The organism is Nocardia xishanensis NBRC 101358 (genome assembly GCF_001613365.1).
Taxonomy (GTDB): Bacteria; Actinomycetota; Actinomycetes; order Mycobacteriales; family Mycobacteriaceae; genus Nocardia; species Nocardia xishanensis.
The window spans coordinates 1-56,522 of the sequence record NZ_BDCF01000020.1; the positions used below are offsets into that span (position 1 = coordinate 1).

Annotated in this window: 59 protein-coding genes (1 of these 59 running past the window's edge); 35 read left to right on the forward strand and 24 right to left on the reverse strand. The window is 69.2% G+C overall.

Annotated elements, in window-relative coordinates:
• Positions 1-211: 211 nt before the first annotated feature.
• The gene (locus NX1_RS17445; protein WP_281216638.1) at positions 212-754 is read left to right on the forward strand and encodes a TerD family protein; all 543 of its coding nucleotides are present in this window, start codon (positions 212-214) and stop codon (positions 752-754) included.
• 9 nt (positions 755-763) lie between these two features.
• A complete protein-coding gene (locus NX1_RS17450) occupies positions 764-1,795 on the forward strand; it encodes an NAD-dependent epimerase/dehydratase family protein (RefSeq protein ID WP_068060081.1) in 1,032 nt (343 codons plus the stop codon).
• 22 nt (positions 1,796-1,817) lie between these two features.
• Here NX1_RS17450 and NX1_RS17455 read toward each other — a convergent pair whose 3' ends face one another.
• Positions 1,818-2,462, reverse strand: coding sequence for a TetR/AcrR family transcriptional regulator (locus tag NX1_RS17455; protein ID WP_068060091.1), 645 nt, complete (start codon positions 2,460-2,462; stop codon positions 1,818-1,820).
• A gap of 61 nt (positions 2,463-2,523) precedes the next feature.
• On the opposite strand from NX1_RS17455, the gene NX1_RS17460 reads away from it, so the two are divergent.
• From NX1_RS17460 to NX1_RS17475, 4 genes are all read left to right on the forward strand, one after another.
• Positions 2,524-4,038, forward strand: coding sequence for a flavin-containing monooxygenase (locus tag NX1_RS17460; RefSeq protein ID WP_068060094.1), 1,515 nt, complete (start codon positions 2,524-2,526; stop codon positions 4,036-4,038).
• A gap of 16 nt (positions 4,039-4,054) precedes the next feature.
• Positions 4,055-4,885 carry an SDR family NAD(P)-dependent oxidoreductase gene (locus NX1_RS17465; RefSeq protein WP_068060410.1) on the forward strand — a complete coding sequence of 277 codons (831 nt, stop codon included), beginning with the start codon at positions 4,055-4,057 and terminating at the stop codon, positions 4,883-4,885.
• A gap of 5 nt (positions 4,886-4,890) precedes the next feature.
• Positions 4,891-5,808, forward strand: a complete 918-nt coding sequence (locus NX1_RS17470; protein WP_068060097.1) for an alpha/beta hydrolase — start codon at positions 4,891-4,893, stop codon at positions 5,806-5,808.
• 159 nt (positions 5,809-5,967) lie between these two features.
• On the forward strand, positions 5,968-7,761 hold the full coding sequence (locus NX1_RS17475; RefSeq protein ID WP_068060413.1) for an AMP-dependent synthetase/ligase: 1,794 nt from the start codon (positions 5,968-5,970) through the stop codon (positions 7,759-7,761).
• 96 nt (positions 7,762-7,857) lie between these two features.
• On the opposite strand, the gene NX1_RS17480 is transcribed toward NX1_RS17475, so the two are convergent.
• Positions 7,858-8,721: an alpha/beta fold hydrolase gene (locus NX1_RS17480; RefSeq protein ID WP_068060102.1), complete on the reverse strand. Its 864-nt coding sequence runs from the start codon at positions 8,719-8,721 to the stop codon at positions 7,858-7,860.
• Positions 8,722-8,805: 84 nt separating this feature from the next.
• Here NX1_RS17480 and NX1_RS17485 point away from each other — a divergent pair, with 84 nt between their 5' ends.
• The 3 genes from NX1_RS17485 to NX1_RS17495 all read left to right on the forward strand — a co-directional run bounded on the left by NX1_RS17485 (position 8,806) and on the right by NX1_RS17495 (position 11,966).
• Positions 8,806-9,360: a CGNR zinc finger domain-containing protein gene (locus NX1_RS17485; RefSeq protein ID WP_068060105.1), complete on the forward strand. Its 555-nt coding sequence runs from the start codon at positions 8,806-8,808 to the stop codon at positions 9,358-9,360.
• 85 nt (positions 9,361-9,445) lie between these two features.
• On the forward strand, positions 9,446-11,239 hold the full coding sequence (locus NX1_RS17490; protein ID WP_068060108.1) for a molybdopterin-dependent oxidoreductase: 1,794 nt from the start codon (positions 9,446-9,448) through the stop codon (positions 11,237-11,239).
• Positions 11,240-11,342: 103 nt separating this feature from the next.
• A complete protein-coding gene (locus tag NX1_RS17495; RefSeq protein WP_068060113.1) occupies positions 11,343-11,966 on the forward strand; it encodes a Uma2 family endonuclease in 624 nt (207 codons plus the stop codon).
• 41 nt (positions 11,967-12,007) lie between these two features.
• On the opposite strand, the gene NX1_RS17500 is transcribed toward NX1_RS17495, so the two are convergent.
• The 3 genes from NX1_RS17500 to NX1_RS17510 all read right to left on the reverse strand — a co-directional run bounded on the left by NX1_RS17500 (position 12,008) and on the right by NX1_RS17510 (position 15,355).
• A complete protein-coding gene (locus tag NX1_RS17500) occupies positions 12,008-13,489 on the reverse strand; it encodes a DHA2 family efflux MFS transporter permease subunit (protein ID WP_068060116.1) in 1,482 nt (493 codons plus the stop codon).
• 46 nt (positions 13,490-13,535) lie between these two features.
• Entirely contained in the window at positions 13,536-14,216 is a 681-nt protein-coding gene (locus NX1_RS17505) for a PadR family transcriptional regulator (protein WP_068060119.1), read from the reverse strand.
• A 251-nt stretch (positions 14,217-14,467) separates the two neighbouring features.
• A complete protein-coding gene (locus NX1_RS17510; protein WP_068060122.1) occupies positions 14,468-15,355 on the reverse strand; it encodes a glycine betaine ABC transporter substrate-binding protein in 888 nt (295 codons plus the stop codon).
• 187 nt (positions 15,356-15,542) lie between these two features.
• On the opposite strand from NX1_RS17510, the gene NX1_RS17515 reads away from it, so the two are divergent.
• The 5 genes from NX1_RS17515 to NX1_RS17535 all read left to right on the forward strand — a co-directional run bounded on the left by NX1_RS17515 (position 15,543) and on the right by NX1_RS17535 (position 19,699).
• Entirely contained in the window at positions 15,543-16,475 is a 933-nt protein-coding gene (locus tag NX1_RS17515; RefSeq protein ID WP_281216680.1) for an ABC transporter substrate-binding protein, read from the forward strand.
• 34 nt (positions 16,476-16,509) lie between these two features.
• On the forward strand, positions 16,510-17,679 hold the full coding sequence (locus NX1_RS17520; protein ID WP_068060125.1) for an ABC transporter ATP-binding protein: 1,170 nt from the start codon (positions 16,510-16,512) through the stop codon (positions 17,677-17,679).
• 49 nt (positions 17,680-17,728) lie between these two features.
• Positions 17,729-18,391 carry an ABC transporter permease gene (locus NX1_RS17525; protein ID WP_068060128.1) on the forward strand — a complete coding sequence of 221 codons (663 nt, stop codon included), beginning with the start codon at positions 17,729-17,731 and terminating at the stop codon, positions 18,389-18,391.
• Entirely contained in the window at positions 18,388-19,092 is a 705-nt protein-coding gene (locus NX1_RS17530) for an ABC transporter permease (RefSeq protein WP_068060419.1), read from the forward strand. Before NX1_RS17525 ends, NX1_RS17530 begins: the two co-directional genes overlap by 4 nt.
• Before the next feature lie 181 nt (positions 19,093-19,273).
• Positions 19,274-19,699 (forward strand): CBS domain-containing protein, encoded by a 426-nt coding sequence (locus NX1_RS17535; RefSeq protein ID WP_245668547.1) that lies wholly within the window; start codon positions 19,274-19,276, stop codon positions 19,697-19,699.
• 80 nt (positions 19,700-19,779) lie between these two features.
• Here the strand turns inward: NX1_RS17535 and NX1_RS17540 are convergent, their stop codons facing one another.
• The 4 genes from NX1_RS17540 to NX1_RS17555 form a co-directional block, all read right to left on the reverse strand.
• Complete coding sequence (locus NX1_RS17540; protein WP_068060131.1) at positions 19,780-20,976, reverse strand: NAD(P)-dependent malic enzyme; 1,197 nt, start codon at positions 20,974-20,976, stop codon at positions 19,780-19,782.
• 437 nt (positions 20,977-21,413) lie between these two features.
• Complete coding sequence (locus NX1_RS17545) at positions 21,414-23,093, reverse strand: FAD-dependent oxidoreductase (RefSeq protein WP_084501512.1); 1,680 nt, start codon at positions 23,091-23,093, stop codon at positions 21,414-21,416.
• 51 nt (positions 23,094-23,144) lie between these two features.
• Complete coding sequence (locus NX1_RS17550; protein ID WP_084501513.1) at positions 23,145-23,411, reverse strand: hypothetical protein; 267 nt, start codon at positions 23,409-23,411, stop codon at positions 23,145-23,147.
• Positions 23,408-24,262, reverse strand: coding sequence for a PHP domain-containing protein (locus NX1_RS17555; RefSeq protein ID WP_068060135.1), 855 nt, complete (start codon positions 24,260-24,262; stop codon positions 23,408-23,410). Before NX1_RS17555 ends, NX1_RS17550 begins: the two co-directional genes overlap by 4 nt.
• An 83-nt stretch (positions 24,263-24,345) precedes the next feature.
• On the opposite strand from NX1_RS17555, the gene NX1_RS17560 reads away from it, so the two are divergent.
• Positions 24,346-25,419: a magnesium and cobalt transport protein CorA gene (locus tag NX1_RS17560; protein WP_068060138.1), complete on the forward strand. Its 1,074-nt coding sequence runs from the start codon at positions 24,346-24,348 to the stop codon at positions 25,417-25,419.
• Between the two features lie 18 nt (positions 25,420-25,437).
• Here NX1_RS17560 and NX1_RS17565 read toward each other — a convergent pair whose 3' ends face one another.
• From NX1_RS17565 to NX1_RS17575, 3 genes are read right to left on the reverse strand one after another with little or no spacing between them, the layout of a single operon-like run.
• Positions 25,438-26,016: a suppressor of fused domain protein gene (locus NX1_RS17565; protein ID WP_084501514.1), complete on the reverse strand. Its 579-nt coding sequence runs from the start codon at positions 26,014-26,016 to the stop codon at positions 25,438-25,440.
• A 4-nt stretch (positions 26,017-26,020) separates the two neighbouring features.
• On the reverse strand, positions 26,021-26,512 hold the full coding sequence (locus NX1_RS17570) for a YflT domain-containing protein (RefSeq protein WP_068060141.1): 492 nt from the start codon (positions 26,510-26,512) through the stop codon (positions 26,021-26,023).
• Positions 26,513-26,524: 12 nt separating this feature from the next.
• Positions 26,525-27,481 carry an HpcH/HpaI aldolase/citrate lyase family protein gene (locus NX1_RS17575; RefSeq protein WP_068060144.1) on the reverse strand — a complete coding sequence of 319 codons (957 nt, stop codon included), beginning with the start codon at positions 27,479-27,481 and terminating at the stop codon, positions 26,525-26,527.
• Positions 27,482-27,507: 26 nt separating this feature from the next.
• Between NX1_RS17575 and NX1_RS17580 the strand changes: the two genes are divergently transcribed.
• The 9 genes from NX1_RS17580 (at position 27,508) to NX1_RS17615 (ending at position 35,391) form a co-directional block, all read left to right on the forward strand.
• Positions 27,508-28,791, forward strand: coding sequence for a magnesium transporter MgtE N-terminal domain-containing protein (locus NX1_RS17580; RefSeq protein WP_068060147.1), 1,284 nt, complete (start codon positions 27,508-27,510; stop codon positions 28,789-28,791).
• Positions 28,784-29,410, forward strand: a complete 627-nt coding sequence (locus NX1_RS17585) for a DUF1003 domain-containing protein (RefSeq protein WP_068060151.1) — start codon at positions 28,784-28,786, stop codon at positions 29,408-29,410. The genes NX1_RS17580 and NX1_RS17585 overlap by 8 nt, the downstream gene beginning before the upstream one ends.
• Positions 29,411-29,769: 359 nt before the next feature.
• The gene (locus tag NX1_RS38430) at positions 29,770-31,020 is read left to right on the forward strand and encodes a lytic murein transglycosylase (RefSeq protein WP_281216645.1); all 1,251 of its coding nucleotides are present in this window, start codon (positions 29,770-29,772) and stop codon (positions 31,018-31,020) included.
• A gap of 122 nt (positions 31,021-31,142) precedes the next feature.
• Positions 31,143-31,988 carry a lytic transglycosylase domain-containing protein gene (locus tag NX1_RS17595; protein WP_068060157.1) on the forward strand — a complete coding sequence of 282 codons (846 nt, stop codon included), beginning with the start codon at positions 31,143-31,145 and terminating at the stop codon, positions 31,986-31,988.
• Positions 31,989-32,007: 19 nt separating this feature from the next.
• Positions 32,008-33,144 carry an Mrp/NBP35 family ATP-binding protein gene (locus NX1_RS17600; protein WP_068060160.1) on the forward strand — a complete coding sequence of 379 codons (1,137 nt, stop codon included), beginning with the start codon at positions 32,008-32,010 and terminating at the stop codon, positions 33,142-33,144.
• A gap of 87 nt (positions 33,145-33,231) precedes the next feature.
• The gene (locus NX1_RS35465) at positions 33,232-33,651 is read left to right on the forward strand and encodes a DivIVA domain-containing protein (RefSeq protein ID WP_084501515.1); all 420 of its coding nucleotides are present in this window, start codon (positions 33,232-33,234) and stop codon (positions 33,649-33,651) included.
• 23 nt (positions 33,652-33,674) lie between these two features.
• Entirely contained in the window at positions 33,675-34,283 is a 609-nt protein-coding gene (locus NX1_RS17610; protein ID WP_068060430.1) for a DNA-3-methyladenine glycosylase I, read from the forward strand.
• Positions 34,284-34,385: 102 nt separating this feature from the next.
• Positions 34,386-34,553 (forward strand): DUF3117 domain-containing protein, encoded by a 168-nt coding sequence (locus NX1_RS35470; RefSeq protein WP_011211259.1) that lies wholly within the window; start codon positions 34,386-34,388, stop codon positions 34,551-34,553.
• Positions 34,540-35,391: a putative RNA methyltransferase gene (locus NX1_RS17615; RefSeq protein ID WP_068060161.1), complete on the forward strand. Its 852-nt coding sequence runs from the start codon at positions 34,540-34,542 to the stop codon at positions 35,389-35,391. Before NX1_RS35470 ends, NX1_RS17615 begins: the two co-directional genes overlap by 14 nt.
• 18 nt (positions 35,392-35,409) lie before the next feature.
• Here the strand turns inward: NX1_RS17615 and glgA are convergent, their stop codons facing one another.
• Positions 35,410-36,579 (reverse strand): glycogen synthase, encoded by a 1,170-nt coding sequence (glgA, locus tag NX1_RS17620; RefSeq protein ID WP_068060433.1) that lies wholly within the window; start codon positions 36,577-36,579, stop codon positions 35,410-35,412.
• Between the two features lie 137 nt (positions 36,580-36,716).
• Here glgA and glgC point away from each other — a divergent pair, with 137 nt between their 5' ends.
• Positions 36,717-37,931, forward strand: a complete 1,215-nt coding sequence (gene glgC / locus NX1_RS17625) for a glucose-1-phosphate adenylyltransferase (protein ID WP_068060436.1) — start codon at positions 36,717-36,719, stop codon at positions 37,929-37,931.
• Positions 37,932-38,002: 71 nt separating this feature from the next.
• On the opposite strand, the gene NX1_RS17630 is transcribed toward glgC, so the two are convergent.
• The 3 genes from NX1_RS17630 to NX1_RS17640 form a co-directional block, all read right to left on the reverse strand.
• On the reverse strand, positions 38,003-38,209 hold the full coding sequence (locus NX1_RS17630; RefSeq protein WP_068060163.1) for a phage holin family protein: 207 nt from the start codon (positions 38,207-38,209) through the stop codon (positions 38,003-38,005).
• Positions 38,210-38,304: 95 nt separating this feature from the next.
• Positions 38,305-38,478 carry a hypothetical protein gene (locus NX1_RS17635; protein WP_157119817.1) on the reverse strand — a complete coding sequence of 58 codons (174 nt, stop codon included), beginning with the start codon at positions 38,476-38,478 and terminating at the stop codon, positions 38,305-38,307.
• 285 nt (positions 38,479-38,763) lie between these two features.
• On the reverse strand, positions 38,764-39,396 hold the full coding sequence (locus tag NX1_RS17640; RefSeq protein ID WP_068060169.1) for an O-methyltransferase: 633 nt from the start codon (positions 39,394-39,396) through the stop codon (positions 38,764-38,766).
• A 342-nt stretch (positions 39,397-39,738) separates the two neighbouring features.
• On the opposite strand from NX1_RS17640, the gene sigE reads away from it, so the two are divergent.
• The 6 genes from sigE to NX1_RS17670 all read left to right on the forward strand — a co-directional run bounded on the left by sigE (position 39,739) and on the right by NX1_RS17670 (position 44,537).
• Positions 39,739-40,356, forward strand: a complete 618-nt coding sequence (gene sigE / locus NX1_RS17645) for an RNA polymerase sigma factor SigE (protein ID WP_068060439.1) — start codon at positions 39,739-39,741, stop codon at positions 40,354-40,356.
• A gap of 58 nt (positions 40,357-40,414) precedes the next feature.
• Positions 40,415-40,837, forward strand: a complete 423-nt coding sequence (locus tag NX1_RS17650) for a hypothetical protein (RefSeq protein ID WP_068060172.1) — start codon at positions 40,415-40,417, stop codon at positions 40,835-40,837.
• A 10-nt stretch (positions 40,838-40,847) separates the two neighbouring features.
• Positions 40,848-42,410: a S1C family serine protease gene (locus tag NX1_RS17655; protein WP_068060175.1), complete on the forward strand. Its 1,563-nt coding sequence runs from the start codon at positions 40,848-40,850 to the stop codon at positions 42,408-42,410.
• Positions 42,411-42,443: 33 nt separating this feature from the next.
• On the forward strand, positions 42,444-42,860 hold the full coding sequence (gene tatB, locus NX1_RS17660; RefSeq protein ID WP_068060178.1) for a Sec-independent protein translocase protein TatB: 417 nt from the start codon (positions 42,444-42,446) through the stop codon (positions 42,858-42,860).
• A 316-nt stretch (positions 42,861-43,176) separates the two neighbouring features.
• Positions 43,177-44,034, forward strand: coding sequence for a hypothetical protein (locus tag NX1_RS17665; RefSeq protein WP_068060181.1), 858 nt, complete (start codon positions 43,177-43,179; stop codon positions 44,032-44,034).
• Positions 44,035-44,303: 269 nt separating this feature from the next.
• Entirely contained in the window at positions 44,304-44,537 is a 234-nt protein-coding gene (locus tag NX1_RS17670; protein WP_068060184.1) for a hypothetical protein, read from the forward strand.
• Between the two features lie 81 nt (positions 44,538-44,618).
• Here NX1_RS17670 and NX1_RS17675 read toward each other — a convergent pair whose 3' ends face one another.
• The 5 genes from NX1_RS17675 to NX1_RS17695 are packed head-to-tail and all read right to left on the reverse strand — an operon-like array spanning position 44,619 to position 49,636.
• Positions 44,619-45,557, reverse strand: a complete 939-nt coding sequence (locus tag NX1_RS17675; RefSeq protein ID WP_068060187.1) for a glucosyl-3-phosphoglycerate synthase — start codon at positions 45,555-45,557, stop codon at positions 44,619-44,621.
• A complete protein-coding gene (gene folP / locus NX1_RS17680; protein WP_068060190.1) occupies positions 45,554-46,438 on the reverse strand; it encodes a dihydropteroate synthase in 885 nt (294 codons plus the stop codon). The genes NX1_RS17675 and folP overlap by 4 nt, the downstream gene beginning before the upstream one ends.
• A gap of 18 nt (positions 46,439-46,456) precedes the next feature.
• The gene (locus NX1_RS17685; protein WP_068060192.1) at positions 46,457-48,223 is read right to left on the reverse strand and encodes a long-chain-acyl-CoA synthetase; all 1,767 of its coding nucleotides are present in this window, start codon (positions 48,221-48,223) and stop codon (positions 46,457-46,459) included.
• Positions 48,224-48,233: 10 nt separating this feature from the next.
• Positions 48,234-48,830, reverse strand: a complete 597-nt coding sequence (locus NX1_RS17690) for an LOG family protein (protein WP_068060442.1) — start codon at positions 48,828-48,830, stop codon at positions 48,234-48,236.
• A complete protein-coding gene (locus tag NX1_RS17695) occupies positions 48,827-49,636 on the reverse strand; it encodes an LOG family protein (RefSeq protein WP_068060194.1) in 810 nt (269 codons plus the stop codon). Before NX1_RS17695 ends, NX1_RS17690 begins: the two co-directional genes overlap by 4 nt.
• A 167-nt stretch (positions 49,637-49,803) precedes the next feature.
• Here NX1_RS17695 and NX1_RS17700 point away from each other — a divergent pair, with 167 nt between their 5' ends.
• Positions 49,804-50,556 (forward strand): SDR family oxidoreductase, encoded by a 753-nt coding sequence (locus NX1_RS17700; protein ID WP_068060197.1) that lies wholly within the window; start codon positions 49,804-49,806, stop codon positions 50,554-50,556.
• A gap of 50 nt (positions 50,557-50,606) precedes the next feature.
• On the opposite strand, the gene dapE is transcribed toward NX1_RS17700, so the two are convergent.
• Positions 50,607-51,707, reverse strand: a complete 1,101-nt coding sequence (gene dapE / locus NX1_RS17705; protein ID WP_245668548.1) for a succinyl-diaminopimelate desuccinylase — start codon at positions 51,705-51,707, stop codon at positions 50,607-50,609.
• 162 nt (positions 51,708-51,869) lie between these two features.
• On the opposite strand from dapE, the gene dapD reads away from it, so the two are divergent.
• Positions 51,870-52,817, forward strand: a complete 948-nt coding sequence (dapD, locus tag NX1_RS17710) for a 2,3,4,5-tetrahydropyridine-2,6-dicarboxylate N-succinyltransferase (RefSeq protein ID WP_068060205.1) — start codon at positions 51,870-51,872, stop codon at positions 52,815-52,817.
• Between the two features lie 169 nt (positions 52,818-52,986).
• Here dapD and NX1_RS17715 read toward each other — a convergent pair whose 3' ends face one another.
• Both NX1_RS17715 and NX1_RS17720 read right to left on the reverse strand, forming a co-directional pair.
• Positions 52,987-53,379 carry a PPOX class F420-dependent oxidoreductase gene (locus tag NX1_RS17715; RefSeq protein ID WP_068060209.1) on the reverse strand — a complete coding sequence of 131 codons (393 nt, stop codon included), beginning with the start codon at positions 53,377-53,379 and terminating at the stop codon, positions 52,987-52,989.
• A gap of 57 nt (positions 53,380-53,436) precedes the next feature.
• Positions 53,437-54,864, reverse strand: coding sequence for an acyl-CoA synthetase (locus tag NX1_RS17720; RefSeq protein WP_068060210.1), 1,428 nt, complete (start codon positions 54,862-54,864; stop codon positions 53,437-53,439).
• A 150-nt stretch (positions 54,865-55,014) separates the two neighbouring features.
• Between NX1_RS17720 and NX1_RS17725 the strand changes: the two genes are divergently transcribed.
• A complete protein-coding gene (locus tag NX1_RS17725) occupies positions 55,015-55,866 on the forward strand; it encodes an oxygenase MpaB family protein (RefSeq protein WP_068060214.1) in 852 nt (283 codons plus the stop codon).
• A gap of 122 nt (positions 55,867-55,988) precedes the next feature.
• Positions 55,989-56,522 carry the 5' portion of a hypothetical protein gene (locus NX1_RS17730; RefSeq protein ID WP_157119818.1) on the forward strand. Its footprint extends 210 nt past the window's final position, so only the first 534 of its 744 coding nucleotides appear in the window; it begins with the start codon at positions 55,989-55,991; the stop codon falls past the right edge of the window.

The window sequence follows — 56,522 nt, forward strand, 5'->3', positions numbered from 1 at the left end:
CCGTTTCCCGGCCATCCGGCCGGGAGTTCCGCACCCGAGCTCTGCCTCGTCCGTGCCGGACCAGTAGCGCGGCCCGACGAACAGACCGGGGACGCGTGGTCGAACGAAATGGCGCTCCGGCGGCGGCGCGGATGCGGCGATGCGGACACGCGTCAGCTTCTAGGGTGGTGGCGTGGCGCGAGGAGCGCGCCGCGGAAGGGATCGGTGCGAAGTGGTTCCGAATTCGGGCGGGGATTCCCTGGCTGTCGTGCACATGGCTGTCGGATGGGATCCGGCGGCCAAGCGGCGTTGGCTGCCGGGGAAAACGAAGGACATCGACTTGAACGCGGCGGCGCTGCTGTTCTCGGGCGACACGATCGTCGACGTGGTGTATCACGAACAGCTGACGTCGCAGGACGGGTCGGTCCGGCTCCTCGGCGACAACACGACCGGCGACGGGGAAGGCGACGACGAGATCATCACGCTCGACCTGACCAGAATCTCCCTACAGGTCACCACCGTGTTCTTCCTGGTGACCTGCTACACCGGCCAGACGTTCGAGAAGATCGAGAACGCCTTCTGCCGCGTCGTCGACGGCATGACGAAGGCCGAGATCGTCCGCTACGAGCTGAGCCGGATCCAGGCGCACACCGGTTTCCTCGCGGGCAAACTCGTTCGCGCGCAAGAGGGTTGGGCGTTCCGTTCGATCGACGAGGAGATCCAGGCGCAACATCCCGTCGAGGCGGTGCCGCAGCTGGCGCCGTTCCTGGGCTGAGGGGCTGGCGTGCGGATTCTGGTCACGGGCGCCAACGGGTACCTGGGCGGCGCCGTCACCGCGCGGCTGCGCCGGGACGGACACCAGGTCGTCGCGCTCGTCCGTCGCGAAAGTGTCCGCACGCCAACGGGAACGGCCGTCCGGATAGCGGATCTGCTGGACCCCCAATCGCTTACGGAAGCCGTCCGCGATGTCGACGCCGTCTGCCATCTGGCCGGGCTCACCCGAGCCAGGGATTCCGTCGCCGACCCGCTGCCGTATTTCCGGGTCAATGTCGGCGGTACCGTGGCGTTGCTCGACGCGATGGCGCGGGCCGGCATCGAGAAGCTGGTGTTCGCGTCGACCGCCGCGATCTACGCCACCGATGTCCAACCGATGACCGAGGACGTCCCTGACGCGCCGCCACACCCGTATGCCGCGAGCAAGCAGGCGGCGGAACTTGCCATCGCCGCGCAAGCCGCGTCGGGTCGCCTAGCCGCGATCGTCCTGCGCCTGTCCAACCTCGTCGGCGGCGCCGACACCGACGACACGCGCATCCTGCCTCGGCTGCGGGCGGTGGCGACCGGGGCGAGCGACCGTCTGCGCGTGTACGGCGACGGCACCGCGACGCGCGACTACCTGCACCTCGAGGACGCGGCCCGCGCCGTCGCCGCGGCGGTCACCCACCTGCCCGGCCTCGGCGTCTGCCGCCGGTACAACATCGGCAGCGAAACCGGCACCAGCGTCGCCGAATTGGTGGCGCTCACGTCCCGCATCACCGGCCGCGCCATCCCGGTGGAGCACCTTCCCGCCGTTCAGGAACCGCCGACCTTGGTCTGTGACAGCTCTCGCGCCGCGGGGGAACTCGGTTGGCGGGCCACCTGGGATATCGAAGCGATCGTGCGTGAGATGTTGGCCGATCCATCAGCCGCTCACCCGGCGCACGACGCCGATCCGGCCCGCCAGCGCGCGGCGCTCGACCAGCTCGCGGCTATGGACCACAACCCCTTCCTCACCGACGCCGAACTCGCGGCCCGCGCGAACCTCGAGCGGCCGACCTAGCCCATCGCGCGCGTCGCCGGACTCACCCCCGCAATGCCGCGCCCAACTCCGGATTCAGGGCGAGGGCCAGCGTGAGCAGGGATTCCACCAGCAAGTCGATCAGTTCCTCGCGGGCGATCGGCTCGGTGCGCAACCAGGTGAGAGTCGTCTCCTCGACGAAGGCGATCCACCCGCGCATGCCGAGCATGAGCCGCGGGTGCGCGGCGGGGTCGACGGGGGTCGGGGCCTCGGCGAGGATGAGGCCGATGATGGCGTCGCGGGTCTCGTCGACCAGCGGGAGCAGGTCGGGGCTGACGCTGGTGGGGCCGCGCAGGAGCGCGAGGTAGGAGCTGCGGTTCTCGCTGACGTAGTCGACGTAGCGCTCGATCGAATCGCGCAGCATGTCGAAGAGGCTCAGCGACCGGTCCGGCGCCACCCGCTCGAGCAGTTCGGCATTGGCGTGCCGGACGACCTCGAGCTGGAAGTCCTGCTTGGTCGGGAAGTAGTGGAACAGCAGTCCGCGGGATATCCCCGCCTGGGCCGCGATCTCGCTGACCGAGAGCTCCTCGATCGTGCGCTCGCCGAGCATCTTGGCGCCGAGCGTGAGCAACTGCTGACGGCGTTCATCCGGGGTCAGCCGGGTCCGCTTGCCGTTCTCACCGGAGCTTTTGCTGGTCACGGCACTCATGTTACTGAACGCGGTTCAATTGCTGTTGACTCGTGCTCAATAAGATCGTAGTCTCCCTTACATGAGTCGCAAGGTTACAGACAAAGCTGTCGGCGACGACCGGCCCGTCCGCCACGTCAAGACGGTCATCATCGGCAGCGGCTTCGCCGGTCTCGGTCTCGCCATCCGGCTGAGCCAGCAGGGTCGCGACGACTACCTGGTCCTGGAGCGCGGCAGCGATGTCGGCGGAACCTGGCGGGACAACACCTATCCCGGCGCGGCCTGCGACGTCCCCTCGCACCTGTACTCGTATTCCTTTGCGCTCAACCCGAATTGGTCGCGCTCGTTCTCCCGGCAGGGCGAGATCCAGTCCTACATCCAGGGCGTCGCGAAGAAGTACAACGTGCTCGACAAGCACATCTTCGACTGCGACGTGACCGGCGCCCGGTGGAACGACGACACCGCGCAGTGGGAAATCACCTCCAGCAAAGGCGATTTCACCGCCGACACGGTCGTCTCCGCGGTCGGCGCGCTGTGCGAGCCGAACCTGCCGGACATCAAGGGCATCAATACCTTCGAGGGCGAGATCTTCCACTCGGCCCGCTGGAACCACGACGCCGACCTGAACGGCAAGCGGGTCGCCATCATCGGCACCGGCGCCTCGGCGATCCAGATCATCCCGTCCATCGCGCCGCAGGTCGCCAAGCTGGACGTCTACCAGCGGACCGCGCCGTGGCTGCTCCCCCGCATGGACCGGCCGTACCTGAGGGCCGAGCGGCTCGCGTTCAAGCACGTGCCCGGCGTACAGCGGCTCTCCCGCGCCGCCATCTACGCCGCCCGCGAGACCCAGGTCGTCGGCCTGGCCAAGTTCCCCGCGCTGATGCAGGGCTTCCAGCTGCTGGCCAAGGCCAAGCTGCAGTACGAGGTGCGCGACCCCGAGCTACGCAAGAAAGTCACCCCGGACTTCCGCATCGGCTGCAAGCGCATGCTCATCTCGAACGAGTACTACCCCGCGCTGAGCCGCGACAACGTGGACGTGGTCACCGACGGCATCGCCGAGATTCGCGCGGGATCGATCGTCACCAAGGACGGCACCGAGCGCGAGATCGACGCGCTGATCGTGGCCACCGGCTTCCACGTCACCGACTCGCCCACCTACGAGACCATCACCGGCCGCGACGGCCGCACGCTGAGCGAGGTCTTCGACGCGATCGGCCAGCAGGGCTACAAGGGTTCGGCGGTCGCCAACTTCCCCAACATGTTCTTCCTGCTCGGCCCGAACGTCGGCCTCGGCCACACGTCGATGGTGTACATGATCGAATCCCAGATCAACTACATCTCCGACGCGCTCGCCACCGTCGACCGCCTCGGCCTGCGCACCGTCGAGGTGCGCGGGGAAGTGCAGGACGCCTACAACAAGGAACTGCAGGCCAAGCTGAGCAAGACGGTGTGGAACACCGGCGGCTGCGCGAGCTGGTACCTGGACAAGCACGGCAACAATACGACGCTGTGGCCCGACTTCACCTTCCAATTCCGTAGGCTGACAAAGAATTTCGACGTCGCCGCCTACGCGACGACAACCGCGGCTGCGAACTGAAAGTGGTGTGATCCCCGTGAGCAACGACGCTTACTTCGAGAACAAGGTCTGTGTCATCACCGGAGCGGGCTCCGGCATCGGCCGCGCGCTGGCCGAGAACCTGGCCGAGCGCGGCGCCAAGCTCGCGCTCTCCGACATCGACACCGACGGCCTCGCCGAGACCGTCCGTCGCTGCGAACAGCTCGGCGCCGAGGTGAAGTCCGACCGGCTGAACGTGGCCGAGCGCGAGGCCGTGCTGCTCTACGCCGACGCCGTGAAGGCGCACTTCGGCGTCGTGCACCAGGTCTACAACAACGCGGGCATCGCCTTCCACGGCGAGGTCCTCCGCTCGGAGTTCAAGGACATCGAGCGGATCATGGACGTCGATTTCTGGGGTGTCGTCAACGGGACGAAGGCGTTCCTTCCGATGCTCATCGAGTCGGGCGACGGCCACGTGGTCAACGTGTCCAGCCTGTTCGGACTGATCGCCGTGCCGGGTCAGAGCGCGTACAACTCGGCCAAGTTCGCGGTGCGCGGCTTCACCGAGTCGCTGCGCCAGGAGATGCTGGTCGGCAAGCACCCGGTCAAGGTCACCTGTGTGCATCCGGGCGGCATCAAGACCGCGGTGGCCCGCAACGCCACCTACGCCGAGGGCATCGACGGCAAGTCGGCCGCGTCCATGTTCGACAAGAAGCTGGCCATCCACACCCCGGAGATGGCCGCGCGGACCATCACCGAAGGCGTGCGCAAGGGCCACGGCCGGGTGCTGATCGGCTGGGAGGCCAAGCTGCTCGACGTGTTCGTGCGGGTCACTGCCTCCGGCTACCAGCGCATCGCCGCCGCGGTGAACCGGCCCTTCCTCCCCTGACGACCATGCGTGAATTCGACATTCCGCTGCCCGTCGGCCGCGTGCTGCTGAAGCCGGTGTTCCGGTCGATGCTCAACGCTCGACTGCCGTTCACGGTGCAGCGCAAGCTGATGGATCTCGGCGCGCCGCTCCAGCCGATGCCCTCGGGCGTCACGGTGCGCAAGACGCGACTCGGCGGCCGTCCGGCCGAACTGCACGTCGCCGACTCGACCAGCCCCACGACCGCCGTGCTCTACCTGCACGGCGGCGGTTACGCGGTCGGCTCGATGGCCACCCACCGCTCGCTGGCGGCGCGGCTGGCCCGCGACACCGGCAGCGCGGTGTACGTGATCGACTACCGGATGGCGCCGGAGCACCCGTTCCCGACGGGTCTGGACGACGCCGTCGCCGCGTTCCTGGAACTGGTGTCGGAGAAGGGTTTCCGGCCCGACCAGATCGCCGTCGCCGGCGACTCGGCCGGCGGTGGCCTCAGCCTGGCCACCGCGCAGCGGCTGATCGCCGAGCACGGGATGACCCCCGCGGCGCTCGGCCTGATCGCACCGTGGAGCGATCCCAACGAGATTCCCGACCGCGACGGCGACACGGTGATCAACAAGCGGTGGTCGCGCGCCTGCGCCGCCGCCTACCTGGGCGGCGGCGATGGCGACGATCCCCGCTACGCACCGCTGCGCGGGGCGCTGCACGGACTGCCGCCGACCTATGTCCAGGTCGATGTCAGCGAGCTGCTGCATCCGCAGTGCATCGCGCTGGTCTCGGCGCTGCGCGGCGCGGGAGTGCACGTGCGATTCACCGAGAGCCGGGGCCTTTGGCATGTCGCCCAGCTACAGGCCGGGTTGTTCCGTCCCGCGGCGGTCGCGCTGCGGGAACTATCCGATTTCCTGCGCGATGCCGTCCAGCCCGTGCGCACGAGCGACCTAGGATGAATGCATACCTCCGCCTTCGCTCCGGCCGTGCAGAAGATGGCGAACGAGTCCGGATCGGGCGGCCGATTACCGAGCGGCGAGATTTTCGGTAGTCGATCGCACGGACCGGCACAAGGTGTCGTAGATTACTGGCGAGTAAACCCACGTGGAAGGGCAGTGATGCGAGAGTTCGAAGTCCCGGCTTCCTACACCATCCCGGATGACGCGAACAATTCCGACAACGTCTTCCGCCACGCCGAGCAGGCGCCGAACGCGGTGCTGTTCAACGTGCCGAACGGCAGCGGCGGATGGCGGGACGTCACGGCGGCGGAGTTCGCCAAAACCGTCACTGGCGTGGCCAAGGGCATCGTCGCCTCGGGCATCGAACTCGGCGACCGCGTCGCCATCATGGCCCCCACCCGCTACGAGTGGGCCGTGCTCGACTTCGCCACGTGGGCCGCGGGCGGTTGCACCGTAGCCATTTACGACAGCTCGGCCGCCGAGCAGGCCAAGTGGATCCTGCAGGACTCAGCGACCAAGCTGCTCGTCGTCGACAACGACAAGCACCGCGCCACCATCGACGAGATCGAGGCGGGGTCGCTGCCCGAGCTGAAGGAAACCCTTCAGATCGACAAGGGCGCCATCGACGAGCTGATCGCCCGCGGCGCCGAGCTGGACGATCAGATCGTGCACGACCGCCGCGCGCAGGTCGGCGCGGCCTCGCCCGCCACCCTGATCTACACCTCGGGCACCACGGGCCGCCCGAAGGGCGTCATGCTCAGCCACGCGAACCTCTACGCGGAGTCCAAGTCCGACCGGATCGCGCTGAGCAAGTACGTCACCGAGGGCAAGAAGACCCTGATGTTCCTGCCGCTGGCGCACGTGTTCGCGCGTGCGGTGGCGCTGGCGGCCTTCGACGCCAAGGTGATCGTCGCGCACACCTCCGACTGGTCCACCCTCGTCGAGCAGTTCGGCAGCTACAAGCCGCACTTCATCCTCTCGGTGCCGCGCGTGTTCGAGAAGGTGTTCAACGCGTCGAAGCAGAAGGCGCACGACGGCGGCAAGGGCAAGATCTTCGACGCCGCCGCCGACACCGCCATCGCCTACAGCGAGGCGCTGGACAACGGCGGTCCCGGCCTGGTGCTCAAGCTCAAGCACGCGCTGTTCGACAAGCTGGTCTACAGCAAGCTGCGGGTCGCTCTCGGCGGTCAGTGCGAGGCGGCCGTCTCCGGCGGCGGCCCGCTTGGCGCGCGCCTCGGCCACTTCTTCCGCGGCGTCGGCGTGACCATCTACGAGGGCTACGGACTCACCGAGACCACCGCGGCCATCACCGTGAACACCCCGGAGAAGATCCGCGTCGGTTCGGTCGGCCGCCCGATCGAGGGCCACGCGGTCAAGATCGCCGAGGACGGCGAGCTGCTGCTGCGCGGCTCGGTCGTGTTCGGCGGCTACTGGGGCAACGCGGAAGCCACCGAGGACGCCTTCGACGACGGCTGGTTCAAGACCGGCGACCTCGGCGCCATCGACGCCGACGGCTTCGTCACCATCACCGGCCGCAAGAAGGAAATCATCGTCACCGCGGGCGGCAAGAACGTCTCGCCCGCGCTGCTCGAGGACTCGCTGCGGTCGCACCCGCTGATCAGCCAGGTGATGGTGGTCGGCGACGGTCAGCCGTTCGTCGGCGCGCTGATCACCCTCGACCCGGAGGCACTGCCCGGCTGGAAGGAACGCAACGGGCTGCCCGCCGACACCGCGATCGAGAAGCTCGTCGAGCACGCCGATCTGGTCGCCGAGATCGACGCCGCCATCGCCGAGACCAACAAGAAGGTCTCGCACGCCGAGCAGATCAAGAAGATTCGCATCCTCACGGTCGACTGGACCCAGGAGGGCGGCGAGCTCACCCCGAAGATGTCGCTCAAGCGCGCCGTCGTGATGAAGCAGTACGCCTCCGAGGTGGAGAAGATCTACAGCTAGTAGCCGGCCGATAGGCGCTGTCCGCGGGTTCGTCCCACGGACAGCGCCTTTCCCGTTTCCGGCCCGGCTCGTCTCGCGGCCGGGTTCGCGGCCGGATCAGAGCCGGTCGAGGAACTTCGCGATCAGCGGCGCGATCTCGGGCAGGTGGGTTTCCAGGGCGAAGTGGCCGGTGTCGAAGAGGTGCAGCTCGGCATCGGGGACGTCGGCGAGGTAGGCGTGCGCGCCCGGCTCGGTGAAGAACGGGTCCTCGACGCCCCACACCACGAGAGTGGGCGGGGTGTACTCGCGCAGCCACCGCTGCCATTCCGGGTAGGAGTCGACGTTCGACTGGTAGTCGAAGGCCAGCGCGACCTGCGCCTCCTTGCGGCCGGGCAGGTCGAGAAAGTGCTGATCGAGCAGCCAGCTCTCGGGCGAGAGCACGGACGGGTCGGGCACGCCGTGCTCGTACTGGCCGCGGGTGCCCTCGAGGGTGAGCAGCCCGCGGATGGTGTCCTCCGCGCCCTCCTGTTCCGGGCGAAGCGCGACGAATCCCTTGGCGCCATCGGAGAGTCCGGCCTCGTAGGCGTTGCCGTTCTGCACCACCAGTCCGGCGATCCACTCGGGGTGGCGCAGGGCCAGCCGGAAGCCGATCGGTGCGCCGAAATCGAAGACGTACATCGCGAACCGGCGCAGGTCGATGGCCTCGACGAAGCCCTCGATCACATCGGCGAGGCGGTCGAAGCTGTACTCGAAATCGGCGGGGGCGCTGGTGTGCCCGAAGCCAGGGTAATCGGGGGCGATCAGGCGGTACTGGCCGCCGAGCGCCTGCAGCAGGGCGCGGAACTGGTGCGAACCCGAGGGAAAACCGTGCAGCAGCAACAGGGTCGGCGCGTCCGGGCGCGCCGGGATGGATTCGCGGTAGAAGACCTCGACGCCGTCGACCTCGACGGTGCGGTGCTCAATGCGGGGCAGCTCGAACATTTCACATGCCTTATCTACGTGGTGATGCATTAGTTCTAGCGGATGTTCTTCTAATGTGTCAACTCGAAGATGTACCATTAGGAGGTGACCGAAACGACTCCGCTGATCGGCGAGCCCTTGGCGCTGGACCTGGTCAACACCCGACCGCTCGGCACGGATCTGCTCGCCACCACCGAACAGTTGGCGGACTGGCTCGCCCGCGAATCGGAGCGCCACCCCGAACTGGCGCTCGACCGGCCCACGCCCGCCGACCTGGCTGCCGTGCACGACGTGCGCGATCGGATCGCCGCCGTCCTGGACGCGATATTGCACGACCGACGCCCGCCCGCCGCGGCGCTGCGCGCGCTCACCGCGGCGCAGGCCGCCGCCCCGGCCGTCCGCCGGCTCGACTGGGACGGCGCCGCCGTCGTCACCACACCGCACCGCGACGGCCCGCCCGCCGCACGCCTGTCGGCGGTCCTCGCCGAGGCCGCGGCCGACCTGCTGACCGACCCGGCCCTCGCCAAACTCAAATGCTGCGAGGCGGACGACTGCGCGCTCCTCTTCCTGCCCGCCCACCCGAAACGCCGGTGGTGTTCCCCCGAACGCTGCGGCAACCGGGTTCGCGTGGCGCGCTACTACCGCAAGCACAAGGAATAAGCTTGCGCGCGAGCAAATCGCCGGATGGTTTCCCGCCTGCACTCGACAGCGGGCGCGGTCCGGGTGGGCGCAGTAGGCTCGCGACATGGCCGTACTGCGGTGGCGGGTGGCTGCCGGGATCCTGTCCGCCGGGCTGACGCTCGGTGTGGCGGAACTGCTCGCGGCGTTCATTCGGCCAGAAAGCGCGCCGATCCACGTACTCGGCTCGACGGTTGTCGACCACACCCCCGACGGCTTGCGCGAATGGGCGATCAGCACGTTCGGCACGGCCGACAAGACGGTGCTGTTCGTCTGCATGGGTGTCGTCGCCGCCTGCGTCGCGGGTCTGGCGGGCGCCCTCGAACGTGTCGATCGCGCGACAGGCTCCACGCTGCTCGTCTTCTTCGGCTTGCTCGCCGCCTTCGTCGCGGCGGGCCGCTACGGGTTCCTCGCGGCCGTACCGATCGTAATCGGCGTCGCCGCAGGCGTTTACGCGCTCCGCGTGCTGACCGAGCGAATCGCGGAAGCGTTCCCCGGCGCGGCACCCGAACAGCCTCCACCGGACGCGCCGCCTTCCGGTCGCATGACCCCTGCCACGGCATCGGCGCCAGGCGACACCGGATCCCGTGCGGCACCGGAAACCTCTGGCTCCCAGGCCCAGCCGGATGCCGCAGCAACGCACACGGCTACGCCCGCGCCGACGACGGGCGCTGCCGGCGAACCCCGTACCGGCATCGCCGCGACCGCGGGATCGCCCGGAAGCGCTGCCGAACCACGGACCGAAGCGGATGCGGGGACGGGTTCGGCACGGTCCGGACCCATCACCACGGGCCCGCCGCGGCGAGAACTGTTGCGGGACATGGCGATCACCGGCGGCTTGGCTTTGCTGGCCGGGGTGGGCGGGCGGCTGTGGAGTGCGCGGCGCGGGGACGTCTCGGGTGAGCGCGCGGCGGTGCTGCTGCCGCAGCCGAGCGAGCCCGCGATCTCGTTGCTGCCGGACGCCGATCTGCGCGTGCCCGGGCTGACGCCGTACATCACCCCCAACGACGACTTCTACCGGATCGATACCGCGCTCTTCCTGCCGCAGGTCTCGATCGAGGACTGGTCGCTGCGCATCCACGGCATGGTGGATCGCGAGATTCTCATCGGCTGGGGCGATCTCGCGCGGCGGCCGGTGGTTGAACGGCTGGTGACGCTGGCCTGCGTGTCCAATCCGGTGAACGGCGACCTCGTCGGCAACGCGCTGTGGCGCGGCTATCGTCTCGACGAACTGCTCGCCGAGGCCGGACCGCATCCCGACGCCGACATGGTGCTCTCGCGCAGCAAGGACGGCTGGACGTCGGGCACCCCGCTCGCCGCCCTCACCGACGGCCGCGACGCCCTGCTCGCGGTGGGCATGAACGGCGAACCGCTGCCGGTGGCGCACGGCTATCCGGCCCGCCTGGTGGTGCCGGGCCTGTACGGCTACGTCTCGGCCACCAAGTGGGTGACCGAACTGGAGGTCACCCGGTTCGACCGTGCCACTGCCTACTGGACCCGCCGCGGTTGGTCGGCCCTCGGCCCGATCAAGACCGGCACCCGGATCGACACGCCGCGCGGCCGCGCCCGCCGACCGGCGGGCCGCATTCCCATCGCTGGCGTGGCGTGGGCCCAGCACCGCGGCATCACCGCCGTCGAAGTGCAGATAGACGACGGCGACTGGCGCCCCGCCCGCCTGTCCACCGAACAGTCCATCGACACCTGGCGCCAGTGGGTCTACGACTGGGACGCCACGCCCGGCACCCACACCATCCGCGCCCGCTCCACCGACGGCACCGGCGAAGTCCAAACCGCCGAACGCCGCGACGTCATCCCCGACGGCGCCACCGGCCACCCCACCCTCACCATCCAAATCGGTTGACGCCGAGCACGACGCCCTGGGCGTTCATCGAAAGCGATAGCGTTCGCCGAATGCATCCGGATAGGGTCTGAGCAGGTAGTTGGCCCGATCCCAAGGAGCGCACATGTCCGCGATCTTCGACTGGGCGAAGTCCGAGAACCTACAGCCGGAGCCGATCACGCTGGAGATCTGGCGCGAACTGCCCGAAGACTTCTGCCGCCAGGTGGAATTGGTAAACGGCGAGGCGGTGCGCGCCGAATCGCCGAATCGACAGCACCAGAAGGCCGCTCGACGACTGGCCGAGCTGCTCGAAACGGCCGCCGAACAGCACATCGATCGATACCAAGACGGCTGCCTGGATGTGGACACCGACTTCGACGTCGTACTGTGGGAGCTTCCGAAGGCCACGGTCCGCCGACCCGATGTTGCCCTCTACGAATGCGCCCCCGATGAATTGCGGCCGCTACCGGCGTCCATGGTCCTCATCGCGGTAGAAGTTGTGTCACCGGGCAGCGAGAAGATCGACATCGCTCAGAAGAAGGCCGATTACGCGCTGGCGGGAATTCCCTGGTACTGGATCGTCTGGATCGCGGACAATCGCGTCGATTCGATCGAAGTGTTCGTGCTGGATCACGCACTGACGCAGTATCGGCCGCACGTCGTGCTGGAGCCGGGCGGTGGCGAGATCGTCGACATGCCGGTGCGGTTGAAGGTCGATTGGAACCGGCTCTCCGGACTGGTGCGCTGAAGGCCGCATCCCCGGTGTCGGGATGCGGCCTCGGGCGACGCTCAGGCCGAGACGCTGTCGGTCTTGGTGAGTTCGATGCCCGCGCCCGCGGGGGCGGCGGCGCCGTGGCGGACGAAGAGGGCCGAGGCCACGACGCCGACAAGCAGGATGGCAGCGGGCAGCAGCATTGATTCGCCGAGGGCGGTGCTGAATTCGCTGAGGATCTGCGGCGGGATGGGGCCGTTGCCGACGCCTTCCGCGGTGGGCGCGCCGCCCGCGAGCCCGTTCGCGGACAACCGGGCCGCGATGAGCGCGCTGATGGCGGCGCTACCGAGCACCGAACCGACCTGGCGGGTGGTGTTGTAGACGCCGGCGCCCGCGCCCGCCTGGTGCACGGCCAGGTTGTGGGTGGCGGTGGAGGCCAGCGGGGCCCAGATGCAGGCGTTGGCGAAACCGGCGAGCGCGGCGGACGCCAGGAACCACGCGATGTTGGAATCCGGCGTCATGATCGCCGACCACCAGAAGATCGACACCGCGAACAGCGCGAAGCCGGCGGTCGGGACGATGCGCGGATGCAGCCGATCGGCGAACTTGCCGACCAGCGGCGCGGCGAAACCGGTGACGATCGCCATCGGCGCGAACACCAGCGCCGACCTGGTCGGCGACATCTCGCGCACCGCCTGCAGGTAGAAGTACGCGGGCACCATCACCGAGACGACCGTGGCGCCCATCGCGGCGATGGCCACGTTCGACAGCGCGAAGTTGCGGTCGCGGAACAGGCCGAGCGGCACCAGCGGCTCGCCGGTGTTGCGCGCCTGGTTCACCACGAACAGGCCGAGCACGATCAGGCCCGCGGCGATCGTCAGCCAGATACGCGCCGACCAGTCGTAGCTGTTGCCCTCCTGAATGCCGAACACCAGCAGGAACATGCCGATGCCGCTGAGCACGACGCCGGGGATGTCGAACTTGTGCGGGTGGGTGGGCAGCGCGGGCACCAGCCAGACCGCGAGCGCGAAGGCGACGATGCCGACCGGCACGTTGACGATGAAGATCCACTCCCAGCTCAGCCCGTCGACCAGCACGCCGCCGAGGATCGGGCCGACCAGGGTGGCAAGACCCGCGACGCCGCCCCACAGACCCATGGCCGCGCCGCGCCGGTCCGGCGGGAAGGTTCGGGTGATCACCGCCATGGTCTGCGGCGTCATGAGCGCGGCGCCGAGGCCCTGCACGGCGCGCGCGGCGATCAGCATGGCGATGGTCTGCGACAGCCCGCACCACAGCGACGCGGCGGTGAAGACCGCGAGGCCGGCGAGGTAGATGTTCTTGGGGCCGTAGCGATCACCGAGCCTTCCGGTGACGAGCAGCGGAACGGCATAGGTGAGCAGGTAGGCGCTGGTGACCCAGATGACCTGGGAGATGTCGGCCTGTAGGTCGCGCATGATCGCGGGGTTGGCGACCGCGACGATGGTCATGTCCAACAGGATCATGAAGAAGCCGACGACCAGCGCGAACAGCGCCAGCCACGGATTGCGTTGGGTGGGCATGAATGTCGTTCCTATCCGGGAAGTTCGGTGTGAGCGATCGGAGCGGTCACGTCGCCGCTCCGGCCGAGCGCCGCGGCACGGGCGGCGTCTCCGGGTGGTCGTTGTCGGCCCATGGGTGTTCGGGTCCGGCCAGCCGCGTGCCGGTGTGCTGGTCGAACTCCTCCCACTCCAGTACGCCGCGGGACAATTCGCCGAGGAAGCCGGTCAACCAGGTGAGCTCGGCCGCGATCGTGGTGCGCAAGTAGGGCAGCACGATCCAGTAACGACGCTCCACCTCGTGGGTGCGCGCCCAGTCGGTCATGGTGTCGAGGTCTTCGAGATCACGCTCGAGGTGGGCGACGCGTTCGCGCACCAGCGCGAGCACATCGTCCTTCGGCAGGTTGTGCGCTTCGGCGAGCGCGACGGGGAACAGCGGATACTCCCGCTGCGGATAGCGCAGGATCTCGGCGACCCTGGCTCGCAGCGCGTCCCGGCCGGACGCGGTGATCCGGTAAGTGGTGCGTTCCGGGCGGTTGCCCGCGCGGTCGACGCCCTCGGCGCGCACCAGGTCTTGCTCGGCCAGCCGGGTGACGGTGTGGTAAAGCGAGCCGGGCCGCAGCTTGACCAGCAGATCCTCACCGCGCCGCAGCAGCAGCTGAAACATCTCGTACGGATGCATCGGCCGCTCCTCGAGCAGCGCGAGCACGGAGACCGCCAACGCGGTCAACGCCGGACGCGCCTGCCCCATGCAATCACCTCCCAGTGAAATCACCCCCCGCCGCACCGCGGGAGCCGGGTTGCCGGACCCTTCGACCGCGAAACGGTAGTCGCTGGCTCCGACATACTCCGTACCAAATACTCCACGTGGAATATACGGCCCGGAACTCAGCCGCGACAAGAGTGTGCGGCGCCGGTCAACGCGTGATGAGCGCCACGATCACGACTCGATGGCAATCACGAACTCCGCGTGGCACGCCGATAGACGACCCCGCCCGGAACCTACAACCCGTGGTTGTCCAGCCACGCGCGCGCGACCTCACCGGCCGCGGCCCCGTCGCGGACCCGGCGGATCATGTCGACCAACTCGTCCGTCGTCAGTTCCCCCGCAACGTAATTCAGCTTCCGTATGCGCTGATCGTCGAGCAGTCCCTTGCGGAACACCGGGATCACGTTCTCCGCGCGCAGCGCGTACTCGCTGTCGGGCAATACCGTGAGCCCCTCGGCGGCCGATGTGGTGAGCGCGGAGGGACCGCCGACCACACCGACTTGGACCGTGTTGTCCAGCAAGGCATTTCGCAGCGCGGCCGCATCGGGCAACGGCGTCTCGTCCGCGAAGTCGCAGCCCGTCACCGGCGCGGCGCCCTGGCCGCGCAGCGCCTCCGGCGCGGGAGCCAGCCCCGCGCGAAGTTCGGCGCAGCGCGGGACGAGTTCGGTCACGGAATCCAGATCGTCCCGGCGCGCGGCCTCCGCGGTGACCAGCACCCGCGGCCGCAGATCGGTGCCGTCGGCCGGATCCGAGACGACCAACCCCTCAGGCAGCGAGCGGTTCAGAGCCTCGATCACGGCGGATGGCGTGCGCGCCGACGACCCGCTGTCGAAGAAGGCCAGCAGAGCGCCGCTGTGCTCGCCGACCAGCGCGACCCGGCCCGCGTCGAGCGCGGCCAGATAGTCGGCTCGCTGCCCGAGCTGCGGCTGCACGGCGACCTTCAGCCCGGTCCTGGCCAGCGCGCCCGCGTAGACCTCGGCGAGCACCCGCGATTCGATCGCGTCGCCCGCGCCGACGACGAAGGCGGGGCCGGGATCGTCGTTACCGCAGGACACGACGGCCGCCGCGGCCGCGACGACCAATACCCGGGCCAGCACCCGCCTCGACGCGGCCAACACCATCCTGCGACACCAACTCTCCGAAGACGACTACAGCCGACAGAAATACCCGGATGCGGGCAGTATGGACAAGCAGAATGTACCGGTGCCGCTTCGGCCTCGGCCGCACGCACCGTCCGCATCCGCCGGAAGGACCCCCGTGAAGACCACGATCACTCCCGCTGCCGGGCGGTCGGCGCTGCGGCTCGCGCTGCGCGCCTCCCGGCTCCTCGCCGCGGCGACACTCCTTGCCGTCGGCATGATCCTGTCGGCCTGCGGCGATTCCGATCCGCTCGCCGCGGACGGCGACTGCGCGGGCGAGGGCCTGATCGTCGGCTCGGCGAACTTCCCGGAATCCGAGACGATCGCCAACGTGTACGCGGAGGTGTTGCGGGTCAACGGCTTCCAGGTGGACAACCGGCTCGGCATCGGCAGCCGCGAGGCCTACATCCCGGCGCTGCGCCAGTGCGCGATCTCGGTGATCCCGGAGTACACCGGCAACCTGCTCCAGTACCTCGACAAGGACGCGACCGCGACCAGCTCCGCCGACGTCGAGGCCGCGCTGGCGGGCGCGCTCGGCCCCCAGCTGGCCACCGCGGCGCCCGCGTCCGGACAGGACTCCGACGCGGTGGTGGTCACCCGAGCCACCGCGGAGCGCTGGAACTTGCGCACCATCGCCGATCTCGCGCCGCATTCGGCCGAGGTGAAATTCGGCGCGCCGGCGGAATTCCAGGAACGCCAGGGCGGGCTGCCCGGGCTGAAGGAGAACTACGGCCTCGACATCGCCGCCGCCAACTTCGTCCGGATCGCCGACGGCGGCGGCCCGGTGACCGTGCGCGCGCTGGTCGAGGGCCAGGTCACCGCGGCCAATATCTTCACCACCTCCCCCGCCATCGCCGAGAACGATCTCGTCGTGCTGGCCGACCCGAAGCACAACTTCCCGGCGCAGAACGTGATTCCGCTGTTCAACGCCGCCAAGAAGTCCGACAAGGCGATCGCCGCGCTGAACGCGGTCTCGGCGAAGCTCACCACCGAGCAGCTGATCGAGCTGAACACGGCGGTCTCGGGCAGCAGCAAGACCGAGCCCGCGGCGGCCGCCAAGGCGTGGGTCGCCGCGCAGGGGCTGAACACACCGGTCGGGTGATCCGGCAGGGGTGATCGGAAGCGGGAGGGCAGCGGTGTCGGACATCGAGTTCCACGGGATCAGTAAGACCTATCCGGACGGCACGCACGCCGTCACCGACCTGGATCTGCGCATCGAATCGGGGGCGTTCACCGTGTTCGTCGGGCCGTCCGGCTGCGGAAAGACCACATCGCTGCGGATGATCAACCGGATGATCCAGCCCACCTCCGGCAGCATCACCATTGCCGGACAAGACATCTCGACAGTGGATCCGGTGCGGCTCCGGCTCGGCATCGGCTACGTGATCCAGAGCGGCGGCCTGCTGCCGCACCGCACCGTGCTCGACAATGTCGCGACCGTGCCGGTGCTGCGCGGCGATTCGCGCCGGGTGGCGCGCAAGGCGGCGCTCGAGGTCTTGGACCGGGTCGGCCTGGATCGCGGCCTGGCCGATCGCTATCCCGCTCAGCTTTCCGGCGGTCAACAGCAGCGGGTTGGCGTTGCGCGTGCACTGGCCGCCGACCCGCCGATCCTACTGATGGACGAGCCCTTCAGCGCCGTCGACCCGGTGGTGCGGGCCGAATTGCAGACCGAAATGCAGCGGCTGCAAGCCGAATTGCACAAGACCATCGTATTCGTCACCCACGACATCGACGAGGCCGTCACCCTCGGCGACCGGGTCGCGGTGTTCGGCAGGGCGGGCGTGCTCCAGCAGTACGACCCGCCGCAGCGCGTCCTGTCGGGGCCCGCAACGAGTTTCGTCGCCGAATTCGTCGGGCGCGATCGAGGTTATCGCGGCCTTTCCTTCCGCTCCGCCGATGATGTTCCGCTGCAAGAGATTCCGACCGCGACCGCAGGCGCAGTCGGTGCGCTGCGGCTGAAGCGGGGCGACTGGATTCTGGTTGTCGACGAAGCGGCCAAACCGCTCGGGTGGGTCGACGCGACCGGCGTGGCAATGCGGCGCGCGGGCAAGCCGCTGGAGGACTGTATGGCGGCGGGCGGATCGCTGTTCACGCCCGCGGGCGATCTGCGCCAGGCGTTGGACGCCGCGATCTCCTCGCCGTCCGGAATCGGTGTGGTCGTGGACGATTCGGGACGCGTGCGGGGCGGAGTGGTGGCCACAGAGGTGATCGCCCAGCTGGCCAAGCAGCGTGGCGCCGAAGACGCCGAGCGCAGCAGGCTCGCCGGAGAACGGAAAGGCTCCGACAGCGACGGGACGGAGTCGTGAGCGGCCCCGGCTCCACCACCGCACCCCGTCACGACGGGCGGGAGACCGCGTGAGATATCTGGTCGACAACTTCTCCGACATCCTCGCCATCACCAGGACCCACCTGTATCTGGCGTTGACGCCCTTGCTGTTCGGCCTGGCGATCGCGATTCCCGCGGGTGCGGTGATCCGGCGCATCCCGTGGCTGCGGCGCATCACCGTGACCGTCGCGAGCCTGGCCTACACGGTGCCCTCGCTCGCGCTGTTCGTGATCATCCCTCCGCTGGCCGGCCTTTCGGCGATCGATCCGTGGAACGTGATCATCGCGTTGACCGTCTACTCGACCGCGCTGCTGGTGATCGCGGTGCCGGTGGCGCTGGAGTCGGTCCCCGCCGACGTGGTCGACGCCGCCGATGCCGTCGGATTCGGGCCGCTGCGGCGCACGCTGACCGTCGAGATGCCTTTGGCGATACCGGTTTTCGTGTCCAACCTGCGCGTTGTCGTGGTCACTGACATCGCCATGGTGTCGGTCGGCGCGCTGATCGGCGTCGGCGGACTCGGCAAGCTGTTCACCCAGGGCTATCAGCGCGACTATCCGGACGAGATCGTCGCGGGCATCGTCGTGACGCTGGCGCTCGCGCTGGTCTTCGACCGGCTGGTGTACCTGCTCGGCAGGTGGGCGACCCCGTGGACCAGGGCCGACGAGCGAACGCGACGAGGAGCGCGCGCGTGAACCTCTTCGTCGACGCCTGGCGCTATTTCACCGACAGCGCCAACTGGGGCGGACCCACCGGCATCGAAACCCGCCTGGCGCAACACCTCTGGTACACCGTGCTCGCGGTGGCCGGGTCGGCCCTGATTGCGGTGCCGCTCGGATCGATCATCGGCCACCGACGGCGCGGCGCCGCGGTGCTGGTCGGTTTCGCCAATGCGATGCGCGCGCTCCCCACTCTCGGCCTGCTCACGTTCCTGGTGCTGCTGCTGGGGCTCGGGCTGATTCCGCCACTGCTCGCGCTGCTCACCGTCGGCGTCCCGCCGCTGCTGGCGGGCACGTACGCCGGGGTGGCCAACGTGCCCACCGACGTGGTCGACGCATCGAGAGCCATGGGCATGACCGAGCGGCAGATCCTGTTCCGGGTCGAGGTGCCCAACGCCATGCCGATCCTGGTGAACGGCCTGCGCGGCGCCACCCTTCAGGTGGTGGCCACCGCGACCATCGCGGCGTACGTGAACCTCGGCGGGCTCGGCCGCTATATCTTCGACGGCCTCGGGCTGCACCGCTACGACCGGGTGCTGGTCGGCGCGCTGCTGGTGGCGGCGCTCGCGATGCTGCTGGACGGACTGCTCGCGATGGTCGTCTGGGCGACGACGCCCGGCACCGGCCGGCTGCGCCGCACGCCCGTTCCGGTGGACTTTCGGCAAGCCGCGCGCTGACCGTCCTCCATCCCGCCAGGCCGGTCCATCCCCATTGACCATGGATGTGATTCAGGTCACGATTGCATTGGCCGTAGGAGTCGTCAGCCGCGCGCGCTCGACGCAACTGTGGCACACCGCGCCCAGACATGCGCACCTCGAGTCCTGCGGTCACCGAACCATAGACAAGGAGGATGCGAGCATGAACGCACCGATGAAGGCACGTGACATCATGCATGCCGATGCCACATGCATCCCCGCGGACGAGACGATCGACCGCGCCGCCGAGATGATGCGCACTCTGGACGTGGGTGCGCTACCGATCTGCCACAACGACCGCCTCATCGGCATGCTGACCGACCGTGACATCGTCGTGCGCTGCATCGCCGAGGGACACAATCCGGGCCGCATTCGCGCGGGCGATCTCGCCAAGGGCACCCCGCGCTGGGTCGACGCCGACGCCGACCTTCAGCAAGTGCTCGACGTGATGGAGCAGAACCAGATCAAGCGACTGCCGGTCATCGAGGACAAGCGCCTCGTCGGCATGATCTGCGAATCCGATCTGGCCAAGAACGTCTCCGACGCCAAGCTGGCCGAGTTCATCTCGGCCGTCTCCGTGCCGCACTGACCGCCGCTTCCGCTACGGAAATGACGCAGGGCGCCTCGTTCGTCGTTGAACGGGGCGCCCTGTAGTTGCGTAATCGATTGTTACGCAACGCCCTCCGCACGCGCGGCGGCGGCGACAGCCTCGGCGACGGCCGGGGCGACCCGCGGGTCGAGCGGGCTGGGGACGATCTTCTCCGGGCCGAGCTCGTCGGCGACCACGCTCAGGATGGCGTTGGCGGCGGCGATCTTCATGCCCTCGGTGATGCGACGCGCGCCCGCGTCCAGCGCGCCCTTGAAGACGCCAGGGAAGGCGAGCACGTTGTTGATCTGGTTCGGGAAGTCGCTGCGGCCGGTCGCGACGATCGAGGCGTACTTGCGCGCCACGTCGGGGTGGATCTCCGGATCCGGGTTGGACATGGCGAACACGATCGCCTCCGGCGCCATCGAGGCGATGAGCTCCTCGGCGATCAGGCCCGCCGACAGACCGAGGAACACGTCCGCGCCCGCGAGCGCCTCGGCGGCGCCGCCGGTGAGGCCGCGCGGGTTGGTGCGCTCGGCCAGCTCGGACTTCACCTCGTTCAGGTCGCCGCGATCACGGCTCACGATGCCCTTCGAGTCGAGCACGGTGACATCGCGGACGCCGGCGGCGAGCAGGATGTTGGTGCACGCGACACCGGCCGCGCCCGCACCCGACACCACGACCTTCAGTCCGTCGATGTCGCGGCCCTGCACCTTCGCTGCGCCGTTCAGCGCGGCGAGCACCACGATCGCGGTGCCGTGCTGGTCGTCGTGCATGACCGGGCAGTCGAGCGCCTCGATGACGCGCTTCTCGATCTCGAAGCAGCGCGGGGCGGAGATGTCCTCCAGGTTGACCGCGCCGAAGCTCGGGCGCAGCCGGATCAGGGTCTCGACGATCTCGTCGACGTCCTTGGTGTCCAGCACGATCGGGATGGAATCCAGGCCGGCGAACTTCTTGAACAGCGCGGCCTTGCCCTCCATCACCGGCAGCGAGGCGCGCGGGCCGATGTCGCCGAGGCCGAGGACGGCGGTGCCGTCGCTGACCACGACCACCAGGCGGTCGGTCCAGGTGTAGCGCTTGGCCAGCGTCTCGTCCTGAGCGATCGCACGGCTGACCTGAGCGACGCCGGGGGTGTACGCGATCGAGAGGTCGCGCTGAGTCTCCAGCGGAGCCGAAAGCTCGACCGAGAGCTTGCCGCCGAGGTGTCCAGCGAAGATTTCGTCGTTCGTGATCTCGGACAAACTCGCGGTGGCATTCGGTGCGTCAGTCACAGGTGACACGATTTCACTCCTGCTCGGGTCGGGCTGAACCGGGGGACGGTTACCGCCGGGTAATTCGTAATAGGTGATTCGTACCGCTCATCGAGTGCGCTGACATGGACGTTTCGAGTCGGGGCGGGTGTGTCGAAACCCGACGATGAGCTCTATACGTGGCGCTGCACTGATCCGCAGAGCGGGGGCCGGACGGGTGGGTCCGGACAGAACATGCGGGGCGATCCTCGGGGGCGCGACGGTACGTTGCGCGGCGTGGAGCACCGTGGTCCCCGAACCCGGCGGTGGCGTAGGACGGGAATCCGCAACATTCTGCCAGCCGGTCCGATGACTTGCCAAACCGGTGTGTCGGATCCCGGTTGCGCGTCATATTCCGAGGGTAGGTCCCCGGAATTACCCCGAAGTAAGGGGAAACTCGCATCCCTGCATCGCACCGCGGTGAGTTGTCACATCGCCAGGCGGTCCGGTGGTGTGAGGTCCGATTCCTGTCGGCCGGGAATGATCACCGGGGCCTCCGGCGTCGTGGGCGCGAGCTCGAGGCCGACCGGCACCTGGCCGCGCACGACCGCAGGACCGCACACCGCGGCCGGCGGTTCCGACGTTACCCGCCGCAGTCGCTCGGTGCCCACCCAGACGCTGTCCAGCCCGCCCGAGGTCAGCCTGACCCGCCACTCGGCTCCCGCGTCCGGGTGATCGGTGCGCCGATGCATGCCGCGGCTCTCGGTACGCGCCAGCGCGCTGTGCTTGGTCCATCTGGCCACCGCGAGCAGGGCCGCCGCCTGCCTGGCGCGCAGGCGATCGGCGCCGCTGCCGCCGAGGTCGAATGCCGCGCCGGGCCACATGGCGTCGAGCTCGGCGATGCTGTCGCGCAGGCTGCCCGCGCTGCGCCAGTAGCTGCGCCGCAGCGGCAGCGTGTGTTCCTGCACCAGTCCGACGATCGCGCGAGGATCGATGCGCGCCCGCGAAGCGAGACCGGCGCCCGGCACCGGACGCACCGCGCCCGCGGGTCCTCTGGCCCGCGCGAAACGAGCGGCGCCCGCCCCCGCCCAGACGCCGGACGCGATGGCCCAGGCTCCGCTCTGCCCGCCGAAGCCGCTCACCGCGCCCATGATCGGCTCGCGGCTGACCGCGTCACCGGCGCCGAACAGCCCCGCCACCGTGGTCGCGCCGTCCGGACCGGCGAGCGCCAATCCGCCTGTGCCGCGCACCGTTCCCTCCAGCACCGCGCGCAGCGGCACCCGCCCGGCCCGATCGACAGCGCCCTGCCTGGTGAGCCAGTGCCGGACGGCTTCCGGCATATCGGCCACGGACGCGAACACGCGCCGTCCGTCGGCGATGGCGGCGAACACCGCGTGCCGGTCGTCCTCGAAGACGGCGCCGCTCTCGTCGTACAGCATCACGCTGTGCAGCGCGAGCCCCGGAGCGAAACTCGGATGCATCGCCGGTGTCATCGCGTGCGTAGCGGGCGCGAGGCCGTAGGCGCTGGAGAATTCCATACCCGACAGCCGCGCTCCGGCCTCTGCGGCGAGCAACAGACCGTCGCCGGTCGCCACGTCGGTGCCCGCGCCGCCGGAGAGGAAGGCACAACCACCGGTGGCCACCACCACCGCGCCCGCGCGGACCGTCCAGGAGGGAAAGCCGTTGTGCTGCCGCACCCCGGCCGCGCCGGACACCACACCGGCGCCGTCACGCAGCAACTGCAACGCGGGATGGTGATCGAGGACGCGCACCCCCGCCTCGATCGCGGTGCGCCGCATCCGGCGCAGGTAACCGGCGCCGTCGAGGCGGACGCGCTGCGGGCCGGCGCGCGCGTCGTCGGGGAACCGGTAGCCCCAGCCGACCAGCTGTTCGATCCGCCTGTGCGTCTCGTCGAGCACCCGGTGCATCGCGTCCGGATCGCCGAGGTGGCCGCCGTGCGCGTGGGATCGGCGCACCGCCTCGTTCCTGGCCGCGCCCGGCGGGATGTTCCACACCGTCGTACTGCCGAACGCAGAAGGCCCGCTGCTCCCGCAGCGGGCCTTGTCGACGAGCACCACCCTCGCCCCTCCGGAGGCGGCCGAGACGGCCGCCCAGGTTCCGGCGGGGCCGCCGCCTAGAACCAGCACATCCGTCTCGATGTCGATCACAAGAAAAGATGTTCGTCCACAATTCACCCGGCCGCAACCAGTACCGGACCGTCAACCCCACCACTGTGTCCAGAGCAATACTCCGGTGACGAAGAAAACGACCGCGGACCCGGAAAAAGCGAGAAAACCCCGATGCCTATCCGAAAAGATCTGCGCCACAACGACAGTCGCCGAGGCAAGCAGATGCCAGGTTACCGACTCCGCGCCGGGACCTGGGAAGCCGCGCCGCGCGCCGATCGCCGCCGCGCCGACGACGACCAACGTCAACAGCACCGTGCCCGCCGCGGCCACGCCGCTGAGCGCGCGGACGTATCTCACGAGACGATCACGGGCACGCCCGTCGCCTTGCCCGTCAGCTCCTCGAATTGCGCCGGATCGGTGGTGAATTCGCCGAGGCGGATGGTCTTGTTGGCGCCGTGGTAGTCGGACGAGCCGGTGGTGAGCAGACCCAGTTCGTCCGCCAGCTCGGTGAGCACGGCGCGATCGGCGGCGGAATGGTCGGGGTGGTCGACCTCGAGTCCGCCGAGCCCGAGGGTGGCGAGTTCCCTGATGTCGTCCACGGCGAGCAGCCGTCCCCGCTTACGAGCCCTGGTGTGGGCGAGCACGCTGACCCCGCCCGCGCCCGCGATCATCTCGACCGCGCGATGCAGCGGCGTGTCGGCCTTCTCCGCGTAGTACGGACCGCGCGGCGCGAGCAGCTCGACGAAGGCGGCGTCCACGCTCGGCACCACCCCGGCCTCGACCAACGCCCGCGCCAGGTGCGGACGCCCGGCCGACGGGCCGGCGGAAGCGAGCACCGCGTCCGGATCGATCGGCAGTCCGTCGGCGGCCATCAGCTCGGCCATCGCGCGCAGCCGGTACACCCGCTCGGTGCGCAGCCGCTCGCGCTCCTCGGCGAAACCTCGGTCGGCCGGATCGAACAGGTAGGCCAGCAGATGCACCGGCACCGGCCAGCCGTCCTCGCCGAGCCCGACGCACGACATCTCCATCCCGCGCACCAGCGTCATGCCCTTCGGTAGCGCGTCGACCGCCTCCGCCCATCCGGCCGTGGTGTCGTGATCGGTGATCGCGACGACGTCGAGACCGGCCGCCGCCGCGTTGCGCACGAGCTCGGCCGGTGTGTCGGTGCCGTCGGACGCGGTCGAATGGGTATGCAGGTCGATGCGCACGTCCTCCAGTCTTACAGTGCGCGATCTTCGGCAGGCACGGCAGCCGACGGCTGCGCCCGGCGACGGCATCTAGCATCGTCGTCGTGCCGTCCATACCGCCTCTGTCGTCTTTCCGCGGGCAGGGCCGCGCGTCGACGCCGCGTCCACGCATTCCGGTTCCCACCGCGCGAGCCATCGTCGACTGCGCCGTCTACGTCGAAGGGCGCAGGCTGCCTGGCAGGTTCACCCACGACGAAGCGCTCGCCGAGGCCCGCTCACGCGGAGGTTTCGTCTGGATCGGCCTGCACGATCCCGACCAGACGCAGATGGCCGACATCGCATCGACCTTCGACCTGCATCCGCTGGCCGTCGACGACGCCGTCAAGTCCCATCAGCGGCCCAAACTGGAACGCTACGACGACACGCTGTTCCTGGTGCTGCGCACCGTGTCCTATGTCCCGCACGAAATGGACGGCGTCAGCGAGATAGTCGAGACCGGCGACATCATGGTGTTCACCGGAACCGACTTCGCGGTGACCGTCCGGCACGGCGAGCACAGCGGTCTGGCCGGAGTGCGTCGCGAACTGGAGGGCCGTCCCGAGCGGTTGGGCCACGGCCCGTACGCCGTGCTGCACATGGTGGCCGACCACGTCGTCGACTCCTACATCGAGGTGGCGACCCGGGTGGAGAACGACATCGACGAGATGGAAGAGCAAGTCTTCACCCCGCGCAATCACGTCACCATCGAGTCGATCTATCAGCTCAAGCGCGAGGTCGTCGAACTGCGCCGCGCGGTCAATCCGCTCGCGGCGCCGCTGCAATTCCTCGCGCACAAACCGGATCTGCCGGTGCCCAAGGAGATTCGGCGCTACCTGCGCGACGTGGCCGACCACCACACCGCGGTCGCCGAGCGCATCTCCGATTTCGACGAGTCGCTCAGCGAACTGGTCGGCGCGGCGCTGGCCAAGATCAGCCTGCAACAGAACACCGACATGCGGAAGATCTCCGCGTGGGTGGCCATCGCGGCGGTGCCGACCATGGTCGCGGGTATCTACGGGATGAACTTCGAGCACATGCCCGAACTGAAATGGACCTACGGCTACGGCATGGTCCTGCTGTTCATCGTGACGGTGTGCGCCGGGCTGTTCGTCACGTTCCGCCGCAACGACTGGCTCTGAACGCCACGCGGCACTCGCCTACAGCGTCGCTGCCCCGCGCCCGGGGTCGCGGACGTCGATGCCCGCTTCCCGCCACGCGTCGCGCAGCGCCTGCGCGCCACGCACCCGCACCCACGCCGCCTCGGTGGCGGTTACCGGCGTCACCGTCAGATACCTGACCGGCTCGGCGGGCTCGGGCAGCGGAATCTCCGGAATCTCGCTGTCACCGAGCAGCGCCGCGGTGAACGCCGCGCCCTGCCACAGCGGCTCGCCCAGATCGAGCAACGCATCGGCTTGCAGCACAACGCCTTCCACGGAAGGCGTGGCGACCAGGATGCCGAGCGCCTTGGGCAGGCCCGGCATGGCGATGCCCGACCGCAGCGTCAGCACCAGCTCAGCGCGCGGGCCGCGCACCGGATCGGCGTGCAGGTCACCGGGATCGCCCATCGGATGACGCGAGCCGCCGAGCGTCGCGTAGTGCACCACATCGCCGTCGACGATCCGCAGGATCTCGATCGGCTCCAGGCCGAGAAACGTCACCGAGGCCGAATCCACGCCCGTCGCGGCCACACCATAGTGGTCGAGCACGCCGGTGCGCACCGTGTCCAGCACGTCCATGCGCTCAGATCGCCAACCGCGCGAGCATGTCCCGCGCCTGTTCGGCCGACTTCGGGTCGCACAGCACGTCGTAGCGGCCCGCCACCAGCTGCATGGTGGAGGCGAAATCGCGCTGACCCCTGGTGGCCGCGTACGGAATCGAAGTCGAGATGACGCCGAAGATGATGCCGCCGACCAGGCCGACCAGCAACGGACCGAACGCGCCGCTGGTGGTGAACAAACTCAGCAGCAGACCGAGGAACAGACCGAGCCAGGCGCCGGAGACCACGCCGCCGCCGATCACCTTGCCCCAGTTCAGGCGGTAGAGCACGCGCTCGACCTGCATCAGGTCGACACCGACGATCGTCACGTCCTGCACCGGAAATTGGTTGTCGGCCAGGTAGTCGACCGCCCGCTGCGCCTCGGCGTAGGTCGGGTAGGAGCCAACCGGCCAGCCCGACGGCGGGGTCGGCAACCCCTGGCGGGCACGGTTGGAATTCCCCAAGGGATTCGTCATGACTCCATTCTGCTATTCCGCGCGGCCGTTCGGTGCTGTGAAACGCGTGGTGCGCGTCATGCCAGCGGCCCGGCCCTTGTCCGCCACCACCTGAGCCATCTTCGCGCTGGCCTCGTCGATCATCTCGTCGCCGAGCATGACAGCGCCGCGCGCGCCGCCCTCGGCCGAGGTGTGGAAGGCGTAGGCGTCCAGGATTTCCTCGGCCCGGTCGTAGTCGGCCTGGCGCGGGCTGAAGATCTCGTTGGCCGCGTCGATCTGGCCTGGGTGCAGCACCCACTTGCCGTCGTAGCCGAGTGCCGCGGTGCGCGCCGCGGCCCTGCGGAAACCGTCGACGTCGCGAATCTGCAAGTAGGGGCCGTCGATCGCCTGCAAGCCGTGAGCGCGCGCGGCGAGCAGGATGGTCATCAGGATGTGGTGGTATGCGTCGCCGGTGTCGTAGCCCTCCGGCTGTTCGCCGACCACCAGGGTGCGCATGTTGATGCTGGCCATGAAGTCGGCCGGGCCGAAGACCAGCGCTTGGACCCGCGGGCTCGCGGTGGCGATCTCGTCGATGTTGCGCAGGCCCATGGCGTTTTCCAGCTGCGGTTCGATGCCGATCCGTCCGACCTCGAGCCCGTTGGCCTTCTCGACCTGGGTGAGCAGCAGATCCAGCGCCCGCACCTGGCCCGCGTCGGTGACCTTGGGCAGCAGGATCGCGTCGATGACGCGGCCCGCGCCCGCTACGACCGTGATCACGTCAGCGTAGGTCCACGCGGTCGTCCAGTCGTTGACCCGCACCACCCGCAGTTGCGAACCCCAGCCCGGCTGATTCAGCGCGGCCACGATGTTCGCGCGCGCCGCGGCCTTGGCCACCGGCGCCACCGCGTCCTCCAGATCGAGGAAGACCTCGTCGACCGGCAACCCCTTGGCTTTCTCGATCATCTTGGGGTTGCTGCCTGGCACGGCGAGCACAGATCGGCGCGGCTTCATGGAGCCTCCTGTCTAGTCTGGCAAGCATGGCAGCTACCAGGGTGTACGTCGCCAGGCTCGCCGGCCTGGCGGTGCTGGGACCGGACGGGGAGTCTATCGGCCGGGTCCGCGACGTGGTCGTGGCGATCCGCTACGACCGTCAGGTACCGCGCGTGCACGGCCTGGTCGTCGAATTGCCGAGCAGGCGGCGGATTTTCGTGCCGATGTTGCGGGTGACCTCGGTCGAACCCGGCATGGTGACGCTCAACACAGGCACCGTGAGCCTGCGCCGTTTCCAGCAGCGACCAGGCGAGATGCTCGCGCTGGCGCAGATCGTGGATTCCAAGGTGCGCGTTGACGATCCGGAGCTGCCCGACCTGGCCGGCGTCGATCTCTTCGTGGTCGATCTCGGCATCGAACTGACCAGGACCAGGGATTGGCGGGTCTCCCGCGTCGCGGTGCGCGGGCACCGGCGGATCGGGCGGCGGCGCACCGTGCACGTCGTCGAATGGACCACGGTGTCCGGCCTGACCCCCTACGAGATCGGCAGGCCGGGCCAGGACGTCACCCAGCTGCTCGAACAGTTCGAGGGCTTGCGCCCCGCCGACGTCGCGCATCTGCTCCGCGAACTGCCGGAGAAGCGCCGCATGGAGGTCGCCGAGGCGCTCGACGACGAGCGGCTCGCCGACGTGGTGCAGGAACTCCCCGACGACGATCAGGTCGACCTGCTCGGCCACCTCGAGGTGCGCCGCGCCGCCGACGTGCTCGAGGCGATGGATCCCGACGACGCGGCCGACCTGCTCGGGGAACTGCCGACGGGGGAACGCGAATCGCTGCTCGCGATGATGGACCCCGAGGAATCCGAACCGGTGCGCAGGCTGCTCGCGCACTCCCCCGACACCGCGGGCGGTCTGATGACGACCAAGCCCGTGGTGCTGACGCCCGCGACAACGGTCGCCGAGGCGCTGGCCAGGGTGCGCAACCCCGACCTCACGCCCGCGCTCGCGTCCATGGTCTTCGTCGTCCGCCCGCCGACCGCGACGCCCACCGGGCCCTACCTCGGCTGCGTGCATATCCAGCAACTACTCCGCGAACCGCCGGCGCACCTGGTGGGCGGCATCATCGATTCCGATCTCGCACCGCTGCGCGCCGAGGTGCCGCTCTCCGCGGTGACCAGGTATTTCGCCACCTACAACCTCGTGTGCGGGCCGGTGGTGGACAACGAGAACCATCTGCTCGGCGCGGTCAGCGTCGACGACGTGCTCGACCATCTGCTGCCGGAGGACTGGCGCGAGGAAGAGCAGCACGAAGGGATTCCGGCGCATGACTGACAAGAATCCGCCGGCGGGCGTCAGCAGGGTCGGCGCCAGCTCCGCCAGGCAGCGTTTGGAGATGCCGGTCGAGACCCGCTTCCGATTCGATTGGGACGCAGAGGCATTGGCGCGCAGCTCGGAGCGGGTGGCCCGATTCCTCGGTACCGGAAGGTATCTCGCGCTGCAGACGATCGTGGTGATCATCTGGATCCTCCTCAACGTCTTCGTGGTCGCGCTGCGCTGGGACCCGTATCCGTTCATCCTGTTGAATCTCGCGTTCTCCACCCAGGCCGCCTACGCCGCGCCGCTGATCCTGCTGGCGCAGAACCGTCAGGACAACCGCGATCGCGTGGCGCTCGAAGAGGACCGGACGCGCGCGGCACAAACCAAGGCGGACACCGAATTTCTGGCCCGCGAACTCGCAGCGCTGCGCATCGCGGTCGGCGATGTGGCGACTCGCGACTATCTACGGCGCGAATTGGAGGAGATGCGCGAGGTTCTCGACCGCATCGAGTCCGCGACAGGCCAGGAAAGCGACGCGACGCGTGAGGCCAAGCCCGGCAAGGCCGGTCGCAAGAAATCCTCCGGCGGAAAGCAGCCCCACCTTCAGGTTTCACCGCCCGTTGCTGACGATTGACCGGAAATGCTCAACAACCTACTGACCGCTGGGTAACCTGGACAACGTTGTCCTGAGCGGGGCCCGGCTCGGTTTGTCCGGGACACCGCTCCCACGACGTAGAGGATTGGTGTGGCCGAATGCGAGTTTCCGCTCCGATAACCATGTCGGCCCTCGTTGTCGCTGGTCTGGTCGCTACCGGGTCAGCGACGCACAGCACTACCTCGAGCGCGCCGCCGCAGGCTCCGGAAGCGCTGCTCGCCGCGTCGGCCGGGCGCGGCGGCACGGGCAACGGCACGGACACCGAATCCGGAGGCGACTCGTCTCGGACAGTAGGGCTGCTACCGGTCGCGCCGGACACTCCCCGCAAACTTCGAGCTATGACTCCGCCCGCCGATGGGATGCCGCCTTTCGGCGGCAGGGTGCCACTGCACGACGTCAGGTTGCCCTCGGTCGGCGGCGCGCTCGGCATTCCGGAGATCGTGCTGGCCGCGTACCGGAACGCGGAGCTGGCGCTGGAGTCCTCGATGCCCGGGTGCGGCCTGCCGTGGAATCTGCTGGCCGGCATCGGCCGGATCGAGTCGGCGCACGCGGGCAACGGCCGCACCGACGCGGCGGGCACGACGGTGACCCCGATCTTCGGACCCGCGCTGGACGGCACGCTGCCAGGCAACGAAGTCATCAAGGCCGCGGAGGGCGGGTACGTGCGGGCCATCGGCCCGATGCAGTTCCTGCCGGGCACCTGGGGCCTGTACGCCGCCGACGGCAACGGCGACGGCGTCGCCGACCCGCACAACGTCTTCGACGCCGCCCTGGCCGCGGGCAAGTACCTGTGCTCGGGCGGGCTGAACCTACGCGATCCCGCGCAGGAGTTGCGCGCGGTGCTGCGCTACAACAACTCGATGTCCTACGCGGCCAACGTGTTGAGTTGGTCGGCGGCCTACCGCACCGGCGGCAGTCCGAGCCAGGTCAACATCTCCCCGGAACTGATCCCGCCTGGCTCGGCGCCGATGATCACCGCGGGCCCGGACATGTCCGCGGTGCAGACCACCCTGCCCACCCCACCCCCCGCCTCGCCCGCGGACCGGGTGCCGTCTTCCCCGGTTCCGCTGGCTCCGGCGCCGACACAGGTGATGATCACCATCCCGGGCTTGCCGCCGATTCCGTGCGGCATCTTCTGCCCGGCAGCGCCGCCGCCGCCCGCCAACCCGTGCGAGCAGGTCGCGGTGCCCGCGCCGATGCCGCGGCCGGGCGAGCCTGCGCGCCCGCTCGGGGCGCGCCAGGAATTCGGCGCGGAACCGCGCGACCCGAACGTCCCCGTCGAGGCAGGCGAACCGCTCGATCCGAACGATCCGGCCCGTGACCTGAAACCGCAGCCGAATCCGGTGTGCACGCCGCAAGCGCAAGGGCAGCAGGCACCCCAGGCGGGCGGGCCCGCGCCCGCGCCTGCCCCCGCTCCTGCTCCTGCTCCCGCCGAGGAGCAGCCGAACCCGGAGCCGGAGGTCGCCAAGACCCCCGAACCCGCGCCCGCCGAGCAGCCTTCCGTCGCGCCCGCCCCGACCCAACAGCCCGGCATCACACTGCCGTTCGGCATCGTCATCCCGCTGCCGCCCGCTCCGCCACAAGGCTGAGACCAAACCTCCAGGCAGATCACGAAGCAGTAACAAAAAGATCTCGAATGCGGTAATCTCTCCTTCGTCCACGAAGGGCTCGTCAGCGGGCCTTTGTGTAACCGGAGGAGGGACACCACACCGTGGGGCGTCACCGTAAGCAATCGCCTGCTCCTATCAAGCGCGGCTCCGTAATCGCACTGACCGGATTGGTTCCCGCCGGATTCGTGGCATGCGCCGCGGCGTCCGATCTGGATTCCGATCAGGCCGCAGTTCAATTCGCCTCCGGCGACGATCAGGAGGGCGCGCTCGGCGCCAGATCCGCCGACTCGGTCGAGTTCGTCGCGCACGCCATGGCCCAGCAGCGCACCGCCGTCCCGCCGGTCGTGAAAACCGTTGCGCTGTCCGCGGATCGGGTGAAGTCCGACCTGCCCGCCGGACAGCTGGGCGTGCCGGGCGTCGCGATCGCCGCCTACCAGAACGCCGAGCGCAGGCTGGACGCCGAGAACCCGGTGTGCGAGATGCCGTGGACGCTACTGGCCGGCATCGGGCGCGTCGAGTCCACCCACGCCTTCGGCGGCAAGGCCGACTCCGACGGCAACCCGCTGAGCCCGGTCTACGGCCCGGTCCTCGACGGCTCGCTCGCGGGCAACAACGTCATCCGCGACAGCGACGACGGCGAACTCGACGGACTCGCGGGCTACGACCGCGCCGTTGGCCCGATGCAGTTCCTGCCCTCGACGTGGAAGCGCTACGCCGCCGACGGCAACGGCGACGGCATCGCCGACCCGCAGAACCTCTTCGACGCCGCGCTGACGGCCGGGAAGTACCTGTGCGACGGCGGGTTGAACATGCGCGACCTGGCCCAGCAGTCGCGCGCGATTCTGCGCTACAACAACTCCATGGCTTACGTCGCGAACGTCATGGCGTGGTCGAATTCCTACGGCAACGGGGTCGCACCCAAGCCCGCCCAGCTGCCGCGGATCTGATCCGCCTAAAATTTCTGTTATGCCAGTGGTAACGGAATCGGATGTGCGTGGTGCGCTCGCGAAGGTCGACGACCCGGAGATCCGGAAACCGATCACCGAACTGGGCATGGTGAAAAGCGTCGCGATCGACGCCGAAAGCAATGTCCATGTCGAGGTCTACCTGACGACGGCGGGCTGCCCGCTGCGTACCGAGATCACCCAGCGGGTCACCAAGGCGGTGGCGGACGTCCCCGGCGTCGGCGCCATCTCCGTCGAGCTCGACGTGATGAACGACGAGCAGCGCACCAGTCTGCGCAAGCAGCTGCGCGGCGACTCGGCCGACCCGGTGATCCCCTTCGCCCAGCCGGGCTCGCTGACCCGCGTGTACGCGGTCGCGTCCGGCAAGGGCGGCGTCGGAAAGTCCTCGGTCACAGTCAATCTCGCGGCCGCCATGGCCGCGCGCGGCCTGTCCGTCGGCGTGCTCGACGCAGACATCTACGGCCATTCGGTGCCGCGCATGCTCGGCACCGACGCCAGGCCGACCCAGGTCGAGCGGATGATCATGCCGCCCGTCGCGCACGAGGTGAAGGTCATCTCGATCGCCATGTTCACCCAGGGCAACACGCCCGTGGTGTGGCGCGGCCCGATGCTGCACCGTGCGTTGCAGCAGTTTCTCGCCGACGTGTTCTGGGGCGATCTGGACATCCTGCTGCTCGACCTGCCACCCGGCACCGGCGACGTTGCCATCTCCATCGCCCAGCTCATCCCGAACGCGGAGATCCTGGTCGTCACCACCCCGCAGGTCGCCGCCGCCGAGGTGGCCGAGCGGGCGGGCTCGATCGCGCTGCAGACCCGTCAGCGGATCGCGGGCGTGGTGGAGAACATGTCCTGGCTCGACCTGCCCGACGGAAGCCGGATGGAGCTCTACGGCTCCGGCGGCGGTCAGACCGTCGCCGACAGCCTGACCCGCGCGGTCGGCGCGACCGTGCCGCTGCTCGGTCAGATCCCGATCGAGCAGAGTCTCCGCGAGGCGGGCGACGAGGGCACCCCGATCGTGCTGCGCGATCCGGACAGCGCGTCGGCCAAGGCGCTGATCGAGGTCGCCGACAAGCTCGCGGTGCGCCGCCGCGGCCTGGCGGGCATGTCGCTCGGCATCGACACCACGCGGCATCTGTAGCGTCCTCGCGAAATCGGTTCACGCCCGGGCGATCGTCTCCGCTCGGGCGTGAACGAGCATGTCGGACGGGCGGAATAAGCTCGTGTCATGCTCACGCTGCTGTTGTACGTGCTGATCGTCGGCCTGGTGGCCGCGGTGCTCTTCCTGCTCGCGAGTGCGATCTTCGGGCGCGGTGAGGAACTCGGCCCGCTGCCCGAGGGCACGACGGCCACCGTGCTGCCCGCCGAGGGCATCACCGGCGCCGACGTGCGCGCGCTGCGCTTCCAGCAGGTGGTGCGCGGCTACAAGGCGGGCGAGGTGGACTGGGCGCTGGCCAGGCTCGCCGCCCGCATCGACGAACTTCAGCTGGAACTCGCGCATGCTCGCGGCGACACGACAGGCCGCGGCCTGACCGTCGAGACGGGCGCGGAAGACGTCGCGCGTCACGACACCGCCGTGGCGCCCCGCCACGACACCGAGCGCCCGGCGTCGCCTTGGCCCGCCCCGAGCACCCCGGAAAAGCCGTGACCGCCCCGCGCGCCGACGACGGCATGATCCGCTGCCCGTGGGCGGAGTCCTCACAGCTGTATCGCGATTACCACGACTTCGAATGGGGCGAGCCGCTGCGCGGCCCCGACGCGATGTTCGAGCGGGTCTGCCTCGAGGCGTTCCAGTCGGGCCTTTCCTGGATCACGATCCTGCGCAAGCGCCCGGCCTTCCGTTCGGCGTTCGCCGAGTTCTCGATCGATCGCGTCGCGGCGTTCGGCGAGGCGGACGTGGCCCGTCTGCTCGCCGATCGAGGCATCGTCCGGAACCGCGCCAAGATCGAGGCGGCGATCGCCAACGCCAGAGCCGCCGAGGCGCTCGACCGCGGCCTCGACGAGTTGATCTGGTCGTTCGCGCCGCCGCGACGACCGCGCCCGGAAACCATCGCCGACGTGCCCGCGACGAGTCCCGAATCCATAGCTCTGGCAAAAGAATTGAAGCGGCGCGGGTTTCGTTTCGTCGGACCGACCACCGCCTACGCACTGATGCAGGCGACCGGAATGGTCGACGATCACCTGGCCGATTGCTGGGTCGGAAGTGACCCGCACAACACCGCCCGAGCGATCACATTTCGAACTCAGGTATCCGTCCACAACGGCGATAGGGAAGAATAGGACGGGTGTAGCTCGCCAAATGCCGGTGAGCTACCTGGTTGGTGACAACTGTAGTTCCAAGAAAGTGCGCAGAAAACCGCGCAGATCTGGAGGGAGCAGAGGATGGCGGCCATGAAGCCCCGCACCGGGGACGGTCCCCTCGAGGCAACCAAGGAAGGGCGTGGAATCGTTATGCGGGTTCCACTCGAGGGTGGCGGGCGTCTGGTCGTCGAACTCACGCCGGATGAGGCAGCGGCGCTTGGCGACGAATTGAAGAGTGTCACCAGCTAGTCCCTCGGCACTCGCTGATGTGGCCGGCCTGCTGGCCTGTCCGGAATGCCGTCTCGCGCTCGAGGCGGTGGACCGGGCGCTGCGCTGCGGTCGCGGCCACAGTTTCGACATCGCCAAACAGGGCTACGTCAGCTTGCTGACCGGTGCGTCGACCAAGATGACCGGCGACACCGCGGCCATGCTGGACGCCCGTGCCGCCTTCCAGGGCGAGGGGCATTTCGCGCCCATCGCCGCCGCCGTGGCCACCGCCGTCGGACCGGTCGGCGATCGGGCCCTGTTGGAGGTCGGCGCGGGTACCGGCTATTACCTGGCCGCGGCGCTCGACGCCGCACCCGGAGCCCGTGGCATCGCGCTGGACGTGGCCAAACCCGCCGCCCGCCGCTGCGCCCGCACTCATCCTCGCGCCGCAGCGGTGCTCGCCGACGCCTGGCGCGGCCTACCGGTCCGCGACGGCGTGCTGACGGGAGTGCTCTCGGTGTTCGCGCCACGCAATCCGGCGGAAGCGGCCAGGGTGCTCGACGCGGACGGCCGTTTCGTCGTCGCCGCGCCGACCGCCCGTCATCTGGCCGAGCTGATCGATCCGCTCGGCATGGTCACCGTCGACCCGGACAAGGATCGCCGCATCACCGAGTCCATGTCGGGCTTGTTCGAGCAGGTGGACCGGGTCGTCGTCGAGTATCCGATGAAGCTCGACCGCGCCGAGGTGGCCGATGTGGTCGGGATGGGCCCCTCGGCGCATCACGCCGAACGAGGGCGCGATCCTCGCGCGGTGGCGCTGCCCGAGCACACGGAGGTGACCGCTTCGGTCACGGTGTCGACGTATCGCCGCCGCGCCTGACCATGTGCCACCGCCGGTTCACGGCTTGCGCACGTGCTCGTAGACCTCGACGGTCCGCTCCGCGATCCGCGACCAGTCGAATTCCGCGATGGCCCTTGCCCGCCCCGCGGCGCCGAATTCGGCGGCCAGGATCGGGTCGCCCGCGACCTCGTTGACGGCGGCGGCCAAGCCACGCTCGTAGTCGACGGCCGCGCCCGCGTCGTAGTGCACGAGCCTGCCGGTGCCGCCGTCGGCGACCACCTCCGGGATGCCGCCGACGTCGGAGGCGACGACCGCGGTGGCGCAGGCCATGGCCTCCAGGTTCACGATGCCGAGCGGCTCGTACACCGACGGGCAGACGAACACGGCGGCGGCCGCGAGAATCTGCCTGATCTGCTCGGTGGGCAGCATTTCCCGCACCCAGAAGACATTTCCGCGCCGGCGCTGCAATTCGGCGACCGCGGCGGCCGTCTCGTCCTCCAGTTCCTTGGTGTCCGGCGCGCCCGCGCACAGCACCAGCTGGATCTCCGGCGCGAACTCGCGCGCGGCGGCGAGCAGGTGGCCGACGCCCTTCTGCCGGGTGATGCGGCCGACGAAGGCGACGATCGGCCGGTCGGTACGCACCCCGAGCTCGTCCAAGATCGGACGCTCGCCGGCGGCGGGCGGACCCGGCCGCCAGAGCGTGGCATCGATGCCGTTGTGCACCACGTGGACCCGGCTCGGGTCGATCGCCGGGTAGGCGTCGAGCACGTCCTGGCGCATGCCCTCGCTCACCGCGATGACGGCGTCGGCGTGCTCCATGGCGTTGCGCTCCGACCAGGAGGACAGCCGGTAGCCGCCGCCGAGCTGTTCGGCCTTCCACGGACGGCGCGGCTCCAGCGAGTGCGCGGTGAGCACGTGCGGAATGCCGTACAGTGCGGCGGCCAGGTGCCCGGCCAGACCGGTGTACCAGGTGTGCGAGTGCACCACGTCCACGTCGCCCGCCGCGTCGGCCATCCGCAGCTGCGCGGACATCATCTGCAGCGCGGCGTTGGCGGCGTAGAGTGTCGCGTCCGGCTGGTGCACGACGGCGCCGGCGCGCTCGGCGCCCATGCAGTGCACGGTCACCTCGCAGAGCCTGCGCAATTCGGCGGCCAGCTGGGTGACGTGTACGCCCGCGCCGCCGTACACCTCGGGTGGGTATTCGCGGGTCAACATCGCGACGCGCAATCGGTCCCCGAGGTTCTCCGGCTCGCCGGGTCCCGTCGCCGAGTGCCCTCCGTTCGTGCCGAAACTCACCGATCCAAACTAGACGCTCGGCTCGGCGGGAGCCACCCGCGCCATGACTACACGGTAGTTTGGGCACTGTGAGGAGCCAGCCGCACGTACTCGGGATCGTGCTCGCCGGTGGCGAGGGAAAGCGCCTGTTTCCACTCACCGCGGACCGCGCCAAGCCAGCGGTCCCCTTCGGCGGCGCGTACCGCCTGATCGACTTCGTGCTCAGCAATCTGGTGAACGCGGGCTACCTACGCCTGTGCGTGCTCACCCAGTACAAATCGCATTCGCTGGACCGGCACATCTCGCAGACCTGGCGGCTGTCTGGGTTCGCGGGCGAGTACATCACCCCGGTGCCCGCCCAGCAGCGCCTCGGCCCGCGCTGGTACACCGGCAGCGCCGACGCGATCATGCAGTCGCTGAACCTGATCTACGACGAAGACCCTGACTACATCGTCGTCTTCGGCGCCGACCACGTGTACCGGATGGACCCGGAGCAGATGGTCTCCCATCACATCGATTCCGGCGCGGGCGTCACCGTGGCGGGCATCAGGGTGCCCCGCAGCGAGGCCAGCGCGTTCGGCTGCATCGATTCCGACGAGTCGGGCCGCATCATCCAGTTCCTGGAGAAGCCCGCCCACCCGCCAGGCACGCCGGACGATCCGAACGTGACCTTCGCGTCGATGGGCAACTACGTCTTCACCACCAAGGTGCTGGTCGATTCGATCCGCGCCGACGCCGAGAACTCCGACTCGGATCACGACATGGGCGGCGACATCATCCCCGCGCTCGTCGCGGCTGGCCATGCCGCGGTCTACGACTTCGCCGACAACGACGTGCCGGGCGCCACCGAACGCGATCGCGGCTACTGGCGCGACGTCGGGACCATCGACGCCTTCTACGACGCGCACATGGACCTGGTCTCGGTGCACCCGGTGTTCAACCTCTACAACAAGCACTGGCCGATCCGCGGCGCGGCCGAGAACCTGCCGCCCGCCAAATTCGCGCAGGGCGGGCTCGCTCAGGAATGCATCGTGGGCTCTGGCAGCATCCTGTCCGCCGCGACGGTGCGCAATTCCGTGCTGAGCTCCAACGTGATGATCGACGACGGCGCCACCGTCGAGGGCAGCGTGCTGATGCCCGGCGTGCGCATCGGCCGTGGCGCGGTGGTGCGCCGCGCCATCCTCGACAAGAACGTGGTGGTCGGCGAGGGCGAGATCATCGGCGTCGACCTCGAGCGCGACCGCGATCGTTTCGCGGTGAGCAAACGCGGCGTGGTCACCGTCGGCAAGGGCGTCTGGGTCTGAGATTCCCGGCGACCGCTGGTAACTCGCGACCGGCCGCGATCCGAGGCCGGTCCGGGCGGCGCGGCTCCGGCTCACGACGGCGTCGGCTGGACCGTGCAGAACGGCTGACAGGAACCGGGCGTGCGCGGCGTCGTCGGGCGCGATCGGTCACCGAAATCGGCGGTGCTGACCAGAATCGCCAGCACGATCGCCAATACGAGCAGGATGCCGAACACGATTGTCGCGCCCGCCCACTCCTCGGTGCGGTTCCTCTGTCGATCGTCGTCGTTCCAGAACATCGGCTCGTCCTCCGCGCTGCCCCGGGCTCACCCAAACACACCGCGGGCCGCTCGGCCACCGAATCACGAACAGCACACGGGATTCGACCCGTGCGTCACGGCGCGGGCGGTGGCGGCGTCCGCGTGCAGAATGGCTCACAGGGTCCGGTGGTCGGCACCACCTTCGCGGGACCGGTGTCGAAATCGGCATTGCTCACCACGAGCAGCACCAGCACGACGAGCAGAATCGCGACCGCGAAAAAGCCCAACCCGGCCAGAACCCAATTCACCGAACCTTTTTCCTTGACCACATGTCCGACGTGGCCGTAATGGACGATTTCCGACGCGCGATCCCACATCGCCAGACCTCCGAATTCGCTTGCGGCACCGACAGTTTTCGGACGCTCCTCGCGCGATGACGCACGCGGTCGCCCGTACCACGGCTGATCGTCGGATACCCGGGACCGGCACGCTGAATCATCGAACGGCGGCGGACCGGCTCTCGCGATCGACCGGATTCGCAACGGCGGCATACCGTTCTGCCGCCACGCCGCGAACGACTTTGCGCGCGTGCGCTATCCGCGTGAGGCGCAGAGCAATCCGTCGCCGACGGGAATCAGCACACAGGTGAGTTCCGGATCCTCCGCGATGGCGCGGGTGGCCGCGCGCACCGCCTGGGTGGCCGGATCACGCTGACTCGGATCGGGGACCCGGCCGCCGAGCAGCGCGTTGTGCAGGATGATGGCGCCGCCGTCGCGCAGCAGCCGCACCGCCTGTGCGACGTACTGCGGATGCTCCAGCGGCGCGGCATCGATGAAGACCAGATCGTAGGCGCCGTCGGCGAGGCGGGGTAGCACGTCGAGCGCGCGCCCGTTGATCAGCCTGGTCCGCGCGGGCGGGATGTCGGCGGCGCGGAACGCGTCCTTGGCCGCGCGCTGATGCTCCGGCTCGGAATCGATGGTGGTCAGCGTGCCGTCCTCGCGCATGCCGTCGAGCAGCCACAGTCCACTGATGCCGGCGCCGGTCCCGACCTCGACGACCGCGCGCGCGCCGAGCAGCTGGGCGTACATGCTCAGCAGGGCCCCGACCGACGGCGGCACCGGTGCCACGCCCAGCTCGGTGGCCCGTTCGCGCGCGCTGACGAGGATCTCGTCCTCCACGACGGATTCTTCCACGTAGGAGAGATTTCGCTCCAGGTTCGATGCCACGCCTAAGAGGCTAATGCGGGGCGCGTTGTCTCGGCGTTCCGACAACACGCTTTCTCCAGGGATCGGTTTTCTCAGGTGTCCCTCAGGATCTCCATATCCCCGCCATATCGGGACAGGAAAGAGTAAGGACACGCAAGACCAGCCGACCGCGATACGCGGGACGCGGGAACAACGACATACAGGTAGTCGGTTGTATTCCGTACGCGACGGTTCGTGACCCGGACCGAAACGGGAGTCCCGAGTTTACGGTCCCGAGTAGGAGGTAGCCCCATCCACATGGTCAAAGGTTCGTTTGCGGCTCCGCATGGGCACTCCGAGTACGCCACCCTCCCCGACCACATCATGCCGTTCGAGGCCGAGCAGGCCGAGGACCTCGATATCGAACTGACCGGCACGGCCGCGTTCGACGCGACCGGTGATCGCTCGGTGATGCCGTCGTGGGACGAGCTGGTCCGCGAACACGCCGACCGGGTCTACCGGCTGGCCTACCGTCTGTCCGGCGACGCGCAGGACGCCGAGGATCTCACTCAGGAGACCTTCATCCGCGTCTTCCGGTCGCTGTCGAACTACCAGCCGGGCACCTTCGAGGGCTGGCTGCACCGCATCACGACCAACCTCTTCCTGGACATGGTGCGCCGTCGCAATCGCATCCGCATGGAGGCGCTGCCCGAGGACTACGATCGCGTGCCCGCCGACGGCCCCGGCCCTGAGCAGGCCTATCACGACGCGCGCCTCGATCCCGACCTGCAATCCGCCCTCGACGCCCTGGCGCCCGAGTTCCGCGCCGCCGTCGTGCTGTGTGACATCGAGGGTCTGTCGTACGAGGAGATCGGCGCTACGCTCGGCGTGAAGCTGGGCACCGTGCGCAGCCGGATTCACCGCGGCCGTCAGGCACTGCGCGAGCACCTTGCGCATAATGGATCTCAGCAGCGGTTCGCCGCTGACGCGAACATCGGGTGATTCGCCGGGCACCGGCGACGCCCGGGCCAGAGGATGTCGTTGGAAGGGTGAGCACCGCATGAGTGGCGAGTCCAGCACGTCCGGTCGTCCCGCGAACGGGGCCGACCGCCGGACGCCAGGCAGGTCACCTCGCTTCGCGCCCACCGAACACCTGGCCAGCGAGGCGGTCGTCGCCTACGTCGACGGCGAGCTGCGCATGAACGCCTATCTGCGTGCCGCCCAGCATCTTTCGGTCTGTCCGGAATGCGCGGCCGAGGTGGACGCGCAGCAGCAGGCGCGCATCGCGCTGCGCCAGTCCGGCCCCATCTCCATCCCCACCGGCCTGCACGACAGCCTGACCCGTATTCCGCTCGCCGAACTGCCCGGCGGTGCGTCGAACAATCCTGGCCGGCCGTCCGGGAACGCCCGTAACGAGGCGGTTTTCGGTTTTCTGCCCGATTCGTTCACCGCGACCCGGTGGACAACCTGGTGGCGCAAGTAGAGTTTGGCGCGTGACCACCGAATCGACGAATACCGGACCTGTGCCGGACGCACGGCCCACCGCCAGTGACGCCTCCGATTCGGCGGCCAGCAGGGGGAACCTGAGGCCGTCGGACGCGCCCGTGCTCGGGCCGCGACCGGTCGTCAGACCCCACGTCGACACCCACACCGCCCGCGCCTTCCGCCGTCCGTCGGGCACCTCCGGCTCGTTCTCCGACTACACCCCCTCGCGCGCCGGCGCCGGCGCGCCCCCGCTCGGTCCCGAACTGCACAACCGTCCGCCCGACGCGGTGCTCGCCGAGGCTTTCGGCAGACCCGAAGGCTCCGACGAACTGCTCCAGCGCGACCCCGACGCGGCCGAGGCGGCCCCGGCACACTCGGGCCCCGCGGACCCATGGCGCGATCCGACCGCTGGCGCCCGTCTCGGCGCACCCGCGGTGCCGACGCCGCAGCCCGAGCCGCTGCCCCAGTCGCGCAAGCTGAGCGCGCGCGAGGTGCTCTTCGGGTCGAGGATCGCGCCCAAGGCGCTGGCCCTGCTCGCCGCGATCGCGCTCGGCATCGGCGTGCTCGGCGGCCTGATCGGCAGGCTCACCGCGGAGCAGACCACGAACCTCACCTCGCGCAAGGTGACCCTCGAGCAGTCCGGCGACGTCGAGCGCCCGCACGGTCTGATCGCCACCGTCGCCAACGCGGTGCTGCCCTCGGTGGTCTCCATCCGAGTCACCGTCGGCGACAATGGCGCCACCGGCTCGGGCGTCGTCATCGACGGCGCGGGCTACGTGGTGACCAACAACCACGTCATCTCGATGGCCGCCCAGGACAAGAGCAACCGGGCCGCCATCCAGGTCACCTTCTCCGACGGCAGCCGGGTGCCCGCGAACATCGTCGGCCGCGATCCCAAGACCGACCTCGCGGTCCTCAAGGTCGACGTGAAGAACCTCACGGTGGCCAGGCTCGGCAAGTCCGGCGACGTGCAGGTCGGCGACGACGTGCTGGCCATCGGCTCGCCGCTCGGCCTGAGCAAGACCGTCACCTCCGGCATCGTCAGCGCGCTGCACCGCCCGGTGAAGCTCTCCGGCGAGGGCAGCGACACCAACGCGGTGATCGACGCCGTGCAGACCGACGCCTCGATCAACCCGGGTAACTCCGGCGGCGCGCTGGTCGACATGGACGGGCGGGTCATCGGGATCAACACCGCGATCCGCAGCGAGACGGGCGGCTCGGTCGGACTCGGCTTCGCCATCCCGGTCGACACCATGACCGAGGTCGCGCAGAGCCTCATCAAGAACGGCAAGATGAATCACCCCGTGATCGGCATCTCGGCCCGCACCAAGACCGTCGCCAACGAGGTGATGAGCGGCGCCGCGGTGGCCGACGTCGCGCCCAACGGTCCCGCGGCCAAGGCGGGGATCGTCGAGGGTGACGTGATCGTCCGGGTGGGCGATCGGGAGGTCACCGGGCCGGAGGAGCTGACCGTCGCGGTGCAGTCCCGCGAGATCGGCGAGACGGTGAACGTGCAGTTGATTCGGGACGGCAGGCAGGTGGACGTGCCTGTGACGTTGGAATCCGACTGACCCGCTGGTCCGATGCACAGGTAGCCTGGATTCGTGTTCAGCAACATCGGCTGGAGCGAGATGATGATCCTGCTCGTCGCCGCCCTCGTCATCCTCGGCCCGGAGCGTCTGCCCGGCGCCGTGCGCTGGACCACGGAAAACTTGCGCAGGCTGCGCGACTACGCCAGCGGGGCCACCGCCCAGCTGAAGGAAGAACTCGGCCCCGAGTTCGAAGACCTGCGCAAGCCGCTGGCCGAGCTGAACGAGCTGCGCGGCATGACGCCGCGCTCCATGGTCACCAAGCACCTGCTGAACGGCGACGATTCGGTGCTGCGCAGCCTGGAGAAGGCCGTGCCGACCAAGGACGACCTGTACGGCACGAGCAGCGGCATGCCGGACTATCCGATGCCGAAGCTGGAAAAGCCGCTGGAGCGCAACGAGCGTCCGCCGATCGATTTCGACGCCACCTGAGTGTCGTGTTCGCCTGCGGGCGCGGGTTCGACGGACTCCGCTCCGGCGGCATCGACCATGCGGCCTGCCGCAGCTCCAGCCACGTAGGCTGTGGACGAATCCCTTGGGCGGCATCCGTCGTGCGCATCCGCGCCTCACGGCGGCCACGCGTGATTCGGGGAGGGAATTCGTTCGGCAGCGATCATGCGCCGCACCATCTTTCGCTCGGCGAGTCGGCGAGAAACGCCGTCGAGGCGAAACAGACTGGGCCGTCTGGAAGTACGCAATGTCAAGCAGACTAGACCCGTAAGGCTGTCGAGCTGTCTAAACTTCGCACATGTCGGCCGATGACGTGGCGCGAGTCTTCGCAATCGAGGACAAGGTCGAGAGACTCAAGGCGGCCACCGACGGGGTGGCGGCGGCGCAGCAGACGATCAACGAACTCACCAGGATCCGCAGGGCGGTCATCCGGGAACTTCACGCCGAGGGCTGGACCTTCGCCAGAATCGGTGCGGCGGCGGGGCTTTCCCGCGCCCGTATCCATCAGGTGAGCACCCAGGGCCCGGCCCCGGAAGGACTGTTCTTCGGTCACGGGACACTCACCGTACTCGCCCCGGAGGTGCGCGCGGGCCGGGTGCTCGGCGCGCCGGATCCCGGTGCGGCACACCGGCTCGTCGAGCTGCTGCGCGAGCTCGGGTTCGCCGCGGGGATCGAGAGATTCCTGCCCGGCAGACCGGTGGACCTGAACCGGGACGGACTGATCGTGGTCGGCGGTCCCGAATTGTCCCCGAGCGTGCGGCAACTCATCGCCGCCGATCCCCGGCTGCGCCGCGCCGTTGCCAGGGCGGGCGACGCGCGCCGCGGCATCGAGGACAGGGCCGCGCGCCGCGTGTACCGGCCGGGCGGCCCCGAACCGCACGACATCGCGTATCTGGCCCGCCTCCCCCGCCCCGACGGCCGCGGCACCTGCCTGATCATCGATGGACTGCACCCGCCGGGATCGCTCGGCGCGGTGCGGCTGCTCGCCACCCGATTGGCCACGCTGCACGAGCGGGCCGCCAACCACTTGTTCTCGGTTCTGATCGCCGTCCGCTACGACCGCGCCAGCGGCGAACCGGTCGACGTCGACCTGCTCACGCCCGTCTACCGGCACGACGCCGACCCACGCCCCATCGGCACCCGCGTGCGACGCTGATGCGTGAGCGCATCGATAGCTGAGAATTGCCTCACACATGCCGCGCGCCGGGTTCGTACGAAATGCCCGAACAATTTCCGCAGTGTGTCGCATGTCACGTGACCCTGCGGGTAACAGATACCCACTCGATGTTTAGATAGCTAGTGAATAACTATTTTTCGAGTAGGTGAGTGCTCCATGTCTTCCGTGCCCGAGAGCCGCGCATTCGGGGCACCCGTGACGCGCGAAGCGAATCACCGTGGGACGAGCGCTCATTCGGAGAGGACGCGATGAACACCATTGTGGTCGTAGGCGTGATCGTCTTCGTCGCCATCACCGTCGGCGTTCTGGTCGGCGTGCTGCGGAAGCCGAACTCGTCGGGTCAGCTGACCGTCGCGGCGATCCAGGCTCGGCTGGCCGACGAGGGCAACGGGCAGTCCACCCACACCGAGCCTCCCCAAGCAGAGGAGTTCGCCAGCGCCAAAGCAGCCGCTGCCGATCCGGAAACTCCCGGAAAGCCCTAGCTCGTTCCCAGCGCCTCGCAGAGACAGCACACGCTTCGCAGGGGTTGTGATCCCTGCGAAGCGTGTGGCGGGTCTGCGGGGCTAGGCCGCCGCCTGGGACGGCCGCAAGGTGTTCATCGGCGGGCGGTCGGTGAGCGAGACTTCCGTGCTGTGCGCCGTGAAGGCGTCGCCGATGAGGGGGAACTGGGTGAGGGCGGCGCCGGAATCGGTGACTCCGCTGCGGCCGAGCACGGTGCCGAGGATCTGGCGGCTCATCACGCCGAGGTCGCCGAGCGGGCGGTTGCGGTGGGTACGCACCCCCAGGTTGACCTGACCGATGGCGGACAGACCGACGCGGTCGTAGGTGTCGAGGAGCAGGCCGATCTCCACGCCGTAGCCCGGCGCGAAGGGCACCGAGGCGAGCAGTTCCCGGGTGCCCGCGTATTCGCCGCTCAGCGGTTGCAGCACCGCGCACAGTTCCGGGCGCAGCGCGGCGAGCAGCGGACGCGCGACCAGCTCGGTGACGCGCCCGCCGCCGTGCGCGTCCACGGTGCCACCCTGCCGCAGCGGGCGGCGGTAGTAGGCCTTGACCAGATGCATGTCGTCGTTCAGCAGCAGCGGGCCGAGCAGCTTCGGCACGAAGGCCGGATCGGGGTCGATGAGATCGGAGTCGACGAACGCGATCAGGTCGCCGCCGGTGACCGCGAGCGAGCGCCACAGCACCTCGCCCTTGCCCGGCAGCGGCTCCAGCTCCGGCACCGCCTGCTCGCGGGTGATGACCTCGGCGCCCGCCGCGCGTGCTCGTTCGGCGGTGGCGTCGGTGGATCCGGAATCGAGCACCACCAGTTCGTCGACGAGCGTGCCGAGCAGCGGCCTGATGCTGCCCACCACCTCGGCGACGGTGCGTTCCTCGTTCAGCGCGGGCAGCACCACCGACACGGTGCGCCCGTCTTTGGCGGCGACGAGCTCGTCGACCGACCACTCGGGGTTGTCCCAGGTATTCGTGCTTGCCCAGGCGGACTCGCGGTGTTGGATTTTCATACCAGACCTCGCAGGGTTCGTGCGGGGGGCCGGATGCCCTGGATCGCGGCGATCATGTCCACGACGCGACGCGTCTCGGCGACCTCGTGGACGCGGAAGACTCGGGCGCCCGCGGCGGCGGACCACGCTGTTGCCGCCAACGTGCCCTCCAACCGTTCGGAGAGCCCGACACCAAGAGTCTCCCCGATGAAATCCTTGTTGCTCAGCGCCATCAAGACCGGCCATCCGGTATTTACAAGAACGTCGATTCCCCGCAACAGTTCGAGCCCGTGATAGGTGTTCTTGCCGAAATCGTGGGTGGGATCGATCAAGATCGAATCCTTGCGCACGCCCGCGGCGAGCGCGTCCTCGGCGGCCAGGACGACGGTGTCGGTGACCTCGCTCACCACGTCGTCGTACCTGACCCGATGCGGCCGGGTGCGCGGCACCGCGCCGCCGGTGTGGCTGCACACGATTCCCACGCCGAGTTCCGCGGCCACCGCGACCAGATCCGGGTCAGCGCCCGCCCACGTGTCGTTGATCAGGTCGGCTCCCTCGGCCACCGCGGCGCGCGCGACCTCCGAACGCCAGGTGTCGACGCTGATCAGCAGTTCGGGATACGCCGCGCGGATCGCCGCGACGAAGGGCACAACGCGCCGCGTCTCCTCGTCGGCGTCGACCGTCGCGCCCGGCCCCGCCTTCACTCCCCCGATGTCGACGAGATCGGCGCCCTCGTCGACCGCGCGGGCGACCGCTTCCATGGCCGCGGCGTCGGTGAACGTCGCGCCTCGGTCGTAGAAGGAATCGGGGGTACGGTTCACGATCGCCATCACCAGCGCCCGATCGGTCGCCACCGGCTTGCCGCACAGCGTGGGGGACGGCACGGCGATCGGGCTGAACATGCCCTCGACTGTAGCGGCTCAGCTCTTCGGCGCGCGGCCCGCCGCGACGTCCGCGGCGTAGTCGTCGTACGCGGGGACGTATCCCTCGGTACGGCCCGCGAGAACGTAGAGCGCGCTCTCGGCGTCCGGAGCGTATCCCTGCTTGCGCAGTTCGACCTTGCGGCTCTTGAACGTGGAGGTCTGCTCCAGCTCGGCGACCACCCGGACGAACAGCGGCACCGCGTACCCCGGCAGCCTGCGGTAGGCCAGTTCGGCCAGCCCGGCCCCGTCGAAGTCCGCGCCGGGATGCAGCGTGATCGCCGCCATGCCGGCCTTGCCGTCGGCGCCGGGAATGTCGACGCCGAACACCACCGCCTGCGAGACGGTCTCGTGCTCACCGAGCGCGGCCTCGACCTCCGTCGTGGCCACGTTCTCGCCCTTCCAGCGGAAGGTGTCGCCGAGCCGGTCCACGAACGCGATGTGGCACCAGCCTTGGTCGCGCACCAGATCTCCGGTGTCGAACCACACGTCACCCGGCCGGAAGCCGTCGCGGATCAGCTTGGACTCCGAGGCGTCCTCGTCGGTGTAGCCGTCGAACGGCTGACGGTCGTTCACCTTGGCCAGCAGCAGACCGATCCCGCCCGAGCGGACCCGCCGCAGCCTGCCGTCGGTGCCGCGCTTGGCCTTGCCGGTGGCGTCGTCGAATTCGACGATCGCGTAGGGCAGCGGCCCGAATCCCGCGGTGCGGTCGACCCCGAACGCGTTGACGAACGCGATCGGCGCCTCGCTCGCGCCGTAGAACTCCACCACACGGCGGATCCCGAACCGTTCGGTGAATTCCTCCCACAGCTCGGGACGCAGCCCGTTGCCGACGGCCAACCGGACGCGGTGCTGCCGATCCGCCGGGCGCGCCGGCTGATTCAGCAGGTACCGGCACAGCTCGCCGATGTAGATGAACGCGGTGGCCTGTTCCCGGACGACCTCGTCCCAGAATCCGGAGGCGGAGAACTTGCGGCCGAGCGCGTAGGCGGACCCGCCCGCGAGCACCGACGACAGTGCGACGGTGAGCGCGTTGTTGTGATAGAGCGGCAGGCAGCAGTACAGGGTGTCGTTGCCGCGCAGGCGAACTCCGAGCCCGCCGAGTCCGGCCATGCTCTTGGTCCAGCGCAGGTGGGTCATCACGCTGGCCTTCGGCAGGCCGGTGGTGCCCGAGGTGAAGATCAGGAACGCGCGTTCTCGGGCGGTCACCTGCGCGCAGACCTCGGGATCGGCGGCGTCGGCGGTGCGGGCGGCCCGTTCGAGATCGTTGCCGTACAACACGTTCGGCAGCGGTTCGGCGAGCGAATCCAGCGCCTCACGGCACTCCTCGCCGACCACGTTCAGCACGCTGTTCAGCAGCCCGAAGCTGTGTGCGAGCACCTGGTCGCGCTGATTGTGGTTGAGCAGTCCGACGGTGGCGCCGAGCTTGACGGTGGCCAGCACCGTGAACAGCGTCTCGGGCCGGTTCGTCATCAGCACGCCGACCACGTCGCCGCGCCGCACTCCGCGCTCGGCGAGAGCATTCGCGTAGCGGTTCACCTCGGCGTTGGCCTCGCCGTAGCGGTAGACCCTGCCCTCGAAACGCAGGAACGGCCGGTCCGGACGGCGGTGCGCGGTGCGCTGGAAGAACAGGCCGACCGAGGCCTTGTCGCCGGGCCGCACCCGCATGCCGGGCGCGTTGCGCAGCATGCCGGGCGCGTCGAGCGCCATCCCGGGCAGCGATTTGACCAAGTCGACGAGGCGCACCGTTGCGCGGGTGTCGGTCAACGCGGTTCTCCTAGCCTTGTGCGACCCTGTCGCCGAGTGTCTGTTCGGGTTTCAGCGCCGCGAACGCGGCGTGCAGGTCGCTGACCACGGTGATCCGCTGCATGGCGAACCGGGAGACGAACTTCCGCTCGTAGAGTTCGTCGACCCAGCGGAACAGGCCGTCGTAGAAGCCGTTCGGGTCGAGCACGACCACCGGTTTGGCGTGCTGGCCGAGGTAGCCGCCGGTCCAGGTCTCGAAGAACTCCTCCAGCGTGCCGATGCCGCCTGGCAGCGTGAGGAAGGCGTCGGCGCGGTCCTCCATGACCTGTTTGCGCTGGCGCATGGTGTCGGTGACCACCAGCTCGTCGGCGTCGACGTCGGCGACTTCCTTGTGCACCAGGTGTTTCGGTATCACGCCGATGGTTGGGGCGCCGCCTGCTCGCGCGGCGGTGGCGACCGCGCCCATCATCGAGACGTGGCCGCCGCCGGACACCAATTGCCATCCGCGCCGGGCTATCTCGGTGCCAACCCGGGCGGCCAGACCGAGCGCGTCGGGGTCGGCGGTGCTCGCCGAGCAGTAGACGCAGACGGCGTAGGGAACGGCGACGTCGGCTGGGTCCACCGTCACCACTTGTCCTCCGTGCCGAGGGTGTCGATGCCCGCGCGGTCGGTGGCCGCCCGCATGATGATCTCGACGACCTCCTCCACGTCGTCGGTGACGTGGATCAGGTCGAGATCGCCCGGCGAGATCTTGCCGAAGCCCTGCAGCGAACCGCGCAGCCAATCCACCAGTCCCGCCCAGTATTTGGTGCCGAACAGGATGATCGGGAAACGGGTGATCTTGTGCGTCTGCACCAGGGTGAGCGCCTCGAACAGCTCGTCAAGGGTGCCGAAACCACCCGGCAGACAGATGAATGCCTCGGAGTACTTCACGAACATCGTCTTGCGGACGAAGAAGTAGCGGAAGTTGATGCCGAGATCGACCCAGTCGTTGAGGCTCTGCTCGAACGGCAACTCGATGCCGAGACCGATCGAGTAGCCGCCCGCCTCGCACGCGCCTCGGTTGGCGGCCTCCATCGCGCCGGGCCCGCCGCCGGTGATCACCGCGAACCCGGCCCTGGCCAGCGCGCCGCCGATGGCCAATCCCGCCTGGTATTCGGGATGGTCGACGGGCGTGCGCGCGGAACCGAAGACCGTGACCGCGCGAGGCACCTCGGCCAGCGCGCCGAATCCCTCGACGAACTCGGCCTGGATGCGCAGTACCCGCCACGGGTCGGTGTGCACCCAGTCGCTGTCGCCGCGCTGGTCCAACAGGTTCTGATCGGCGGTACCCGCACCGGGTTTGCGGTCGCGGCGGAACATTATCGGTCCGCGGAATTTCGCTGTCGACTTCGGCTTAGGGGCGACCTCGTGATCGGCGGCGTCGGTGGACATGCATTCCACGCTACCGGGCTGGAGGCGTCGCGTGCGGCGCAAGGCGGTGAACGCGCGGCACACTCGCGGTGTCGGGCTGGATGTCACACTCCCGGCGCAGGCGTCGTCACCCCATCGAGACGCCGGGAAGGACACCGGCGCAGCGATTCCGACGATCGGAGATCATCATGACCATTCTCGTCACCGGCGGCACCGGCACCCTCGGCAACCACGTCGTTCCGCTGTTGCGGGCCGCGGGCCGCGATCTGCGGGTGCTGAGCCGCTCGCCTCGCGCGGCGGTCGACGGCATCGAATTCGTCACCGGCGATCTGCTGCGCGGCGAGGGCATCGAGGCGGCCGTCGCGGGTGCGGACACCATCCTGCACTTGGCGGGCGGCCCCAAGGGCGACGATGTAGCAACCCGCAATCTGGTCCGCGCGGCGGCGGGTGTGCGGCACATCGTCTACATCGGCGTCATCGCCGCGGAGGAGCTGCCGCTCGGCTACTTCCGCGCCAAGACCGACGCGGAACGGGCCATCATCGATTCGGGTCTGCCGCACACCATTCTGCGCGCGGCCCAGTTCCACGATCTAGCGCTGAAAACCGTGCGTGCCATGGGCAAGCTGCCCGTCGTGCCCGCGCCGGGCGGCCTGCGGTGGCAGCCGGTGGATTCGCGCGACGTGGCCGCCCGGCTGGCCGACCTGACGCTCGCGGCGCCCGCCGGACGCGTTCCCGACCTGGCCGGACCGGAGGTGCTCGCGCTGAGCGACATGATCCGCGACTACCTGCGGGCTGCGGGCAAGCGCCGTCCGCTGTTGCCGGTCCGCATCCCGGGCAAGGTCGGCCGCGCCTATCGCGCGGGGGCGAACCTGAACCTGGACACCGCCAATCGCGGCAAGCGCACCTGGGCGGAGTTCCTCGAGGAGCAGTTCGCCGGATGAGCGGTCGAGCATGCCGCCGACTCCGGCCGAGACGGCCGTGCGGCCCGAGGTCAAGCTTTGCCGGTCAGGTAGTCGCGCAACATGGCGGTGACCGCGGTGATCTGGGCGGTGGGCACGTGCTCGTCGCGCTTGTGCGCGAGATTGGGGTCGCCGGGGCCGAAGTTCACGGCGGGGATGCCGTGGGCGGCGAAGCGGGACACGTCGGTCCAGCCGTACTTGGCGCGCACCCCGCCGCCGCCGTGGCCGTTCACCGACGCGATCAGGTCGGCGGCGGCGGGCGCGGTGAGGCCGGGCAAGGCTCCCGGCGCCGCGTCGACCGGGTCGATCGTGACGTCGAGACCGTCGAACACCTCGCGCACGTGGGCGATGGCCTGGTCGATGGTGCGGTCGGGGGCGAAGCGGAAGTTCAGCTCCGCCTCCGCGGCGTCGGGGATGACGTTGCCTGCCACACCCGCGAGGAGGCGGGTCGCCGAGAGGCCCTCACGGTAGACGCACCCATCGATGTCGACCTGCCGCGCCCGGTAGTCGGTCAGCCGTTGCAGCACCGGGGCCAGCCGGTGAATCGCGTTGTCCCCCAGCCACGATCGCGCCGCGTGCGCGCGCACGCCCGCGGTGGCGAGCCGGGCGCGCAGCGTGCCCTGGCAACCGGCCTCGATCCAGCCTGCCGAGGGCTCGCCGAGGATGGCCAGGTCGCCGTCGAGCCATTCGGGCAGGTCGCGCTCGATGTGACCGAGGCCGTTGTGCTCTTCGGCGATCTCCTCGCCGTCGTAGAAGATCAGCGTCAGGTCGTGCACCGGATCGGCGATCGTCGCGGCCAGATGCAGGAAGACCGCGTCACCCGACTTCATGTCGACGGCGCCGCACCCGTAGAGCACCTCGTGCCCGTTCTCGTCCTTGTCGAACCGGCTCGGCACGTTGTCCGCGATCGGCACCGTGTCCAGGTGCCCGGCCAGGATCACCCGCGTCGGCAGCCCCCGATTCGTGCGGGCGAGCACCACGTTGCCGTGCCGCACCACTTCGAAGCCGCTGGTCTGCTCGCGCAGCGCCCGCTCGACGACATCGGTGATCGCCTTCTCGTCGAGCGAAACGCTCGGGATGTCGACGAGCGCGGCGGTGAGAGCGATGGGATCGGCAGACAGGTCGATGGTCACGCCCCTCAGCCTACGAGCGGGCCGCATCGACCGCCGACACCGTGCCGGTCCGCGGGTAGGCAGCGCCGCGGCGGTTTCCGGCAAGCCGCCGCGCGGCAGGCGGAACCTGCAGGCCGGAGGTGGCGCACCACTGGCGGCGATCGGTCGGTAACCTCTGATGACGTGAGCATTCAGGGAGCAGCAGCAGTCGGTATCGCCAACGTGACCGCGGACGGAACCGTCCTCGACACCTGGTACCCGAACCCGGAGCTCGGCGAGTTCGGCGACACCGGCACCAAGCGCCTCGACGAGGCGCCCGCCGAATACGCCGCGCTGCTCGGCTTCGACGAGGCGCGCGGTGTCGACGTGGTCGCGGTGCGCACCGTCATCGCCGACCTGTCCGCCGCCCCGGTCGACGCGCACGACGTCTACCTGCGCCTGCACCTGCTCTCGCACCGCCTGGTGAAGCCGCACGAGGTGAGCCTGGAAGGCCAGTTCGGCCTGCTCAGCAATGTCGTGTGGACCAACCACGGCCCGGCCGCCGTCGATGGCTTCGAGGCCACCCGCGCCAAGCTGCGCGCCTGCGGGCCGGTCACCGTGTACAGCATCGACAAGTTCCCGCGCATGGTCGACTACGTAGTGCCCTCCGGCGTGCGCATCGGCGACGCCGACCGGGTGCGGCTCGGCGCGCACCTGGCCTCCGGCACCACCGTGATGCACGAGGGCTTCGTCAACTTCAACGCGGGCACCCTCGGCGCCTCCATGGTCGAGGGCCGGATCTCCGCGGGCGTCGTGGTCGGCGACGGTTCCGACATCGGCGGCGGCGCCTCCACCATGGGCACCCTCTCCGGCGGCGGCACCACCGTCATCTCGATCGGGCAGCGCTCGCTGCTCGGCGCCAACGCGGGCCTCGGCATCCCGCTCGGCGACGACTGCGTGCTCGAGGCCGGTCTCTACCTCACCGCGGGCACCAAGGTCGCCACCCCGGACGGCACCGTCGTCAAGGCCGCCCAGCTGAGCGGCCAGAACAACCTGCTGTTCCGCCGCAACTCGCAGACCGGCGCCGTCGAGGTCGTCCCGCGCAAGGGCACCGGCATCGAACTCAACGCCGATCTCCACGCCAACGACTAGGCTGCCCCGCCTCTCCGCGCCTTTCACCGGTCGTCGTGTGCGTGGATCGTGTCGTGCCGGGCCGGCGGTCGAGTGATCACTCGCGTCTTGGGCGTACCCGGTGAGTTACCCCTGCGGTGCGAGATCAGGCGTCCTGCTAGGAGTCGATGAGTGGCGGGCTTCAGCGCCGTCAGGCGGTGGCCGCGACGTCCGGCTGGATTCCGAAGGCGATGATTCGCTCCGGGTGGATGCGGATCAACTCCCTGGAGACGCCCGACATGTAGGTGTCGACGTCGGTCAACGCCTCGGCGGTGCCGCGGATCTCCAGGCAGCGGACCCGCCAAGGCTGCACCGAGGCGATGTCGTCGACGACGAACGCCACGCGATCGTTGGTGGCCAGGTTGCGGAACTTGTGGGAGGCGCCCATGTTCCAGCCCGCGATGTCGATGGTGCCCAGTTCGGCGTTGTAGTGGAAGCCCACCGGATTGTTCTGCGGTGACCCGTCCGGGCGCACCGTGGCCAGGCGGCCGAGGCGCTGGGTGCTCAGGTAGTCGATCTGGTCCGTGGTCAGCGTTGCTGTCATGCCCGCGACGGTAGAACCTCGAGTCAGCTCGAGGTCAAGCCCGGCGGACGCGCTCGCTCAGCCGAGCTGCTTCTTCTGCACCTTGCCCATAGCGTTGCGTGGCAGCGCCGCGACCACGCGGACCTCCCGCGGCCGCTTGTGCGCCGAAAGTTGTTCGGCCACATGGCCGATCAGCTCCTTCTCGATCCCGACGCCCGCCTCGCCGCGCAGCACGACGAAGGCGACGACGCGCTGCCCGAGGTCGTCGTCGGGCAGGCCGACCACCGCCGCCTCGGCGACCTCGGGATGCCCGAGCAGCGCCGTTTCGATCTCGCCCGCACCGATGCGGTAGCCGCCGGACTTGATCAGATCGACCGATTCCCGGCCGACGATGCGGTGGAAGCCGTCGGCGTCGATGGCCGCGACGTCGCCGGTCCTGAACCACCCGTCCCCGGTCCAGCTCTCCGCCGTGGCGTCGGGCCGGTTCAGGTAACCGTCGAACAGCATCGGTCCACGCACCTGCAAGCCGCCGATGCTCTCGCCGTCGTGCGGAACCGGAGCTCCGGTCTCGTCCCGCAACCTGGTCTGCACGCCGCGCACCGGCGTGCCGACCCAGCCGGGCCGCCGTTCGCCGTCCGCGCGGGTGGACAGCGTGATCATGGTCTCGCTCATGCCGTATCGCTCGATCGGGGCGTGGCCGGTGAGCTCGCGCAGCCGCTCGAACACCGGCACCGGCAGCGGCGCGCTGCCGGACACCAGCAGCCGCGCGTCCGCCAGCTTCCGTGCCGCCTCGGGATCGTCGACGACGCGCGACCAGACGGTCGGCACGCCGAAGTACAACGTGCCGTTCGCCTCGGCGTACGCCTGCGGCGTCGGCTTCCCGGTGTGGATCAGCGGACTGCCCACCCGAAGCGCGCCGAGCACGCCGAGGATGAGCCCGTGCACGTGGAACAGCGGAAGCCCGTGCACCAGAACGTCTTTCGCGGTCCAGTCCCAAGCATCGGCGAGCGCGTCCAGTCCGGCGGCGATCGCGCCGCGAGTGAGCACGACGCCCTTCGGCGGGCCGGTGGTTCCCGAGGTGTAGAGCACGAAAGCCGGTGTGGCCGAGTCGGGTTCGGGATAGCTGTGCCACGACCTGGCGTGCATCCGGACCGGAACCACCGGCAATTCGGTGTCTTCCGGCGCGTCGCCCAGCCACGCTTGCGCGCCGGAATCGGCCAGGATGTGCGCGAGTTCGCCGGGCCCGGAATCCGGCGGCACCGGCACCACCGTGACGCCGGCGATCAGGCAGCCGACCACCGCGAGGACGGTGCGCGCGGTCGGCTCGGCCAGCACCGCCACCCGATCGGCGCGCGCGATGCGCTCGGCCACCGAAGTCGCCGCGCCGAGCAGGTCGCTGCGCGAGAGCGTCACGCCGTCGATGGTGACCGCGTCCGGAATGTCCGCGCCCGCCGCGACCGCGGCCGGATTCAGGGAACGAAGCAGCAGGTGTGGACCGAACGACATTCGCTCAACCTACTGCGTGCGCCGCGGCCGCCGACAGCGCCGTACCGCGCGTCACAGCTCGGCGACGACGCGGTGTGACCGTTGACACCCCCGCGAGAGGGTGAGAAGGTTGGAATACATTCTTCTCAACGACGAGAACCGGGCTAGACGATGACCAGTCCCCTTCGCGTATCCCCGTCCAAAGCATCCGGCGACGATTTCGACATCCGCGGCCACCTCGACGGATCGGCCGCCTTCTTCGGCGCGGCCGCGAACGTCATCATGCAGCTCAGCGCCCGGCCGGTCGGCTACGGCGTACTGGAGAGCACGGTCGACAGCGGCAAGATCATGCTGCATCCAGTGAAGCGAACCCGCACCACGCTGACTTATCTGGCCGTGGCCATGCTGGGCAGCGACGACGAACGCGCGGCCTACCGCGCGGCGATCGATCGCTCACACCGCGCCGTCCGGTCCGGCCCCGCCAGCCCGGTGAAGTACAACGCATTCGACCCGAAGCTTCAGCTGTGGGTGGCAGCCTGCCTGTACTGGGGTGCGCGCGATCTACAGGAGCGCATGCACGGCCCGATGGACGAGGTCACCGCGGACGCGTTCTATCGCAACGCCGAACGGCTCGGCACTACGCTCCAGATGCGCCCCGGCCAATGGCCCGCCGACCGGGCCGCGTTCGACCGGTATTGGCACGAGAACCTGGCGCTGACCGTCATCGATCCGCCCGTCCGCGACTATTTCTGGGACCTGGTGAACCTGCGCATGTTCCCGCGTCCCGTTCAGCTCGCCTTCGGCGGGTTCCACCGCTGGGTGACCGCGGGCCTGCTGCCCGAGCGCCTGCGCGATCAGATGGGCATGACCTGGACCGAACGCGACGACCGGCGCTTGGCCGCGCTGCTCACCGCCATCGGCGCGGTGGAAGGCCGGATGCCAAAGGCCGTCAAGGCTTTCCCGGTGAACGCCTTCCTCTGGGACCTGCGCCTTCGCCGCCGCCTCGGACTTCGCCTCGTCTAACGCGCCTCGATATCAGTTAACCCACAGCATCCGCAATACGCCACGCCGGAGGCGAGTGCCCGCGTACGCTTTTTGATCTGGAGAAGGCCAAATAATCGGAGGTAGAACCCCGGGAGGCCATCGTGATCCGTCGAATGATCGTCGCGTCGCTGACCGCAGGAACGCTGTACGCCGTGAGTATCGCCGGTTTGTGCGCACTACCCGCAAATGCCGGGCCCAGCGCGGAGGAAACGCCGTCACGCACCTCGATCGCCATGCGGTCGAGCGTCGGCGCCTCGTGGGGAACCGAGAACCAGTACGAATCCCGCGGCGCCCTCTCCCTGTCCAAGCTCTTCCTCGTGGACTACGCCCTTCGCCACGGCGACGGCTCCGCGACCGACAGGGACCTGGGCGAGCGCATGATCCGCTTCTCCGACGACGGCGCGGCCAGCGCGATGGAAGGCAAATACCCGCAGGCCATCGACGCCATCGCCGCCGAGTACGGGCTCGGTGCCACCCGGTCGGGGACGGGTGACTGGAGCACCGCGATCACCAGCAGCGCCGACGTCGCCGACTTCTTGCACGCGAAGCAACTCCGTGACCCGAGTTCGCTGATCTTCCAATGGATGGCGACGGCGGGCGAAACGGCCGCCGACGGCACCGTGCAGAACTGGGGA

Excerpts from the sequence above, each read along its gene's own strand:
- NX1_RS17455 (WP_068060091.1), bottom strand. The coding sequence starts at position 2,462 with ATGAGTGCCGTGACCAGCAAAAGCTCCGGTGAGAACGGCAAGCGGACC.
- NX1_RS17460 (WP_068060094.1), top strand. The coding sequence starts at position 2,524 with ATGAGTCGCAAGGTTACAGACAAAGCTGTCGGCGACGACCGGCCCGTC.
- NX1_RS17470 (WP_068060097.1), top strand. The coding sequence starts at position 4,891 with ATGCGTGAATTCGACATTCCGCTGCCCGTCGGCCGCGTGCTGCTGAAG.
- NX1_RS17475 (WP_068060413.1), top strand. The coding sequence starts at position 5,968 with ATGCGAGAGTTCGAAGTCCCGGCTTCCTACACCATCCCGGATGACGCG.
- NX1_RS17480 (WP_068060102.1), bottom strand. The coding sequence starts at position 8,721 with ATGTTCGAGCTGCCCCGCATTGAGCACCGCACCGTCGAGGTCGACGGC.
- NX1_RS17490 (WP_068060108.1), top strand. The coding sequence starts at position 9,446 with ATGGCCGTACTGCGGTGGCGGGTGGCTGCCGGGATCCTGTCCGCCGGG.
- NX1_RS17495 (WP_068060113.1), top strand. The coding sequence starts at position 11,343 with ATGTCCGCGATCTTCGACTGGGCGAAGTCCGAGAACCTACAGCCGGAG.
- NX1_RS17500 (WP_068060116.1), bottom strand. The coding sequence starts at position 13,489 with ATGCCCACCCAACGCAATCCGTGGCTGGCGCTGTTCGCGCTGGTCGTC.
- NX1_RS17505 (WP_068060119.1), bottom strand. The coding sequence starts at position 14,216 with ATGGGGCAGGCGCGTCCGGCGTTGACCGCGTTGGCGGTCTCCGTGCTC.
- NX1_RS17510 (WP_068060122.1), bottom strand. The coding sequence starts at position 15,355 with ATGGTGTTGGCCGCGTCGAGGCGGGTGCTGGCCCGGGTATTGGTCGTC.
- NX1_RS17535 (WP_245668547.1), top strand. The coding sequence starts at position 19,274 with ATGAACGCACCGATGAAGGCACGTGACATCATGCATGCCGATGCCACA.
- NX1_RS17565 (WP_084501514.1), bottom strand. The coding sequence starts at position 26,016 with ATGGACGTGCTGGACACGGTGCGCACCGGCGTGCTCGACCACTATGGT.
- NX1_RS17570 (WP_068060141.1), bottom strand. The coding sequence starts at position 26,512 with ATGACGAATCCCTTGGGGAATTCCAACCGTGCCCGCCAGGGGTTGCCG.
- NX1_RS17575 (WP_068060144.1), bottom strand. The coding sequence starts at position 27,481 with ATGAAGCCGCGCCGATCTGTGCTCGCCGTGCCAGGCAGCAACCCCAAG.
- NX1_RS17580 (WP_068060147.1), top strand. The coding sequence starts at position 27,508 with ATGGCAGCTACCAGGGTGTACGTCGCCAGGCTCGCCGGCCTGGCGGTG.
- NX1_RS17585 (WP_068060151.1), top strand. The coding sequence starts at position 28,784 with ATGACTGACAAGAATCCGCCGGCGGGCGTCAGCAGGGTCGGCGCCAGC.
- NX1_RS38430 (WP_281216645.1), top strand. The coding sequence starts at position 29,770 with ATGACTCCGCCCGCCGATGGGATGCCGCCTTTCGGCGGCAGGGTGCCA.
- NX1_RS17600 (WP_068060160.1), top strand. The coding sequence starts at position 32,008 with ATGCCAGTGGTAACGGAATCGGATGTGCGTGGTGCGCTCGCGAAGGTC.
- NX1_RS35465 (WP_084501515.1), top strand. The coding sequence starts at position 33,232 with ATGCTCACGCTGCTGTTGTACGTGCTGATCGTCGGCCTGGTGGCCGCG.
- NX1_RS17610 (WP_068060430.1), top strand. The coding sequence starts at position 33,675 with ATGATCCGCTGCCCGTGGGCGGAGTCCTCACAGCTGTATCGCGATTAC.
- NX1_RS35470 (WP_011211259.1), top strand. The coding sequence starts at position 34,386 with ATGGCGGCCATGAAGCCCCGCACCGGGGACGGTCCCCTCGAGGCAACC.
- NX1_RS17630 (WP_068060163.1), bottom strand. The coding sequence starts at position 38,209 with ATGTTCTGGAACGACGACGATCGACAGAGGAACCGCACCGAGGAGTGG.
- sigE (WP_068060439.1), top strand. The coding sequence starts at position 39,739 with ATGCCGTTCGAGGCCGAGCAGGCCGAGGACCTCGATATCGAACTGACC.
- NX1_RS17650 (WP_068060172.1), top strand. The coding sequence starts at position 40,415 with ATGAGTGGCGAGTCCAGCACGTCCGGTCGTCCCGCGAACGGGGCCGAC.
- NX1_RS17665 (WP_068060181.1), top strand. The coding sequence starts at position 43,177 with ATGTCGGCCGATGACGTGGCGCGAGTCTTCGCAATCGAGGACAAGGTC.
- NX1_RS17670 (WP_068060184.1), top strand. The coding sequence starts at position 44,304 with ATGAACACCATTGTGGTCGTAGGCGTGATCGTCTTCGTCGCCATCACC.
- NX1_RS17675 (WP_068060187.1), bottom strand. The coding sequence starts at position 45,557 with ATGAAAATCCAACACCGCGAGTCCGCCTGGGCAAGCACGAATACCTGG.
- folP (WP_068060190.1), bottom strand. The coding sequence starts at position 46,438 with ATGTTCAGCCCGATCGCCGTGCCGTCCCCCACGCTGTGCGGCAAGCCG.
- NX1_RS17695 (WP_068060194.1), bottom strand. The coding sequence starts at position 49,636 with ATGTCCACCGACGCCGCCGATCACGAGGTCGCCCCTAAGCCGAAGTCG.
- NX1_RS17700 (WP_068060197.1), top strand. The coding sequence starts at position 49,804 with ATGACCATTCTCGTCACCGGCGGCACCGGCACCCTCGGCAACCACGTC.
- NX1_RS17715 (WP_068060209.1), bottom strand. The coding sequence starts at position 53,379 with ATGACAGCAACGCTGACCACGGACCAGATCGACTACCTGAGCACCCAG.
- NX1_RS17720 (WP_068060210.1), bottom strand. The coding sequence starts at position 54,864 with ATGTCGTTCGGTCCACACCTGCTGCTTCGTTCCCTGAATCCGGCCGCG.
- NX1_RS17725 (WP_068060214.1), top strand. The coding sequence starts at position 55,015 with ATGACCAGTCCCCTTCGCGTATCCCCGTCCAAAGCATCCGGCGACGAT.